The sequence below is a fragment of the Proteus sp. fly-1013 genome (genome assembly GCF_040140245.1).
Taxonomy (GTDB): Bacteria; Pseudomonadota; Gammaproteobacteria; order Enterobacterales; family Enterobacteriaceae; genus Proteus; species Proteus mirabilis_B.
The window spans coordinates 230,687-288,357 of record NZ_JBEEWD010000003.1; the positions used below are offsets into that span (position 1 = coordinate 230,687).

General features: G+C 37.2%; 51 protein-coding genes (2 of these 51 running past the window's edge). 25 read left to right on the top strand and 26 right to left on the bottom strand.

Going from position 1 to position 57,671, the window contains the following annotated elements; genetic code table 11:
• Both deoB and deoD read left to right on the top strand, forming a co-directional pair.
• Nucleotides 1-368, top strand: the 3' portion of a protein-coding gene (gene deoB / locus ABN236_RS07695) for a phosphopentomutase (RefSeq protein ID WP_088494575.1). Its footprint begins 859 nt before the window's first position; the window shows 368 of its 1,227 coding nt (coding positions 860-1,227); the start codon falls outside the window, past its left edge; the stop codon is at nt 366-368.
• A 77-nt stretch (nt 369-445) separates the two neighbouring features.
• Complete coding sequence (gene deoD, locus ABN236_RS07700; protein WP_036934279.1) at nt 446-1,162, top strand: purine-nucleoside phosphorylase; 717 nt, start codon at nt 446-448, stop codon at nt 1,160-1,162.
• 82 nt (nt 1,163-1,244) lie between these two features.
• Here deoD and ABN236_RS07705 read toward each other — a convergent pair whose 3' ends face one another.
• Nucleotides 1,245-1,694 carry a hypothetical protein gene (locus ABN236_RS07705; RefSeq protein ID WP_088494576.1) on the bottom strand — a complete coding sequence of 150 codons (450 nt, stop codon included), beginning with the start codon at nt 1,692-1,694 and terminating at the stop codon, nt 1,245-1,247.
• A gap of 693 nt (nt 1,695-2,387) precedes the next feature.
• Here ABN236_RS07705 and ABN236_RS07710 point away from each other — a divergent pair.
• The gene (locus ABN236_RS07710) at nt 2,388-4,124 is read left to right on the top strand and encodes a pyridoxal phosphate-dependent decarboxylase family protein (RefSeq protein WP_349473706.1); all 1,737 of its coding nucleotides are present in this window, start codon (nt 2,388-2,390) and stop codon (nt 4,122-4,124) included.
• A 96-nt stretch (nt 4,125-4,220) separates the two neighbouring features.
• On the opposite strand, the gene ABN236_RS07715 is transcribed toward ABN236_RS07710, so the two are convergent.
• The 4 genes from ABN236_RS07715 to ABN236_RS07730 form a co-directional block, all read right to left on the bottom strand.
• The gene (locus ABN236_RS07715) at nt 4,221-4,487 is read right to left on the bottom strand and encodes a DksA/TraR family C4-type zinc finger protein (RefSeq protein ID WP_088494578.1); all 267 of its coding nucleotides are present in this window, start codon (nt 4,485-4,487) and stop codon (nt 4,221-4,223) included.
• A gap of 160 nt (nt 4,488-4,647) precedes the next feature.
• Nucleotides 4,648-5,808 (bottom strand): MFS transporter, encoded by a 1,161-nt coding sequence (locus ABN236_RS07720; RefSeq protein WP_099660231.1) that lies wholly within the window; start codon nt 5,806-5,808, stop codon nt 4,648-4,650.
• 27 nt (nt 5,809-5,835) lie between these two features.
• Nucleotides 5,836-7,143, bottom strand: coding sequence for a hypothetical protein (locus tag ABN236_RS07725; RefSeq protein ID WP_349473707.1), 1,308 nt, complete (start codon nt 7,141-7,143; stop codon nt 5,836-5,838).
• A gap of 40 nt (nt 7,144-7,183) precedes the next feature.
• Entirely contained in the window at nt 7,184-8,371 is a 1,188-nt protein-coding gene (locus tag ABN236_RS07730) for an ROK family transcriptional regulator (RefSeq protein ID WP_228766703.1), read from the bottom strand.
• Nucleotides 8,372-8,656: 285 nt separating this feature from the next.
• On the opposite strand from ABN236_RS07730, the gene ABN236_RS07735 reads away from it, so the two are divergent.
• Nucleotides 8,657-9,058: a Rap1a family protein gene (locus ABN236_RS07735; RefSeq protein ID WP_166540073.1), complete on the top strand. Its 402-nt coding sequence runs from the start codon at nt 8,657-8,659 to the stop codon at nt 9,056-9,058.
• A gap of 105 nt (nt 9,059-9,163) precedes the next feature.
• Here the strand turns inward: ABN236_RS07735 and pyk are convergent, their stop codons facing one another.
• Both pyk and ABN236_RS07745 read right to left on the bottom strand, forming a co-directional pair.
• Nucleotides 9,164-10,615, bottom strand: coding sequence for a pyruvate kinase (gene pyk / locus ABN236_RS07740; protein ID WP_088494582.1), 1,452 nt, complete (start codon nt 10,613-10,615; stop codon nt 9,164-9,166).
• Nucleotides 10,616-10,680: 65 nt separating this feature from the next.
• Nucleotides 10,681-12,018 carry an MFS transporter gene (locus ABN236_RS07745; protein WP_088494583.1) on the bottom strand — a complete coding sequence of 446 codons (1,338 nt, stop codon included), beginning with the start codon at nt 12,016-12,018 and terminating at the stop codon, nt 10,681-10,683.
• Nucleotides 12,019-12,330: 312 nt separating this feature from the next.
• Between ABN236_RS07745 and ABN236_RS07750 the strand changes: the two genes are divergently transcribed.
• From ABN236_RS07750 to ABN236_RS07760, 3 genes are read left to right on the top strand one after another with little or no spacing between them, the layout of a single operon-like run.
• On the top strand, nt 12,331-13,620 hold the full coding sequence (locus ABN236_RS07750; RefSeq protein WP_270755311.1) for an ABC transporter substrate-binding protein: 1,290 nt from the start codon (nt 12,331-12,333) through the stop codon (nt 13,618-13,620).
• 57 nt (nt 13,621-13,677) lie between these two features.
• Nucleotides 13,678-16,053 carry an ATP-binding protein gene (locus tag ABN236_RS07755; RefSeq protein WP_349473708.1) on the top strand — a complete coding sequence of 792 codons (2,376 nt, stop codon included), beginning with the start codon at nt 13,678-13,680 and terminating at the stop codon, nt 16,051-16,053.
• Nucleotides 16,031-17,308: a sigma-54-dependent transcriptional regulator gene (locus tag ABN236_RS07760; protein ID WP_349473709.1), complete on the top strand. Its 1,278-nt coding sequence runs from the start codon at nt 16,031-16,033 to the stop codon at nt 17,306-17,308. The genes ABN236_RS07755 and ABN236_RS07760 overlap by 23 nt, the downstream gene beginning before the upstream one ends.
• A 77-nt stretch (nt 17,309-17,385) precedes the next feature.
• Here ABN236_RS07760 and ABN236_RS07765 read toward each other — a convergent pair whose 3' ends face one another.
• From ABN236_RS07765 to ecpA (ABN236_RS07790), 6 genes are all read right to left on the bottom strand, one after another.
• A complete protein-coding gene (locus ABN236_RS07765; RefSeq protein WP_349473710.1) occupies nt 17,386-17,967 on the bottom strand; it encodes a common pilus major fimbrillin subunit EcpA in 582 nt (193 codons plus the stop codon).
• A 466-nt stretch (nt 17,968-18,433) separates the two neighbouring features.
• Complete coding sequence (locus tag ABN236_RS07770) at nt 18,434-19,120, bottom strand: fimbrial biogenesis chaperone (protein WP_349473711.1); 687 nt, start codon at nt 19,118-19,120, stop codon at nt 18,434-18,436.
• A 140-nt stretch (nt 19,121-19,260) separates the two neighbouring features.
• Nucleotides 19,261-20,871 (bottom strand): fimbrial adhesin EcpD family protein, encoded by a 1,611-nt coding sequence (locus tag ABN236_RS07775; protein ID WP_349473712.1) that lies wholly within the window; start codon nt 20,869-20,871, stop codon nt 19,261-19,263.
• A gap of 11 nt (nt 20,872-20,882) precedes the next feature.
• On the bottom strand, nt 20,883-23,393 hold the full coding sequence (locus tag ABN236_RS07780; RefSeq protein WP_349473713.1) for a CS1-pili formation C-terminal domain-containing protein: 2,511 nt from the start codon (nt 23,391-23,393) through the stop codon (nt 20,883-20,885).
• A gap of 17 nt (nt 23,394-23,410) precedes the next feature.
• Nucleotides 23,411-24,097, bottom strand: coding sequence for an EcpB family pilus assembly chaperone (locus ABN236_RS07785; RefSeq protein WP_318621857.1), 687 nt, complete (start codon nt 24,095-24,097; stop codon nt 23,411-23,413).
• 76 nt (nt 24,098-24,173) lie between these two features.
• On the bottom strand, nt 24,174-24,767 hold the full coding sequence (ecpA, locus tag ABN236_RS07790; RefSeq protein ID WP_349473714.1) for a common pilus major fimbrillin subunit EcpA: 594 nt from the start codon (nt 24,765-24,767) through the stop codon (nt 24,174-24,176).
• A 1,760-nt stretch (nt 24,768-26,527) separates the two neighbouring features.
• On the opposite strand from ecpA (ABN236_RS07790), the gene ABN236_RS07795 reads away from it, so the two are divergent.
• The 7 genes from ABN236_RS07795 to ABN236_RS07825 all read left to right on the top strand — a co-directional run bounded on the left by ABN236_RS07795 (nt 26,528) and on the right by ABN236_RS07825 (nt 32,848).
• Nucleotides 26,528-27,094, top strand: coding sequence for a fimbrial protein (locus tag ABN236_RS07795; RefSeq protein ID WP_349473715.1), 567 nt, complete (start codon nt 26,528-26,530; stop codon nt 27,092-27,094).
• A 93-nt stretch (nt 27,095-27,187) separates the two neighbouring features.
• The gene (locus tag ABN236_RS07800; protein ID WP_311755287.1) at nt 27,188-29,683 is read left to right on the top strand and encodes a fimbria/pilus outer membrane usher protein; all 2,496 of its coding nucleotides are present in this window, start codon (nt 27,188-27,190) and stop codon (nt 29,681-29,683) included.
• Nucleotides 29,684-29,709: 26 nt separating this feature from the next.
• Nucleotides 29,710-30,456, top strand: coding sequence for a fimbrial biogenesis chaperone (locus tag ABN236_RS07805; RefSeq protein WP_349473716.1), 747 nt, complete (start codon nt 29,710-29,712; stop codon nt 30,454-30,456).
• A gap of 4 nt (nt 30,457-30,460) precedes the next feature.
• Nucleotides 30,461-30,946 (top strand): fimbrial protein, encoded by a 486-nt coding sequence (locus ABN236_RS07810; RefSeq protein WP_088494591.1) that lies wholly within the window; start codon nt 30,461-30,463, stop codon nt 30,944-30,946.
• Between the two features lie 16 nt (nt 30,947-30,962).
• Nucleotides 30,963-31,454: a fimbrial protein gene (locus ABN236_RS07815; protein ID WP_193015979.1), complete on the top strand. Its 492-nt coding sequence runs from the start codon at nt 30,963-30,965 to the stop codon at nt 31,452-31,454.
• Nucleotides 31,454-31,990 (top strand): fimbrial protein, encoded by a 537-nt coding sequence (locus tag ABN236_RS07820; protein ID WP_349473717.1) that lies wholly within the window; start codon nt 31,454-31,456, stop codon nt 31,988-31,990. The genes ABN236_RS07815 and ABN236_RS07820 overlap by 1 nt, the downstream gene beginning before the upstream one ends.
• A 6-nt stretch (nt 31,991-31,996) precedes the next feature.
• Nucleotides 31,997-32,848, top strand: coding sequence for an MrpH family fimbial adhesin (locus tag ABN236_RS07825; protein WP_349473718.1), 852 nt, complete (start codon nt 31,997-31,999; stop codon nt 32,846-32,848).
• A 104-nt stretch (nt 32,849-32,952) separates the two neighbouring features.
• Here the strand turns inward: ABN236_RS07825 and dhaM are convergent, their stop codons facing one another.
• From dhaM to ABN236_RS07845, 4 genes are all read right to left on the bottom strand, one after another.
• Nucleotides 32,953-34,401: a dihydroxyacetone kinase phosphoryl donor subunit DhaM gene (gene dhaM / locus ABN236_RS07830; protein ID WP_349473719.1), complete on the bottom strand. Its 1,449-nt coding sequence runs from the start codon at nt 34,399-34,401 to the stop codon at nt 32,953-32,955.
• A 41-nt stretch (nt 34,402-34,442) separates the two neighbouring features.
• A complete protein-coding gene (dhaL, locus tag ABN236_RS07835; RefSeq protein ID WP_349473720.1) occupies nt 34,443-35,075 on the bottom strand; it encodes a dihydroxyacetone kinase subunit DhaL in 633 nt (210 codons plus the stop codon).
• Nucleotides 35,076-35,105: 30 nt separating this feature from the next.
• Nucleotides 35,106-36,170 carry a dihydroxyacetone kinase subunit DhaK gene (dhaK, locus tag ABN236_RS07840; protein WP_349473721.1) on the bottom strand — a complete coding sequence of 355 codons (1,065 nt, stop codon included), beginning with the start codon at nt 36,168-36,170 and terminating at the stop codon, nt 35,106-35,108.
• A gap of 273 nt (nt 36,171-36,443) precedes the next feature.
• On the bottom strand, nt 36,444-36,704 hold the full coding sequence (locus ABN236_RS07845; protein WP_023582814.1) for an Ogr/Delta-like zinc finger protein: 261 nt from the start codon (nt 36,702-36,704) through the stop codon (nt 36,444-36,446).
• A gap of 577 nt (nt 36,705-37,281) precedes the next feature.
• On the opposite strand from ABN236_RS07845, the gene ABN236_RS07850 reads away from it, so the two are divergent.
• Together ABN236_RS07850 and ABN236_RS07855 are read left to right on the top strand one after the other, a co-directional pair.
• Nucleotides 37,282-37,584 carry a phage holin family protein gene (locus tag ABN236_RS07850; protein WP_349473722.1) on the top strand — a complete coding sequence of 101 codons (303 nt, stop codon included), beginning with the start codon at nt 37,282-37,284 and terminating at the stop codon, nt 37,582-37,584.
• 74 nt (nt 37,585-37,658) lie between these two features.
• The gene (locus ABN236_RS07855; protein WP_165122375.1) at nt 37,659-37,856 is read left to right on the top strand and encodes a hypothetical protein; all 198 of its coding nucleotides are present in this window, start codon (nt 37,659-37,661) and stop codon (nt 37,854-37,856) included.
• Between the two features lie 26 nt (nt 37,857-37,882).
• Here the strand turns inward: ABN236_RS07855 and ABN236_RS07860 are convergent, their stop codons facing one another.
• The 4 genes from ABN236_RS07860 to ecpA (ABN236_RS07875) form a co-directional block, all read right to left on the bottom strand.
• A complete protein-coding gene (locus tag ABN236_RS07860) occupies nt 37,883-39,454 on the bottom strand; it encodes a fimbrial adhesin EcpD family protein (RefSeq protein WP_349473723.1) in 1,572 nt (523 codons plus the stop codon).
• A 13-nt stretch (nt 39,455-39,467) separates the two neighbouring features.
• Entirely contained in the window at nt 39,468-41,978 is a 2,511-nt protein-coding gene (locus ABN236_RS07865) for a CS1-pili formation C-terminal domain-containing protein (RefSeq protein WP_349473724.1), read from the bottom strand.
• A 17-nt stretch (nt 41,979-41,995) separates the two neighbouring features.
• Entirely contained in the window at nt 41,996-42,682 is a 687-nt protein-coding gene (locus ABN236_RS07870; protein ID WP_194951209.1) for an EcpB family pilus assembly chaperone, read from the bottom strand.
• Nucleotides 42,683-42,748: 66 nt separating this feature from the next.
• The gene (ecpA, locus tag ABN236_RS07875) at nt 42,749-43,348 is read right to left on the bottom strand and encodes a common pilus major fimbrillin subunit EcpA (RefSeq protein WP_194951208.1); all 600 of its coding nucleotides are present in this window, start codon (nt 43,346-43,348) and stop codon (nt 42,749-42,751) included.
• Between the two features lie 1,618 nt (nt 43,349-44,966).
• Between ecpA (ABN236_RS07875) and ABN236_RS07880 the strand changes: the two genes are divergently transcribed.
• The 6 genes from ABN236_RS07880 to ABN236_RS07905 all read left to right on the top strand — a co-directional run bounded on the left by ABN236_RS07880 (nt 44,967) and on the right by ABN236_RS07905 (nt 51,007).
• Complete coding sequence (locus ABN236_RS07880) at nt 44,967-45,902, top strand: ABC transporter permease (protein ID WP_349473725.1); 936 nt, start codon at nt 44,967-44,969, stop codon at nt 45,900-45,902.
• 5 nt (nt 45,903-45,907) lie between these two features.
• Nucleotides 45,908-46,768 (top strand): ABC transporter permease, encoded by an 861-nt coding sequence (locus tag ABN236_RS07885; protein WP_318621438.1) that lies wholly within the window; start codon nt 45,908-45,910, stop codon nt 46,766-46,768.
• A 1-nt stretch (nt 46,769) separates the two neighbouring features.
• Entirely contained in the window at nt 46,770-47,564 is a 795-nt protein-coding gene (locus tag ABN236_RS07890) for an ABC transporter ATP-binding protein (protein WP_349473726.1), read from the top strand.
• A gap of 1 nt (nt 47,565) precedes the next feature.
• Nucleotides 47,566-48,498: an oligopeptide/dipeptide ABC transporter ATP-binding protein gene (locus ABN236_RS07895; protein WP_349473727.1), complete on the top strand. Its 933-nt coding sequence runs from the start codon at nt 47,566-47,568 to the stop codon at nt 48,496-48,498.
• Nucleotides 48,499-48,525: 27 nt separating this feature from the next.
• Entirely contained in the window at nt 48,526-50,148 is a 1,623-nt protein-coding gene (locus tag ABN236_RS07900; protein WP_349473728.1) for an ABC transporter substrate-binding protein, read from the top strand.
• A 91-nt stretch (nt 50,149-50,239) separates the two neighbouring features.
• Entirely contained in the window at nt 50,240-51,007 is a 768-nt protein-coding gene (locus tag ABN236_RS07905; RefSeq protein ID WP_088494605.1) for a class I SAM-dependent methyltransferase, read from the top strand.
• A 75-nt stretch (nt 51,008-51,082) separates the two neighbouring features.
• Here ABN236_RS07905 and tet(H) read toward each other — a convergent pair whose 3' ends face one another.
• The gene (gene tet(H), locus ABN236_RS07910; protein WP_349473729.1) at nt 51,083-52,285 is read right to left on the bottom strand and encodes a tetracycline efflux MFS transporter Tet(H); all 1,203 of its coding nucleotides are present in this window, start codon (nt 52,283-52,285) and stop codon (nt 51,083-51,085) included.
• A gap of 93 nt (nt 52,286-52,378) precedes the next feature.
• Here tet(H) and tetR(H) point away from each other — a divergent pair, with 93 nt between their 5' ends.
• A complete protein-coding gene (gene tetR(H), locus ABN236_RS07915) occupies nt 52,379-53,002 on the top strand; it encodes a tetracycline resistance transcriptional repressor TetR(H) (protein ID WP_088494607.1) in 624 nt (207 codons plus the stop codon).
• A gap of 2 nt (nt 53,003-53,004) precedes the next feature.
• Here the strand turns inward: tetR(H) and ABN236_RS07920 are convergent, their stop codons facing one another.
• On the bottom strand, nt 53,005-53,949 hold the full coding sequence (locus ABN236_RS07920) for a diacylglycerol kinase catalytic domain-containing protein (RefSeq protein ID WP_088494608.1): 945 nt from the start codon (nt 53,947-53,949) through the stop codon (nt 53,005-53,007).
• Complete coding sequence (locus ABN236_RS07925) at nt 53,949-54,968, bottom strand: SPFH domain-containing protein (RefSeq protein ID WP_088494609.1); 1,020 nt, start codon at nt 54,966-54,968, stop codon at nt 53,949-53,951. Before ABN236_RS07925 ends, ABN236_RS07920 begins: the two co-directional genes overlap by 1 nt.
• A 153-nt stretch (nt 54,969-55,121) precedes the next feature.
• Here ABN236_RS07925 and ABN236_RS07930 point away from each other — a divergent pair, with 153 nt between their 5' ends.
• Nucleotides 55,122-55,835, top strand: coding sequence for an NUDIX hydrolase (locus ABN236_RS07930; RefSeq protein ID WP_349473730.1), 714 nt, complete (start codon nt 55,122-55,124; stop codon nt 55,833-55,835).
• A 20-nt stretch (nt 55,836-55,855) separates the two neighbouring features.
• On the opposite strand, the gene aes is transcribed toward ABN236_RS07930, so the two are convergent.
• Nucleotides 55,856-56,833 (bottom strand): acetyl esterase, encoded by a 978-nt coding sequence (gene aes / locus ABN236_RS07935; protein ID WP_349473731.1) that lies wholly within the window; start codon nt 56,831-56,833, stop codon nt 55,856-55,858.
• A 257-nt stretch (nt 56,834-57,090) separates the two neighbouring features.
• On the opposite strand from aes, the gene ABN236_RS07940 reads away from it, so the two are divergent.
• A complete protein-coding gene (locus tag ABN236_RS07940; RefSeq protein ID WP_349473732.1) occupies nt 57,091-57,534 on the top strand; it encodes a TonB family protein in 444 nt (147 codons plus the stop codon).
• 75 nt (nt 57,535-57,609) lie between these two features.
• Here the strand turns inward: ABN236_RS07940 and ABN236_RS07945 are convergent, their stop codons facing one another.
• A protein-coding gene (locus ABN236_RS07945; RefSeq protein WP_349473733.1) for a helix-hairpin-helix domain-containing protein crosses the window boundary here: on the bottom strand, nt 57,610-57,671 show its 3' portion. It continues 1,438 nt past the right edge of the window; the window shows 62 of its 1,500 coding nt (coding positions 1,439-1,500); the start codon falls outside the window, past its right edge; the stop codon is at nt 57,610-57,612.

Sequence of the window (57,671 nt, forward strand, 5' to 3'; positions counted from 1 at the left end):
TTGAAGAAATGAAGCTCGCGGGCGACAACACTATTGTATTCACCAACTTTGTTGACTTTGACTCATCTTACGGCCACCGTCGTGATGCAGTAGGTTACGGTGAAGCACTTGAGTTATTCGACCGTCGTTTACCAGAATTAATGGAACTGGTAAAAGAAGATGACATTCTTATCTTAACAGCAGACCACGGTTGTGACCCAACTTGGCCGGGTTCTGATCATACTCGTGAGCACATTCCTGTTCTTGTTTATGGTCCAAAAGTTAAACCAGGTTCATTAGGTCATCGTGAAACCTTCGCTGATATCGGCCAAACTGTTGTTAAATACTTCGGTGTGTCTCCTGTCGATTACGGTAAAGCAATGTTTTAATTTTACTTCGGTAGGCATAGTAATATGCCTACCGAATTATATTTGAATAGTAAAAAGATCAATTAAAAGGAAGAATTATGGCTACCCCTCATATTAACGCAGAAATGGGCGATTTTGCTGATGTCGTTTTAATGCCGGGCGACCCGCTTCGTGCTAAATACATCGCTGAAACTTTTTTACAAGACGTGCGTCAGGTAAATAATGTTCGTGGTATGTTAGGTTTTACAGGTACGTATAAAGGCCGTAAAGTTTCTGTAATGGGCCACGGTATGGGTATTCCTTCCTGCTCAATTTACGCAAAAGAATTAATTACAGATTTCGGCGTGAAAGTTATCATCCGTGTTGGTTCATGTGGTGCAGTATTACCAGATGTTGAACTGCGTGATGTTGTTATCGGTATGGGCGCATGTACTGACTCTAAAGTTAACCGTCTGCGTTTCAAAGACCAAGACTTTGCCGCTATCGCTGATTACCAATTAGTTCAAAATGCTGTTGATGCAGCCAAAGCGAAAGATATTAAAGTTCGCGTTGGTAATATCTTCTCTGCTGATCTGTTCTACTCTCCAGATCCAGAAATGTTTGATGTAATGGAAAAATACGGCATCCTAGGTGTTGAAATGGAAGCAGCAGGTATCTACGGTGTTGCAGCTGAATACGGCGCAAAAGCACTGACTATCTGTACTGTATCTGACCACATCAAAAAAGGTACACAGACCACTGCAGAAGAGCGTCAAACTACCTTTAATGAAATGATTGAAATTGCATTAGAATCTGTTCTGTTATTAGAAGACTAATCAATACATTTCGTTGCTTAAAAATAATAAAAACCCAATTTAAAAATTGGGTTTTTTTATGTCTAATTAATAAAGCTAAAAACTATGGAGCATAAATATACGTTTCTAAGTAAGGGTCCATTTTGATGGAATAATCTTTGATATTATCCAGACTTGGTGTTAATGGCTCTTTACACTCTTTCTTACTGATAATGTTATTGTCTTTATAAACAATAATACCGTTAAAATTCCAGCCTCTTCCTTCACCGTCATAAACGACGTAGCTATAGTTTCCATTCTTAAAACGAACATAGGTCGATGCCCCTGCAACAAACATCTGATGTCCATAAAAGACATTATTATTGGGTTGCTGAGGGACTGGTAGCGTGATCTCTGTTTTAGCAAGTGTGCCATAACGATAAACAGGAGGCTTTCCATGTTCAACGAACACACTGACATACTTACCATTTTCAAGTTGGCAGGTAAATTCTTCAGCATGGACACTTGCGGATAATAATACGAATACAGCAGCAACAGCGATATGTGCTTTCATATTGTGTTCTCCGTTAATTACCTACTCTATTACCTTAAGTATCGGCAAAGAACACAAAATATGTAGAGTAAATATTCTGATTATTTAGTTAGGTTACTAATTTTCATTTTAACCAATATTTATAGTATTACCAGAACAATCAACTGTGATAATTTCTTTATTTATATTTTCATTAAACACTATCTATTAACTTAGCCTTATCCAATATTTTGTACCTAATAATAGTTAAAATTAAAATTAATTTGCTAATTATGAAAAATATCATAGTGTTTTCGTTTGATTTTGTTCGTTGTAATTAAATTAAATGTAATTTTTGCTGTACCAATTGTGGAAATAACAGATTAATTCAATTAATTAAATTAAGAATTCAGTAATATCAGTTGGTTAGCATGTGATTATTATATTTTGATTATATTTCAAATAGTTAATAGTATTGCAGGTGATTATTTTTGTTTATAGCCTTATTTTCACTGTGATGTCAGTCACATAAGCATATAAATGAAATAATAACATCTGTAAATTTAACTTTCCGAAGATTTCTATTGTATTGATATTAAATAAAATATTTTGTTTTATGTGGTCGCCAACAGAACCCATGTGATCGCATGAAGCACTAACTAATTTAATTAGAAAATGTATAGTATTGCTATGCAATCAATTTAAATTTTTGTCGGTTTCTATTTGGAGAATATAGTGAAAAATCAAGATTTATTAGGTCTATCTTCTGCTAACATTCTGAATGCGGAATTTGAGAAGAAATACCACGACGTTATTGCTCACTTTTTCAGCCGAGATCCGAAGTATTGGCCGATATTTCAGGATAAAACAATCCAATCGATTACACAGTTTAGAAAAACAACAACTAACGATAATGACCAATTACAACGTTACTCAAATGGGCAACAGCTATTCGATCGTTTAATGGCGGATACGCAAATCCAACAAAATATTAATTACCCAGAAAACGATCCTAATGAATTACTGATGTTAGTTTCGACACTGTGTAAAAACTGGGAAAACCCATTAGCTGTTGAAAACGTTATTGCAATGCCAAGTGATCCGGGTGTTTATGGTTCAATCTTAGGGTTAATGGGCAACCCTAACATGGTGTATTGTGAATATTCAGGTGTCGCTGATGCGTTAGAAAAAGTGACGATTAAAAAAGTCGCTAAATTGGTTGGTTACGATCCTGAAGTTGCATCTGGTGTGTTCACTCAAGGTGGCACCATGTGTAATTTATATGGTTATCTATTTGGTTTACGCAAATCTATGCCTAATTCTAAACACTTAGGTATGGCAGCAGATCAAGATTATCGCATCATCAACTCTCAAGGTGGTCACTACTCAAACATGACTAACCTTGCGCTGCTAGGTGTTGATGTTGATAACAAAACCATCCGTATTAAAGTGTCTGAAGATAACACCATTAATTTAGAGCACTTAGAGCGTGAATTAAGAGCGTGCTTTACCGTTAAGTGTAAAGTGCCAACGATCATGTTAACTACCGGAACAACAGATACCTTTGGTGTGGATGATGTGAAAGGTGTTTGTGAGTTACGTGACCGTTTATGTGAAGAGTTCGAGATCCCTGTTAAGCCTCACGTACACGTTGATGCCGCTGTTGGTTGGCCGATCATTTTCTTCTTAGAATATGACTTTAGCAGTAACCCGCTGGCAATTAATGATGTCACTTTAGAAGGTTTACGTCAGAACGTAGAGAAATTCAAACATCTGAAATATGCCGATTCTATCACTATCGACTTCCATAAGTGGGGCTACGTTCCTTACACCTCAAGTTTAGTGCTGGTGAAAAACGGAAATGACTTCGTTGCACTTGAAAACGATCCTGAAAACTTCACCTATTTTGAGCATGAGTTAGAAGGGCAGACTCACTTACAATCTACTATTGAATGTACACGTAGTGGTGTGGGTATTTTTGGTGCTTACTCTGCAATGCATTATATGGGAATTGAGGGTTATCAAACCATTATTGCTCACTGCCTGCAAAATGCGAATTATATGCGCCATCAACTATTAGAGATGGGTAACGCAAAAGTTATCGTTCCTCAAAACCAAGGTCCAAGTGTTGGTTTTAAACTGTATGATCCTAATTTAGTCAAAGATCCTAACGTTGCGTTTGATTTAGAACTGACATGTTCTACTGACAAAGAAGCGTATGACTTTATGGTTCATAATACACAATGGCATAGAAAACTTTTCTTACAGCGTGGTAGAGAAGGGTTATTTACTAACTGGGTGGATTCTATTGCCTGCTCTAAATATGCGAAAAATAACCGTTATGTTTATCTTCCGGGTGAAAAAGCCGTATTTATGAACCCAAATACTGAACGTGCGCATATTGATAATTTTATGAAGATTTTAACCGATATGAGTCAAAATATGAGCTCAAAAAAGGCTGCGAAAATCTAATCAAATCATTGTCTGATTAAATAAAACAAACTGTACTTTAATAGAGGAAACTCATATTAAGGTACAGTTTTTGTTTTATCGGATAAAAGTTGCAGATTATCTGAGTTGGCTATCTTTACTACCACGACGATTATACCCACTAAACGTATTATTCTTTTTATCGAACGCTTCTTGGCAATTTAAACAATAGCGTACACCTGGAACGGCTTTTTGCCGAGCCAGAGAGATTGGCTCACCACATTCATCACAAAACTCTGCACTTTCACCTTGTGCCATTTGATTGCGAGCTCTTGCAATTGCATCATCAATGGTGGCATCTATTTGCTCTTGAACAGCACTATCATTAGCCCATCCACTTGCCATCATATTCTCCTATTTTAACAGTGAATATAAATACTATTATTAGGGCGATGGCGAAAAAATCAACAGAATAAAAGAGAATATAGATTGAGAAGATAGGGTGATAGAAATAAAAACCCCCTCATAGAGAGGGGGAAAATTTCAGAGGCATAATACGTCGTTGTTATTGTTTTTGTTCTCTAATAAACAGAGAAATGATAAAGAAGAGGGCGACGAATACGATAATGAGGTTAAAGCCGACAGAAACATTATAGCTTTCTGAAACCTGACCGATTAATGAACCCGCTAACGCACCGCCCAATCCTGAAGCCACATAAATAAGTCCCATCACCGAGCCACTTTTACTGGTTAATTTTGTGGCAACCGCTGCGGCTGTTGGAAATAGCACAGATAATGCAAAACCAAATACCATAAAGAGATAAACAACATCTTGCACAAAGATACGGCTAACAATAATGGCGATAAGCGAGAACAGTGAAAATAAAATCAATGTTTTGCGATCACCCAGTGCAAGGTTAATAAAGCCACCAATAAAGCGACCGATAGTAAATAAGAATGCGAAACTAGAAATAACATAAGCGGCTGTCTCTGCTTTTTGCGCATTACTCATATTCCCAATATCCATAGAGGTATAGAAAATAGGGAAGAAGTTTAAGAATGCGGCTTCAGCTGCCACATATAAAGTGATAAATAAAATAACTAGCAACAGTGATTTTTGTGTCAGTAACTCTAAAAAGTCACTGAATTTCATATCGACTTGTGCGCTACTTTCTATTTTTAGCGTACTTAATACTAAAATAATCACAGCAACAATAACGGCAACACCAACATAAAAGGTACGCCATGAAATAGAGTGTGAGAATAGATATTGTAAAATAAGTGGCGTAACAATCATCCCTACACCAAACATAGCGTTAGAGACATTAAACATCATTCCTGCTTTCTCTTTATAGAAAGTTGGAATAACGGTCACGATAGAGACAAGCATTGAGCCAATCCCTAAACCAATAACCAGATAAAAGCCAAAAAATAGCATCACGTTGAAAGCAAGGCTGGTTCCTGTTAAACCAACAGCCATCATTAATGAGCCAATAAACATCATGACTTTTAACCCTTTCTTATCGGTAAAATAGCCCGTTAATAAACTGGCGACTAAAAAGCCGATTTGGAAAAAGGTAATTAATGAGCCCACTTGGCTCATATTTAATGAAATATCATGTTGAACTTGTTCGAGAATAAGTCCTTTTGTATTTTGAATGCCACCGAGTAAAAACATCGTGACAAACAGAAGGAAAAAGACTTTCCATTTTTGTTGTTTAGCCATAATTTGATCCTGATTTTCCGCGGTGTATTATTCTTTAATTGTGTTGTTGTTATTGTTGTTATAAGCGTTATTAGGTGCATTGTGTTCACCAATCGCATCAAATAATTCTTGAGTCGCCCATCCATAGCAATAATAAAGTAAGTCATCACAAGCACTTTCTTCTGCGGCAATAACGGCTTCAATTAATTGAGCGGCAGGTAAATTCCACATTTGAATACCGCTATAAATAAAGGTATTTGGCTGTGAAAGCTGGCGAACTTTATTATTTTGTTCAGCAACAAAGTGAATAGGGAAACCTTGCTGTTTAAAGGTTTCATATGAAATATCATAAGGTAATTCAAATAAGCGTTTAAACGCAGTAAATGCACGCTCTTGGCTTTCACTATCATGAGCAAAATGATTAATTAATCCTTGAACATCCGCACCGCCCCCTAATTTGTGATAAGGGAAATGTTTAAGTGTTGATGAATAACGTGTTAATTCATGATAGTTCTGACCCAAAATCCAACTGTAAGCCGGTGGCCACAAATCGAGCCATAACGTAATTCCACCCGCCGTTTGTTTGGCATCAGACAGCAATTTTTCAACTAATTGAGTCACACTCTGTTGGCGAAATAGCTGCCATGCTTTTAACAGAGGTTCTTCTTTTAGTGCAGTAACAGGTGCTTCGAAATCCCCTTGTTTTAATGAATCCGCTAAAGCTGCAAGGCGATGCTTGATTTCATTAACGGGTAAGCCTTGTTGCACCATTTTCTTTTCACAGTGGGGGCAAAAACAGGTAAATAATCCTGCTGGATTGACTTCTTTACCCGCCCAATCAGGGAAACGAATGCGGTCAATTAAAAAAGTGTCATAACCGTAGTTTTGTTTTAATGCTGTGAATGTCTTTTGCCATAATTGAGCAACATCAGGGGCATTAGGGCAGAGCCAGTGTTCTTGTGGACGACCTTTAAAATCGACAACCTGATTGTTTTCTACATCACCAATAAAATCGCCATTCAGAATATTTGCCCATGGAATGACTTTATATTTTCCACCGTCGGTGGCTTTTTTTATCGTCATTAGCGGATCAGCACCCGATAAAATGGTGGGATCGACTCGTTGGCCCAGACGAGGAAAATCAGTATGAGTATTGATATGTAGTGTACCTGTTCCCATAACCACATTATGAATAGGGTTATGGGGCAGATCGCCAATAGGGTAAGGGTTACGTTCAAATATAGTATTAATTTCGACAAATAAATGCTCAACATGCTTCATACCGTCAAGGCGTTGAAGAATAGCGGGCATGCCTTCGTCTAAAATATCATGTGGGTGAAGATGTATTCCTGCCATGAGTCGCTCCCATCTCGTTTAAAGATTTTTTTTATTAGGGTTATCTCAATTGGATCTCGGGCATAAATTGAATTGATGGGTAAACCGTGGCTAAGGCGAGAATAGCAATGCCATAAAGCGGGCCTTTTTCCCATAATTCAGAAAGCTCGATATTCACTTTGGTGTTAGCAAATAAATGTCTATCTAGATTTGCCTGAACACGCGGTAAAAAGGTGTCAGCAGAGCGTGTGATCCCGCCTGTTAATACCACTTTTTCCAGATTTGCAATGGCGACTAAATTCATAATGCCGATAGCAAGATAATCAGCCATTTCCTCAACTAAGGATTGAGCAAGCGGATCGCCTTGTTGTGAGGCTTGAATAATCTCAATGGCACTAAGATTTTCTCCTCGCAAGTTTGCCATTCGCTCACTTAAACCTGAGCCAGAGCAGAAACTTTCAAAGCATCCTTTGTTACGCCAATTACGAAAGAGATGGTCACGAGCAAACATCATATAGCCGATTTCACCAGCCGCATTGTTTGCACCGCGGATAACTTTTCCATCCATCAGCAAGGCGGAGCCTAATCCTGTGCCGATCCCAATCAATGCACAACTGTGCGTATGACGGCAACGGCCTTTCCACATTTCACCCACAAGTGCTGCACGAATATCATTTTCGAGTACAACGGGTACATTGAGTTTTTCTGTAAGCTGTTGTGCTAGAGGTAAATTATCCCATTGAGGTAAGTTAGGGGAGCCTTCTAGTACAACACCATTTTTGATATCGATGATCCCTGGTGTGGCGACACCGATAACATTGATCTTTTGACGGTCTACGCCGCTTTTTTCGATCACATTTTCAATACTTTGTGCAAATTGCGTAATAAAGTACTCACGATCGTCAGTATCAAAGGTAGGCTCTTGATATTCATACAACAATTCGGCATCTAAGTTAAAAACCGCATAAGCGATTTTTGTTCCACCTAAGTCAATGCTGACACCTAAACTGTGTTGAGGATCGAAGTTAACTAAAATACCTTTTCTGCCTTGTCCTGCTGGCGAACTGACTCCGCTTTCATAAACGATTTTTTCTTCAAGGAGATCGTTAATAATTTCAGACACCGTCGCTTTTGTAATCCCGCTAATTTTGGCTATCTGAGCCCGTGACAAAGGACCTTGATGACGAATGACATTTAATACAAGCGAGGCATTCATTTGCCGTAATGTATTGGGTACGTTCGGTGTCACGTTACTACTCCATTTGTTTAGAAACAAAACTAAAATATGTTTTTTTTATATAAAATCGTCTGTGTTTGATAGTTATGCACCGTTTTATTTACTTTGTAAAGTATAAAACGTCTAATTAGTTTAGAAACCATCCTAAATGCGTTTGTGATCACAATTTGATGAGTCTGATTTGTACAATCAGATCTTCGAAAAGATCTTCAATGTATATATTCGTTGCACATATTCTTAGAACAATAAAACGACTAGAATGAAATCAATATCTATTGAACTAAAGAGAAAATTAGCATGAAAAAAGGAATGTTATTAAAAGGGTTAATAGGAATGCTATTGCTATTCCCACTTTATTCACAGGCAGTAACATTAAGCGGTTATCTTGAGGTAAAACGATTATTAGCCTTAGACCATCCTTCTAATAAACAACTAGAATCGGTGACACAAGCGTATCTAAACGGTATTGCGAATGGATTTAATTTTTATGCAGTATCAGTAAGATTGCATAATGAAGGTAATGATTTTAAGCCACTTTATTGTCCACCCAAAAAAGTCATACAAAATGGCGATTTTATGGTAAAGCATATTGATGCTTATCTTGATAAATATCCTATTGCTAAGCAAAAATATAAAGATACATCAATAGAGTTAGTTTATATTGCCGCATTACAAGATGCCTATCCTTGCGATGAATAAAAAGAAAAATAGCCACAATCCTTGTGGCTAAAATGATTTGGTGTGCTCTTTTTCTTGTTATTTACTTCAGGTTGCCTCTCTCATAAGCCCCTTGATGGAAGACACTCAAGCCGTTGCTGCTTCAACTTGTTTTACAGGAACAAGATGACAACAATCGCTTTCACCCGTTTTTTCAAAGGTTGATAAACGGGTAATTAAGAGTGAATTCATGTCTGTTAATAATCCCTCTGCTTGCAGTTTTTGCATGATGCTTTCATCGCAGTCATTGTTGTTTTGACGTTGATAAGCCACAGGCGTTACACCACGTAATACAGTCAATTGACCAGCAAGTGCAGGATTATCTGTTAATGCATATACGTTGTTGTTTGGCATAAAGCGTGACAATAAGGTCACTGATTTGCCATTTTCTGTTAATGCGGCAACGCTTAAATGCTTGTCGTCATGGAAAGCGGTTGTGGCAGCGGCTAGCGCAATCCAACGACCCGTTTGTGAATAGTAAGACGGTGATTGCCAAGGATTTTCAGCATTAGCGGCAAAAGAGCGCTCTGCACCTTCAGCTACACGAGCCATTGCACTAACGGCTTCCACTGGATATTTCCCTGCTGCTGTTTCAGCTGACAACATAACGGCATCTGTTCCATCACCAACTGCATTCGCAATATCCATAACTTCTGCACGGGTTGGCATTGGGCTTTCAATCATTGATTCCATCATTTGGGTTGCCGTGATCACAGGACAACCTAATGCGCGACAACGTGCAATCAGTTGTTTTTGTGCGCCCGGTAAGCTGGCATCACCAATTTCTACCGCTAAATCGCCTCGTGCCACCATAATGACATCAGATGCTTTAATGATGTCGTCCATGTTTTCTTCACAAGAAACTACTTCTGCACGTTCAACTTTAGCAACGATTTTGGCGTGACTTCCTGCGGCAATCACTAAACCACGGGCATATTCAATATCCGCACCATTACGAGGGAATGAAACGGCAATGTAATCTGCTTGAATAGCGGCTGCTGTGTGTATGTCTTGTTTATCTTTGTCTGTTAATGCCGGTGCCGATAAACCACCACCGAGTAAGTTAATGCCTTTACGGTTAGATAATTTTCCACCAACAGTAACGACAGTCTCTATTTTATTATTATTGACGGCGCTGACTTGTAATTGAATATTGCCATCGTCAAGTAACAGAATATTCCCTGGTGTGACTTCTTGAACAAGTTGTGGGTAGTCCAAACCAACTTGTTGCTCGTCGCCTAATGTGCTGTCTAAATCTGCATTTAGAATAAAGCTATCGCCTTGTTTTAATTGAACTGAATCATTTTTAAAGTTAGCGATACGAATTTTCGGACCTTGCAGGTCTGCTAAGATCCCAATAAATACACGATGTTTTTCTGCGACCTGACGGATAGTTGCGGCAGTGGCCTGATGCTGTTCGCGAGTACCATGTGAAAAGTTTAAACGAAATACGTTAGCACCAGCCATAATCAGCTTTTCAATCATCTGTTCTGAACAGCTAGCTGGGCCAAGAGTCGCAACAATTTTTGTCTTACGCATAATGACATTCTCTTTTTAAAGAGGGATACCCAACGGTATCCCTTGATGACAACTTAATTAATTCATTAATCCATGGTAACTTTTTTCGCATTCCAGACTAGCGTCGCTAAAATCATGGAAACGATGGCAGAACCTATCCAGAAATACTGTACTGTGGTGAAGTCGTAATTAGTGATATCACCCACTTGAGTTACTTTAATCAGTGATGCTGAAATCAGTTCTTGAGCGGATGCTGCAATGTAAGCGAACAGTCCGATAAAGCCTTTTACTGCACCTACTGCGTTTTTCGGCATCAGGTCACAAGCGGTTAAGCCAGCTAAGAACACAACCAGACCACCCATTGCAAAACCAACCATACTTAATGCAACTGCATCCATAACACGGCTTTGTGGACCCCAGAACATCAGTGCAAAACCAGCGATGTTGGCGATACCATAAATCAGTGTTGGAATATGACGGTTAGCGTTAAACAGTTTGTCAGAAGCCATACCCGCCAAGATTGCGCCGAAGAAACCAGCGATTGGGTAAGTTGACATTGCGAAACCTGCATCAATCAGCGAGTACCCTTTTGAACCTTGTAGGTAAAGCACTGCCCATGAACTGATTGCGTAGCGAGAGATATACATAGCCGCACATGCTGCTGCGATGATCCACACTGTTGGTTGTTTTAATACGAATAACTGAGCGCGACGAGTTTCTTTAGGATCACTTGATTTAACCGCTTCTGACTCTTCGCCATACGCAGTTGCTGGATCAGGTAAGCCATAAGTACGAGGACGGTCTTTTAAGATCATCAGTAAGATGATTCCCGCGGCAATACCTGCGATACCTGCACCGATAAAACCTGCACGCCAGCCGAAGAAGCTCACTATGGTTGCAGTCAAGATCCACGTAATTGCTTCACCGATATTACGCGAGCCACCCCAGATGGAATAAACCGTACCGCGCTGTTTTGGTGAGAACCACTGGAAGATGGAGACACAAGAAGGCGCTGAACCAACAGATTGGAACCAACCGTTAATACCCCATAACAGGATAAAGAACAGGCTCGCCGTTGACATTCCCATGAAGATACAAACAAAGGAAGAAGCAATTAACGAGATGGACATAAAGCGTCCAATGTTGGCATAATCTGACAAGAAGCCGTTAGAGAACTTACCAAATGCGTAGGTAAAGAAGAACGCAGAACCCATTAAACCGAGTTCAGCGGTGGTTACGATACCTGCATCCAGCATAGGTTTTTTCACCACACCGAGTGCCATACGAACCACATAGAACATGGCATAACCAAGAACAAGACCAAAGAAGACCTGCCATTGGTGCTTTTTATATATTGCGCGGATCTTTTCACTTGACGCTTCTATTAGCGGCAGATCCTTTCTGGTTTTAAAGAAACTTAGCATAGAGATGACTCCGAATATTATTCATGTCTGAAGCTGATTTTGGTTTTCAGAGCTGATGCTATTCATTTAGGTCATCTTGGTGCAAAAGAGGGAATTTGAGTCATCGATGACACATTCTGCTGAATCGGTGAGTCAAATTTGTAACATCGCTATTAGGCGTTGGTTTAAAAATGAGTGAAGATATCGTCGTATCATTGTTGTAAATGAGTCATTAAGGACTCATTAGCTCAAAATAATAAATATTGCTAAATATCAGAAGTTTGAAGTTCGACACATTTTTATGTTTATTCAAAACAAAACCAGGGGTATGTCATGAGAATAAAAATAACACTAAGCCTCGTCTGTTTATTGTTTAGTTGGCTGTTTATCACACCAGTGCGTAGTGATGAGCAGCCACTTGTTATACTGACGACACTTTCAGATACACCAATGCGACCTCTTACAGAGGCCTTTAGTGCACGTTATCCAGATACTAAGGTGCAAGTGGTTTATCGTCGTGTCGCGATTGCGACACGGATGATGAAACAATATCCCACTCAGCCTGTTGATATTGTGATGTCGTCATCGGCTAACTTTTTCCATCATCTAGATAGAGAAGGGCTACTGGCGCGATTACCCGTCAAGTATGAAACGCCAAAATGGTTAACACGTCATAGTGATATCTTAAACGATAAGATAACCACGGTGGGCTATTCTGGCATCGGCATTATGAGTAATACGCAATACCTACAAAAACTCGGTATTCCGGCACCGAAAAGTTGGGTTGATTTAAGTGATCCGATTTATCAAGGGCACTTAACCATGACGACGCCGGCAAACTCTGGCACGATGCAATTGATGGTGGAAAATGTGCTACAAGAGTATGGCTGGGAGCGCGGATGGCAGATCTTACTCGAAACCAGTGGTAATCTTTCTTCCATTTCGGCACGTAGTTCACGTGTTAGTGATGCCATCGCCAGAGGTATTGTTGGCGCAGGGCCAATTATTGATAACTATGCTTTTAACCATCAAAAACGCTTTGATTTTGTCGAGTTTAGCTATTTTGATAAGTCGATTATTTTACCGGCTTATGTCGCCATTGTGGCAGAAAGCAGTAAAAGAGACACAGCAGCCAAATTTATCGCCTTTCTTTTATCGGATGAAGGACAAGAGATCATCTATAAAAGCGATATGGCAAAGATCCCATTAAGTAAAGAGATCTTACGTAATAACGATGAACTTGCTAATAACACGGAATTTATTTTAAACAGCAATGAAGCTTATCGTCGTAGTGAAGTGGTTAATGTGTTATTTGATCAAATGATCACCCATAATTTCCCTTTAATGCGCCAAGTTTGGAATGATATCCACGAAGCAGAAAGACAAGAAAACAAAACGCCAGAACGCATTTCTGCGATCAGTAAAGCTCGAAAAATAGCAAGTTCGGTGCTAATTAGCGAAAAAGAGGCTAATTCACCGACATTACAAGCCTTATTTATGAAAGAAGCCGATCAGCGAGAGTACTCTGATCAAGCGTTAGCTGTGTTGTATCAATGGCGTACATTAGAAGCTGAAAGGCTTGAACAAGCATTGGTTTTATTGAAAGAGACAAAATCACCCTAACCGCCTTGTGGTTCAAATATACAGCAGGAAGCGCTGTTTTTATGAAAGGTATTACGGATGAAGTTATTAGTGCCTAAACAATTTGGCAAACTAGGTAGACGCCTGTATATGGCGTTTATCTTTAGTTCTTTACTCACCTTATTGATTGGTGTGGTTATCTTTTTTATGTGGGGAAAACTGGCGACACAAATTAATGCGTCAGTGGGTGAATCTCTACCAATGCTAACCATCAGCTACAACATGGAACGTTATAGCACCAATTTACAAATGCTATTAAAAGAGCGAGAGCAGACACAAAGAAAATCAGTTTCAGAGCAACAACAGCAGGAAATTCATCAGTTATTAGATAATCTGCGTGAGTTTCCTATCGAGCAAAAACCACAACGTGATTTTTATACTCAACTTGTCGATGAGCTTTCAGAACTCATTAATCAACAAGATGTGCTACTGGATAAGCGGCGTGAATTAGAGAATCGTCTTGCTCAATTATTAGGGCAATTAGCGTGGATGCATGACGCCGTTGGTGAAGATATTAAGCCGCTACTTAATGAAATTGAGTGGCATGTCAGCCAAATGCTCAATGAAAAAAACGTACAGGAAAATAGCTTACAACTGTTATTAGAATCGACGTTGTTACAAGAGTTATTCACCACAGAAAATGAGTTAATCAGTTTAGTTGAGGAAATCGCGCATCAACGTTATAGCCGTGATATTGATGTCGCTTTCCACTATATCAGCGTTAAAATTGATGAAATTATCGCTTTAAATCAGAAGCTAAAAAGCTACCCGTCAACCATTGCTCATCGTCAGGTATTACAAGAGATTATCGCTATCACCCGTTATGATGGTGATATCTATCAAACACTGATTGATGATGTAGAAAACGAAAAAAAGCTTAAAGCATTAACCCCTGAATTAAATGAAAAGTTATCTCAGTTTGATAATGCGGTAAGAGGCAATGTTTTTGCTACAAGCGAAGCGCTAAACAAGCTTAATGATAATACTCGTAAACTAATGGCAACGGGGAAAATCGTTATTGTTGTGATTATTATTGCATCACTATTGCTGAGTATTATTGTGATGAAAATCTTGATTGATAGAAGACTTATCGCAAGATTGAATAAACTCAGTGATGACTTAGCGCATGTTGCCAAAGGTAATTTAACGGAGCCTGTACTGATTGAAGGGCAAGATGAAATTGGTCTATTAAGTCGGCGGCTTCGCCGATTTTGGCGTCAAATGAAAGAAGTTGAAGCCAGCAATGCGTTAAATCTTATCAATAATACCGATGCCAGTTTAATTACCTGCCACCACGATGGCAGAATGGAAACCGTCAATCCAAGTGCGGCAACGTTATTAGGAACAGGAAAAGAGCAAAGTAATAAACCACTTTGGTTACTGTTTAGTGGTGAGGCGAGCACAATGCTTAAAGCGCAATTTAGCTCAAGCAGTCAGCTTTATCGCTTAGGGCAAAGTGAATGCACTATTCGCATGGTAAAAGTAGGTGAGCCTCATTTCTTACAATTTAATATTCGTGAATATCCGCATAAAGATGAGCATAAATATATTGTGACTATCACAGATATTACGCGCCAAGAGTTAAGCCGATTAGAGCTTCAACGGTTAGTGGCATTAAAAACACAAGATTTGCAGGATAAAAATCAGCAATTAAATAAAGAGATGTTGCGCCGTGAACAAGCACAAAAACACCTAATTCAAACACAAGAAGAGTTAGTACAAGCGGCTAAAATGGCGGTTGTCGGGCAGGCGATGACCAGTCTTGCGCATGAACTTAATCAGCCACTTTCTGCAATCAACACTTATCTGTACAGTGCAAAGCTGACTATACAGATGGGAAAATACGATCAATTACCTGATTCTATCGAACGTATTGAAAAACTGTGCGCACGAATGAATCGAATTATTACAGCATTACGTAATTTCTCGCGTAAATCTTCGTCTGAAATTAGCTTTGTTTCGGCACCATTAAAAGAGTTGGTAGATAGCGCAATGGTGCTGGTGGAGTCTCGTTCTAAGCGAGAGCAGTGCATCATTACGAATAATATTCCTGATGAATTAACCATTTGTGCAGACCCGACACAAATTGAGCAAGTTTTGGTTAATTTATTTGTTAATGCGATGGATGCGATTGCAGGTGTTGGTGAAAGTCAGATCACGATTGATCTTTTATCTGTTGATCCTAAACGAAAATTAGTGGGGATCGCCGACAGTGGAAAAGGGTTTAATTCAGCCGTTTTACCAAAACTATTTACCCCATTTACAACCACAAAAGATGTGGGGCTTGGGTTAGGGTTATCCATTTGCCGTTCAATTATGCAACGGTTTGGTTATGAAATTTACTTGGCATCTACATTAAATGGTGGCGCCATGGTTGTTTTGGAGTTTACAGATGACACAGTCACACATGCCTGATATCGACGTTTTATTAATTGATGACGATGAAGATATTCTTGAATCTTATCGCCATTTACTCAATCTTGCGGGAATGGTTGCCAGAGTAACCGACTCACCAGAAAAAGCATTAAGCCTTTTAACACCAGAATGGCAGGGTGCTGTTGTTCTTGATATCTATATGCCAGCAATGAATGGCATGGAAGTTTTAGAGCGCATTAAACAAATTGATGCTCGCATTCCGGTTATCATGATCACAGGACATGGAGATATACCGTTAGCAGTAGAAGCGGTAAAAAAAGGCGCTTATGATTTTATTGAAAAACCGATTAATCCACCTATTTTCTTAGAACTAGTGGCAAAAGCACATAAAGAGCGTCAATCTATTCTTTCTCTTAGAAATGCCGTGATAAGCACCACTCAAGAGCGACTAGTCGGAGATAGTGCGCAAATCACCGCAATCAGAGAGCAAGTGCAACAAATTGCCGATATCGACAAAGACTTAATGATTGAAGGCGAGATGGGAACAGGGCGTCATCTTCTAGCTCAACTATTGCATGAATTAAGTCCGCATAGCGATAAAGCGATCCAAACTGTGGATTGTCAGAATTTATCTGATATTAAACAGGTTATAGCTCAAATTGAAGCAGATGAAGTAGGAACGCTGATTTTGCGTTCTCCTTATGATTTATCATCAGAAGCACAACGCTGGTTAAGCTCTTATCTGTTAGATATGGAACGCCAAGGAAAGCGCCATTTTAGAACGATTGCGATTTTAGAAAATAATACACAGCAATTAGTAACAGAAGGACGGTTAATCCCTGAATTCTATTACTATTTTTCACAAATTACTTTTTCATTGCCTCCATTAAGTGCAAGACGCCCTGATATTATTCCGCTATTTAGAGCTTTTTTACGGCAAAGCGCACAGCGGCTTGGCATTGCAGTACCGAAAATTGATCGTAATTATCTTGATATTTTAAAGCGTTACGATTGGCCGGGTAATATTCGTGAGCTACGAAATGTTGCTGAATTATATGCGGTAGGCATTGTAAAAATGGTGGATAGTGAACAACACCGAGCCATTATCCCACCAGAAGGCCCTTTAGATAATTTAGTTGATGAATATGAGCGTAGGTTAATTGAAGATGCGTTATATTTATTTGCAGGTCGGGTTAGTGATGTGGCGGATTACTTGGGTATACCACGTAAGAAGCTGTATTTACGAATGAAAAAACATGATCTCGATAAAGATAGCTATAAACCGAAGGTTTGATTTACACGCAATTAAATAACAAAGAAGCGCCATACTGGCGCTCTTTCGCGGTTTTCTTTTAAGTCACAGTATTTGAATTATCTTGCCGCTAAAGTCACAAAGTCACCTGACCATTTACTGGTAAATTCAATACGTAATGCACCTTCCCATAAACCTTCGGGTAAGGATGCTGTTGGTTGTGTTCCATTTATTACATTAAAGAGAAACGCGCTTTGAAGGTTTTTTAGCTCACTTTTTTCTGTCGCTTTAGTTTCAACCACCAGCCCTTTATTTATTCCTTTTTGATTATCAAGGATAACGGTTTCTTGGTGACTTGATAGTGTTTTACCGTTCCAGTCTGTTTTCACTGTTAATACAGAGTTATCAGCAGAATTTCTAAGCTCGTTACTGATCACTTTTGATGTTAATTTAAAGTCTGTCGCGCCCTCAATATCTTTAACGGTGATATCGAATGTGCCGTTTTGCTCATTAAAATGGTTATTTTCTGTTACTTCAAAATGTAGGGCATTTAAAGGGGTTACACCTAATTCACTCTGTGGTTTTTTTACTGCGGTTGCTTGCCAACTTGCGACTGTTTGTATTGATGAGGTATTAGCAAAGGCTGCTGTTGCCGTAAAAACTGTCATTAATAAGCTAAGTAAGACGTGATATTTTTTCATTATGTATTCCTATAGGGTCAATCGATGTTAAGAGTAATATCGGCTAGAAAGTCTTTTTCATGAGGATTTAAATTAAATCATGACTATCTAAAAAAGATAATTCATTAGAAAAACTACCCAATAAATTTAAAAAATAGTTTATTTAAAACATCGAAAAAAAATAGGAATAAAATGTAATAAAAATAGCTTTATCGTTAAAAATGTAAAACTGTTTATTATCAATTAATTATATTTATTATTGTGTCTTTTTATGATTAATAATAAAAAATTGAAAATGATAAATATGACAGAATATAAATTAATTTAATTAATTATGTATTTATAAAAATTATATATTTAACAAAGTTACATTTTCTTTCAAATGAGAGGAAATAATAGGAAAGGTTATTAATTAGGTAGGATTACTTATTTTATAATAAAAAGGTAGCTGATTAGGCTACCTTTTTATTTTTAATCAGCATTTAGGTTAGTTTGTCGCGCAGTTATTCTCTAACCCAATATAACGGTCAAAAGCAACAATAAATTGTTTATGCTCTTTCTTTAGCCAAGGATGTTGGTAACTTTCACCGGGTAACAGTTGTAATATTTTGGCGTTTTCTTCATCAGAATCGCACTGATCATTTAACAGTAAACGGAAATAAGTATTACCTGTATTTTTGATGGTGCCGGCAATATTATTATGATCATAAGCGAATTTCATTTCGCGAGGGCGGATCACCATGACAGTATTTAATCCAACGGTAGGAACAACCAAAGGCTGTTTACTGTCTTCCTGATAAGGTACTAAGTTAACTGGAGTTTCTTCAATAATAATACGGTAATAGCGCTCTTTATCGTCTTTAGCACCTTTATAAAATAATTTAAAAAACTCATGTTCATTTGGTAATAACACTTTTTGCAAAGGCGTATAAAGTATTTCACCATCATCTATGGGAAGTTGTTTTTCATCTTTTTCTTTTCCTCCCGGTTTTTCGATTTTATAAACATGAATTTTATAGAGATTGGTTCTGTCTGTATTATTAAGATAAGTGCGAGAGAAAAAGGTTTTATTAGATTCAAGGGTAAAAACTTCAGAACCGACATAAAGAGCATGAGCTGAAAATGTCAGTGTTGAAAGTGCTAATGTACTGATGAATTTTAATATTCTTTTCATTCTATCTCTTTAGTTAGCTTGTTTTCATAATGATAATAATAAAGTCTATAATATCATCAATACAAAAATCATCATGTGTTATGAATAATAAAACGGGTATAAATACTAAATTTATACCCGTGGATTGAGCAGCCTGATTTTTAGTGAATATCTGTGCCAGACCATTCAGCAAACACATTGACATAACCGCTGGCTTCTACCACTCCAATCCAGTCCTCCCCTTCCATTGAGAAAAGGGAAGTACCTTCATTCATTGGGAATGTCAGCTGTAAATCAGTACGATAGAAGTAACCCTCTAATTGATAAGGATAAGGCCATGTAGTTTGTGTCCATAATGCCTCTTTAATGGAGATAGGCACATTATCGCAAGCAGTACGGGTTTTTACTTTTGAGCCACCTTCATCGGTATACGTTAAATAGGCTGAAAAAGGTACATTGATTTTTTTATCTTTAGAGCTAAATAAGCAATAAGATTGTCCACGAATTGTGGTTTGAGGCCCTTCAACGGCGGCAGTAATTTTATTGGCTTGGCGAAATGCACTGGTGGTAACGATATAGTCAAAGGTTAGTGGTGGCTCTTTATCGCCGACTTTCCCTTCTCTATGAGGATTGTTCACCAGTTCTTTAGAGATAATACTAATACCATAATCACGGGGTTTTATAATAATTGTATTAGAAGGAGTAAATTCATAATAGCCAGATTGTGATAATCTTTTATTGTTAATAAGAAAAGTAAATAGTTCTTGGCTTTTTGATAAATCGATTTTTCTAGAGATAATATCTTTTAAAAAAGCTTGTCCCATAAAGAGAAAAACTTCGCCATTTCCATTATGAATAATTTTCTCCATATCCGCACCACTCTTGCCAACTTCCCAATAGTTATTACCATCGCCGATCATAAGCGCTTTATTAACTGTAGAATTTAGGTTACCCAAAATAGGATTAAGTTTTAGTTCAATATCAATATTATATCCTTTAAAGCTGCCTTCAAAGTTATAAGCAACAAGAGCGCACATAATACCCTGTTGTTTATTTACTACTGTATTTTCACAAAACTGGGAACCTAACCCTAATACAGCATTACCATTACTATCAACAAAGATTTCTTGTAAAGCATTGGTAGATTTTAAGGTTAAATGACCCACTTTAGTTAAATCAATGAGATCATTTTTTATTGAATGTTTACCGCCACTGGACAAACAGGTTTGAGTATTAACATCATAATTTACTTTAGTAGAACAAGCGTTATAGTTTAATTCTGTTGTTGTTCCTATCGAGAGTTTTTTAAAGTATTGGTATGCTGACATAGATAATACGCCCCGCATGTAATACGAATCACCAGCATTATTTTTAAGAAGAGGTATTTTATATGCACCATTATTTTTGATCCGCTCAGCATGAAGTGTGAAGTCGTTAGGGCAACCACTATCCCTCATACAACGATTACCAATAAAAGGAGAATCAATAGGCGAGTTTTCTAACCAAATATCAACATATTGTAAGCTTCCTGCTGTTTTATCTGAGGTCGGGCCTAAATAACCTAAACTTTTTTGATCTGATGAGTATTTAGTCAGGGTATTAGCACCTGAAAAGCGGGGTTTATCTATTGTTGGTGGTGCAATAAAATATTCATTATCAATATTATTTTCGATAAAAATATAATCAGTTTGACCTGCATAACTTGGTATTGAAAATAAATTTATTGCAGCTGTAGTTAAAAAGCACAGTGTCAGAAAAGAAGACTTCATCATTATTATTCCTTTTAATCTCGACTCGCCAACGTAGTCTGCGGATCACAAATCACATCACCTACCCATAACACACCGCGTGCAGATGAAAGGTCTAATTCAGCTTCGCAAATTTGTTTATCATCTTGTTGTAATGAAATCACTGGATAACGTTTATCAACATCCATCGCAAATTGCCCTTGGATATCGGTTTGAGTTCGCCCGATATGGTTACGTACCTGAGCACTGGCTAACAGCGTGCCATCGGGCGATTTCATTCGACCAAATACGGTGACCATCTGTTTTAACTCAGGCTGATGCACTGCAACGTTACCCGGATAAAGCACCACGTTTTTCACACGACCCGAAGCAATATCAAAGCTATCTTCACTGTTTTTATCATTCAGTAATTCGACTTTGTAAGTACCGTAAGGAGAAAGCGGAATAAAGTTATTACCGCCCGATAATACAAAGCGCTGACCATTGACGTTGGCGGCAATTTGCCCTTCACCATCAATGCCTGTTTTGACAATTACCCCTGATGTTTCTTGTTTACCACTGGCGGAGAAATTCATATCGCTATAAGCCAATGAACCTCGCGCCGTTAATGTGGTATTTAAACGATCATTGTTAGGGCGGCTCATACTTAACGTACCTGTACTGTATTTGGTATCGAACATACCGTAACCGCTAACAGAGAAATCGCTGTCAGTACCGTCTTTATCATGTAAAAGGGTTGATACAGATAAGCCTGCATTACTAATGGCTGAATTTTCAAAGCTTTTCGATGCTGAGAGCTCACCACGCACGTTACCATTACTGGAAGAAACCCCAGCACTTAACCATGTGGCTAATGGCAGTGAGAAATCCAGTGTGACGTATTTTTCGTTGGTACTGTTTTGATTGTCATAGTGATAACGCTGGATACCAGTGCGTAAACTCATACTGCCATAACGCCCGTTATAGAGTGAGGTGGAATACTCAAAGTTGTTTGATTTGTTTTTATCGCGTAAATCTTTGGTGTAGGAGTAGGTAAATGATCCCGCATATTCCCAAAATTGCGTTAAGTTCAGGGTAGTACCAAAAGAGTAGTTATCAGAGTCATACATCGGGAAGTCATCTTTGATATTCCCTTTCTCTTTATTTACCCAAAGTGAACCAAAGCCCTTAGGTAAAGCATAAGATGCCGTGATGATATTGCGATCACTACCATCATTAGCAAAAAGCGATTGCCAACTGGTTGATAGGTTCTCACTGAGTTGTAAATTAGCATTAGTTTCAAGGACGGCTAAATCATCAAATGCATAGGTTGAGGCTTGTAAATTTAATCCTGAGAACACCCCTAAAGTAACTGTTCCTGCGCCACCGACAAGCCAAGTGTTATCTGAGTTAGAGGTTTTATATTCATTATCTCTATTTTTAATGCGTTTTTTATAATCAACATAGCCGGAGAAGATTTCCCAACGAAACTCATTAAGTGTGGCACCACGCATATTAAAGGTTTTATTTACGGTTTGAGCTTGTTTGGCGTGGACTTTACCATCAATGACCACTTCAACTTCAACTTGATAAATACCAAAGGGAAGGGGGGCGGTATCAACTTCAAAGCTTCCCATTGGAAAACTTTGAATACTTAATAATTTACCTTCACGATAAATACGCACTTCGCCAGCACTCGGTAAGAAAACGGTAATAGGGGTGAGTGAAAGCTGTGAATGGTTAACTTTAGATGATGAGTTGTTACCGTAAGTCATCCCGTAAACTTTACTGCTATTGAGTGCTGACATGGAAGCAATCGACTGTAAGTTCCATGTATTTAATAGACCAAAAGCAAAACGACGACCATTAAAGTCACGTTCAAACATGGCACGATAAAAGTCAAAAGACTGCTCTGCGGTACCTAAGCCATAAGCCGTAGCACTCAGGTTTAAGTGGTTTTCGGCAAAGCTAACAATACTATCAACAGAAAAATAGCTGTTGGTATTATCTTTTTGATTTTTTAGCTGATTATTATAAATACCCAAATCATAGGTTGTGACAGCTGATATATTTCTGACAGTAGATGCGCCAAGCATTTCTGAACGGGCTTTAACTTGTGTGGCAAGGCCCGCCTCGCTGACATCCAAGGTCATAATAAAGGAGTTTAAATCAAAAACTAGGCTTGCATCAGGTGAAAGCGTGACTTTGCCTTGTTGCCCAATTTGTGCGTCTTTCAGTGATATAAGTGAACTAATAATTTTGTCATTAATAGAAGCAACTTGAGAATCGTCACTATCGTAAGTTGGTGTGATAGAGCTAATAACAATTTGATGGTCTTTAAGTACAACCAGCGCATCTGCAATTTTATTACGATTTTGTTCCTCTAAAACTGATTGATTAGAGAGGTTATAACGCAGATACACAGGAATGGTCATACCTTCTTCTAATGCAGTGGCAAAGACACTAGGAATAATATAATTACCAATCTTTAAACTGGTTGGTTGGCTATATGTATTCTCGGACAATAGGAACATAGCAATACCTAGTGCCACCACAGATTTACGCACAAGGAGTCCTTATGAAATTAATTCACAATAATAAAATCATCGTTATGCCAAACGCCGACAGTTGCTTTTTTGCTTTGAACATCGACTTGTTTTAATTTGACACCAAGGCCCGGCATGACGTAATAGCGTTCACTACAACGGTTATTTTCATTTCTTGTCACGGCATCAGGCATACAATCACCCGTTGCAACGGTACGGAATGAACTATTTCCCGTGTTGTAGACAATGCGAGCATTTTTATCAAAACGATAACTAAAATTTTCTTGACGAGGAGCAACGACTAAAATGGTGCTTATCATTGCGGATGTGGTCGCAGTTGCTGCCTTTTGATTTTGGGTTGCACCTGTTTCTGTGACCGGATCATCACGCCAAACTAAGCGGTAATAGCGCTCTTGATTATCACTAGGACCTTTATAGAAAATTTTGAAATTTTCTTTGGTTTTACCGGGTAAAATTAAGTTTGCTGGCGAGATCAAAATCTCGTTATTAACTAAAGGGATCACTTTTCCATCTTCTAAAGGTGATGAAATTCGCTCGATAGATAATCCAACTAACCGTGCTTGCTCGACATTATTTTCAATTTCTTTTGCAAGAATAGTTTGGTCAGACTGCATTGTTTCAGTAATGGCACCGACATGAATAGCCGAAGCGAAATGGCTATAAAAAAACAAAGGACTCAAACACGTCAATATTATTTTTTTCATTACGAATCCTTTAGGGATGAGCGAAAATTCGCTCGCCCCTTATTTATTAAAAACCAGTTTGATGGCTTACGATGTTTTACTTGGTGAATTCGCCTTCCCAAGTTGCAGTAAACTGAACTTTAACGTCACCATCCCAGTAACCGTCTGCTAAATCAGAGAATTTAGCGTCAGCACCAGCTTGTTTTGCAGAAGCGATATTGAAAGTGAACAGACCTTGACCACTCACACGTTCTTTACCGTTGTAAGCGCCATTTTGAGCTAAGAAATCAAGACCAGCAGTAGTACCGGCTGCAACGTCAACCATAGTGGTATCTGTTGAGTTAGATAATGCAACGCCATTCCATTTAACGCCGACTGTTAATTCGCTATCATCAGCAGCACGAGTTAATTTGTCAGTAACGATTTTTGAAGTCAGTTTAAAGTCAGTTGCTTTTTCTTGACCTTGGATAGTGATGTCGAACGCACCATCTTGAGTATTAAAGCCTTTAATACCTTCAGCATAGTTAAATACTAAAGATTTTAATGGAGTAACAACTAACATACTTTTAGTGTCTTTAATTGCTTTAGCATCCCATGAAGCAACTGCGTTTGCTTTACGAGTATCTGCTTGAGCAAGGGTAGTAGCACCCATAATAGCAACAGCAAGAACCGCCAATGTCAGCTTTTTCATACTATATCCTTTATTGATTATCTATATTAGATTGCTTTTTTATCTTTCTATTAATGAAAGAAATTTTATGCGTTTATCCATTTTTTGAATAAAAGAGTCCTTCTGTAAAATGCATTATTTAAATAAATGCTATTTTAAAGAATAATTCTTTTTGATTTTTTATTAATCAATAAAATATTGTCTTATTGTTTTTTAGGTATAATGAGTCCCTAATTGCTATTTAAAGAAATAACGATTTAAATAAGAGTTATTTTTTATTGTTAATTAATTGTGGTGTTTTTATCTGAAATGGATATCTCCTAACTCTGTGTTTTATATCTGAATACTTATTATGTGAGTTAATTTAGACAACCTAGTAGTATAAGTTGATAAGAAAAGTCTTATAGCATTTATTGTTTAAAAAATAAAAGTTAAAATATATTTATCTATTTAACGTTGTTTCACTCCTATAAAGAGTATGGTGATTTTTATCATAAGATTTATTTCTTATTTTTTGTTTTTCAAATTATATTTTATATTTTATATTGAGTTTGTTTTGCCTTTTATTTTATTTGAAATCGAAAAAAGACAACTTATTTGATTTTTTATACTTTAATTTTTAATCTGTTAGGTTAAAATTTTATTGTTATGAAGTTATACAGTATTTACACCTTTTACGTGTCAAAACAATGAACTGTTTTAGATTTGTTTTTCTTAAAATCTTATTAATATTTAAATATAAAAAAGAAGTGTCTTTATTTGACGGTCATAATGGTATTTTTTACATGACAATTAGTTTTGTATTTTTTATAAAATAGCGGAAATAAAATAAAAAAGTAAAAAAATAGTTACGAGATGTTGTTATCTTGTTTGCTATGGATTTTTTATTATTCTTAAAGTTATTTTATTCTATAATTGACCATGTTAAAAAGAATAATCATTAAAAGAGCATTATGTTTGATTTGTATTTATAGTTTATTTTTAATTCTTGTTGAGAACAAATTAACGATATTTAAATATATTGTCATAATTAGATTATCAGATTTTTAATTGAATTAAAGAATATAATATAATCTTTCAATTGAGATGAATCCTAAGTGTTTTTGTATATGTTCTGGCTTTATCGTGTCAGTAGGATGTGATTATCTGTATTTTTATGTATTTTCGTTATAAAAAACTGGTTGTTTTTATTTATTTAGTTTTTATATTTATTTTACTTACTGAAAGTGTTAATAGTGGCGGCTTTATTTTTTATTAAGTAATAATATCTAATCTATATGTAATTTTAGTTTAAAATACTTTAATTACTCATTTAAAGAATTGTTTCATTTGATAACTATCCTCAACTTATACTAATAATATCATTTTTTGACTTTTGACTTAATTTACGCCTTTTGCGAGTATTTCATTGCAAAACAAGTAAAGAAATATTATTTAAATCGTTTCTTTTCTTTAATTTTTTACTCTTACTTTCTGATTAAAATTTATTACTTATTTACATGTCAAATTAAGATGTTTTTATTAATTAAGGAACTTAATTTCTAAAATATTTAAAAACGACGTTTAAAAAAGTTAATACGGTTAACTTATTCCGTAAATTAATTTGAATATGAATGCATAAAGGACGCATTCGTAGGATATCCCCTATTTTGGTTTTATAAATCAATATCAATGGATCTGTAAAATTTAAATTGTAGAAGGGCGATGTATTTATTATTTATCGCTTATTTAGTCAGAAGCCAAGAAATATCACTATCTTTATTGTATATAAAGGAAATTTTATGAAATTTACTAAATTAGCTTTAGGTGTTGCGTTATCTTTAGTTGTTGCTGCTCCTACTTTAGCAGCAGATCCAGCGGAAAGCCGTGAAGGTAAAGTGCGTTTTACTGGCTTTATCAATGACGTTCCATGTTCAATCGATGATAAAAGTTTAGATCAAACGGTTAAGTTTGGTGAAATCGCATTGCATGAACTGACTAGCAATAAATTCCGTTCAGATAGCGAAAACTTCGATATTGTCCTGAAAAACTGCTCAACTGAAACTTACAAAACTGCAAAAGTATCATTCACTGGTGCAACTGTAAGTGGTTTTGACGGTTATACAGGCGAATTACTGGGCTTAGGTGGCAAAGTACAAAACGCAGGTATCGTTATCACTGACCGTGGTAATAATCCAATTACTTTTGGTCAAGGTTTCCCAGTAGCAGGTCACGCTTTAAATAATGGCGACGGCTCTCTCACTACATTGCAATTCTCAGCTTACGTTAAAGGTAACGAAGCAGACGATAAGAAAGCAACAACAGGTTCTTTCGACACAGTGGCTAACTTCAAGGTTATCTACGAATAATTGTTGTTTTTTTAATAAGATGTGTGGCGCTTAAGCGCCATGCATCTCATCAATATTGTCTTCTGTTAATAATGCTGAGGATGGCATAGCAAAATGAAAAGCATGAAAATAAATAAGATCACAAAAGTAATGCTTTTATTCTTTGTTCCTTTTTCGTTGCCTGTTTTTGCAGAAGAAGCAGTCGATTTCAATACCGACTTCTTAACTGATAAAGGTATTGAAAATACCGATTTTACTAAATTTTCTTACGCAAATTATATTCAGCCGGGCACTCATTTACTGGCGACCGACGTTAATAAACAAAGAGTAAGAAACGAAGAGCCTACTTTATTTTTTGCCCCAGATTACAACGCAGAATTATCTATTCCTTGTATCACCCCAGAGGTTTATCCCATTTTAGGTTTAAAGTCTGAATGGGAAAAAAAAGTCACTTGGTTAACAACAAATAATATCCAGTGTCTTGATTTTCGTTCAGTGCCAAATATGAATGCTGTGGGTGATCTCTACACTGGTATTTTAAATATCAGCATTCCTCAAGCCTTTATGGAATATCAAGATCCGAGTTGGGATCCGCCATCACGTTGGGATGATGGTATAGCGGGATTCTTTCTTGATTACAATATGAGTAATCGCCTTATTCGATATGAAAACAACGATAAAAGGACAGAAACGGGAACCAATATTAGTGGTGTAATGGGCATTAATATGGGCGCTTGGCGTTTTCGCTCTGATTGGCAAGCCTCTGGCGGTAATTTAAATAGCAACGATAAATCATGGCGTTGGAACCAGCTTTATATTTTTCGTGCCATTCGTTCTTTGGGAGCCAAATTAACGTTAGGTGAGCAATATCTCTCATCAGAGCTTTTTGATAGCTTCCGTTATCTTGGTGCTTCATTAGAAAGTGATAATGCGATGATCCCACCGCGTTTACAGGGCTATGCACCTGAAATTGCGGGAGTTGCAAGAACTAATGCCACGGTTATTGTGCGTCAAGATGGTCGTATTGTTTATCAAAATGAAGTAAGTCCAGGGCCATTTCGAATTCAGGACGTCAATACATTCGGTGGCGGTACCTTAGATGTTTCTATTGAAGAACAAGATGGTTCTGTTCAAACATTTAAAGTGGAAACATCGCGTTTAGGCACACTAACAAGACCGGGACAGTTTTTATACAAGTTGGTGATGGGTAAACCCACTAAAAATGAACACGATACTGAAGGTCCTGCATTTTCTTTAGGTTCTTTCTCGTGGGGGGCTGCGAATAACACCACAATTTATGGTGGGTTATTAGCCTCAACAGAATATCAAAATATTGCTTTAGGTTTAGGGCAAGATTTAGCGCCATTTGGGGTTCTCTCCTTTAATATTTCAGCTTCACGGGCTGAAATGGGAAGTAACTTTGATGATAAAACCCTATCAGGAACTTCTTATAACGTTACTTATTCAAAGCAATTCGACGAAATAAATAGTCAGATTACGTTTGCGGGTTATCGCTTCTCTCAACGTGACTATTTAAGTATGACTCAGTTTTTAGATGGTCGTTATCGAGGGCTTCATATTGACAGTGGTAAAGAGCTTTATACCGCAATCTTTGGTACGGCTTTCCCTGAATATAATATCAACACTTACTTAAACTATTCTCGCCAAACCTATTGGAACCGACCTTCAACAGATAATTATAGTTTTACGGTTTCTAGTTATTTTGATTGGGCTAATTTTAAAAATTTATCCATTAACTTATCAGCTTATAAAGTGGAATCGAGCCACAATAATGATGAAGGGGTTTATGTGTCATTAGGTGTACCACTTGAGCGTAATGATGCCAATATTAGTTATTCTGGATCGTTTAATCGCCATAATACCAGTAACAGCGTTAACTATTATGAACGACTTAATGAACGCAGTACGTATAACTTATCGGCAGGAACGTGGGATAGCGATAAAGTTAATCTTTCAGGTTTCTATAACTACGACGGTAATTTAGCAAAACTGACAACAAGTGGTACTTATACCCAAAATAATCAAAGTGCATTATCGATGCAATTAATGGGGGGAATAACCGTTACTCCAGAAGGGGGCGCATTCCACCGAGTCACTTCAATGGGAAATTCACGCATATTGGTTGATACCAATAATGTTCAAGATATTCCGATTAAAACAGGTTTAACGCCAATTGAGACTAACCGCCACGGTAAAGCTATTTTAATGGGCGTGCAAAATTATTCTCGTAGCCATATTACGATCGATATTAATAACCTTCCTGAAAAAGCGGATGCTGTTCAATCATCTCAATATGCCACCTTAACCGAAGGGGCGATTGGCTATCGTAAATTTAATGTGATTGAAGGTGAGAAGGTCTTAGCCGTGATCACCATGGCTGATAAGAAACATCCTCCTTTTGGAGCTAGTGTTTATAACAAAGATAAATTAGAGGTCGGCATTATTTCAGACGAAGGCTTTGTTTATTTATCAGGTGTAAAAGCAGGTGAAACTTTAGATCTTGCTTGGAATGGTGAAACTTGCCAATTCCAATTACCTCAAGTGTTAGAAAATAATTTAAGCAACATGTTGTTGCTTCCTTGTAAGTAATTAAATTTAAGTCAACGGTGAATGAAATGAAATATATCAACACACAAACATTAAGCGCTATCGTTACACTTTGCCTTTTTTCTCAATCCGCTTATTCCGCTATCGCATTAGATAGAACACGTGTTTTATATAATGAAGGTGAGCGCTCAGTCAGTATGGTTTTAGAAAATGAAAATGAATCTAAACCTTATTTAGCACAATCTTGGCTTGAGAATAGTAAAGATGAAAAAATTAATTCTCCTTTTGTGGTAACACCGCCAGTTCAACGTATTGAAGCTGGTAACAAAAGCCAAATTAAAATACAGGCATTACCTGCAACCAATATGTTACCGACAGACAGAGAAAGTATTTATTACCTTAATGTTCGCGAAATTCCTCCTCGTAGCGATTCTCCCAATGTTTTACAAATTGCATTACAGACAAAAATTAAAGTGTTTTATCGACCAAAAAGTATTGTCGCACCTAGCCGCTTAGAGGCTAATCCAATGGAAAAAGACATTGTGATTGAAAAACAAGGTACTAATTACAATGTGAAAAATCCTTCACCTTATTATTTAACCATTACCAAAGTCAGAAAGAACAATACCGAAGTAAAAGACTTTGAAGCGGTGATGATTGAGCCTTTTGGACAACGTCCATTAGGGGCAAAAGTAGGTGATTTAGGTGTAACGCCAGCCATTGAATATCTCAATGATTTCGGTGGATTAGTTGAATTAACATTCCAATGTCGTGGAGATATTTGTTCAGCAAATATCAAAGATAAGAAGGCGTAATATTATGCTTATATTCCGAGGTGTAATACTTTTTCTTTGTATGAGTTTTCTCGCTCCTTCTGTATGGGCTGCTTCTGGCTTTTTAAGAGTCACAGTGAGCGGGAGTGTGGAATCACGTCCTTGCAAAATTAACGATGGTAAACCTATCGAAGTGAATTTTAATGATGTAATGACCACAAGAATAGAAAACGAAAATTATAAACAAAAAATGGATTACACCTTGGATTGTAAAACAACAGGTGATCCGAGTATGTCGCTGAAATTTACCGGTGATGGTGCAGGTTTTGATACACGTTATTTAAAAACAAGTGTGACAGATTTAGGGGTGTTATTTAAAACCGCTGATACCAATATCTATATGACAACACCGTTCAAGTTTAACTATCAAACTCGACCTGAGCTTTATGCTGTACTCGTGAAAAAAAGTGGTGCCACGTTACCAACGGGCGCTTTTACTGCAACTGCAACTATGCAGGTTTATTACAACTAACGGAGGAATAAACAACATGCGTTATTATCCATTCCTCATTATGTTATTTTTATTTTCTGCATTTTCTTCATCCAGTTTGGCTAAAGATAATGAAACACAGGTACTGATTAAAGGTAATTTACTAACGCCACCTCCTTGTAAAGTGAATGATGGCAATATGATTGAGGTAAATTTTGGTCCTGTGGCAATAAAAACGATTAAAGGCTATGACCAAAAACGAGAGATTAATTACCAGATTACTTGTGAAGAAAATTTAAATAACTGGAATATGTATTTATCGATAGATGGGAAAAAAAGCAGTTTCGATCCCAATGGACTGAGAACCAATATTAATGAATTAGCCGTAAAATTTATGATGGGTGATTCTATTATTGATTTAAATAAAAAGTATTCAGTTAATTTAAATAATCCTGAAAAGATTTGGGCTGTTCTGGTTAAAAAAGAAAATAGTGAACTGACGCCCGGTAATTTTACCTCAGGTGGCACTTTATTTGTGGAGTACCAATAATGAATAGATTAAGTGTGTTTCGCTCTATTATTGGTAGTTGTTTATTATTTTCTTCTTCTATTTTTGCAGCTGAAAATCTTAATATTTTTGGTTCATTAATTATTGCACCTTGCAAAGTCTTACCTGAACACTCTCAGGTTGATGTGATATTTGATGAAATTCGCTTGGATGATATTTATAAAAGTTATTTTGAATTCGAGAAAAAGGATTTCAAAATCATTTTATCAGAGTGTGATATCTCTATTGCCAAACAAGTGAAAATTAAGTTTGAAGGGGCAACGCATAATGAACTTGCTGGATTATTGGCATTAGACGACAGTGCAAATAACCCTGATTTAGGAATAAAAATTACCACTAAAGAAGGTGTACCCGTGATATTAGGGGATTATACCAGTTTATATAATATTCCTAATAATGGCATTTTTGAGCTTAATTTTATTGCTTATCTGCAAGCAACAGCGGCTGCTATTGCAAATAAATCAATTAAACCGGGGCATTTTTCTGCTACCGCCGTGTTTTCTTTGAAATATGAGTAATAAATAATGAAAAGAATACAGCAAATTTTAAAGTTACTGATTGTCGTATGTGGTTTTTGGCTATTTAGCGCACAGGCAGGTTATTTTACTTATATTACTAAATCGGGTCCTTCTCCAGATATTAAAGGTAATATTCGTTATGATTATGTATTGGAATATTGGACTGAAATAGGTTTTACGCCAAATCCTTGTAAGAGTTTAGGTTTTAGTGGGCGATGTTATATTCAATTAAATCACTTTCATTCCACACCAAATAAAGGAGGAACAGGAACAGAGCATCGGGCAAGATGGCGATGTGGTGTAGATTTACAAAATTTAAGCTCTATGGCTGAAATTCGTGATGTGGCTATAAATCAATGTGGGCTTAGTTTTCCCTATGTGAATTATAGTACCCATGCTGGGCCTGTTACCGTTGATGAATGTATTGCTTTCTTTATGACGAGTAGTCCAACGGGAGGAGGCGGAAGAATGGTACCTGGTGGTGTATGTGGTATTGCCCCTCCGCCTGAAGGTAAATGTGCATTTATTTCTAGTAATTTAAATATTTCACATGGCGTACTTGATGTGACACAAGTTAATGGTAATGAAGCCGAAGAGCAATTTGCACTTACTTGTAATGAAACTATGCCTGTAAAAATTACCAGTTCAATGGAAGATCATTTTTTAAACTTAAAACCAGATGGTAGCATTCGTTCTTTTTTAACTTTAAATGGTTCACCTGCATCGATTGGAACACAGGTGAACGCAATAAAGAATGAATATACTTATGTGAGAGTGATGTCAAAGCTTCAAACCTATGGAACGCCTTCATTAGGTAACTTTAGTGGTACTACGACATTGGTATTATCAATACCTTAATAAAATTAGAAGAGTCAATAATGACCTAGATTGATAGCGTTTTTCGTTGACTTACCCGCACATGATTGTGCGGGTTTTTTTATGCAGTTAATGTGAAAAGAGGTTTATAACGTTATTGGTTCAATAACTAATTCACCCTTATTTGTATCTAATTTTAGCTTTTGAGATTCAGAAACTTTTAATAACGCAGGTCCTAAATTGACTAACATCGGTAAGCGCATTTCTGCTGCGATAATGGCACTGTGAGAGAGGCTATCACCTTTTGCTAAAGCAATACCAACTAACGGGCTATCAATTAATTGAATGAGTGTAGAAGGAAAAAGCTCTTTTGCGATCAAAATAGCCGGTTGTGAAGGGGTGAAACTTGGGCGCGTTTTATCTTGTAAATGGTAAAGCACCTGATTACGCAGATCACGAAGATCGAGTTCACGTGCGCGTAAATAGGGATCGGAGAGAGCGCAATACAATTGTGTTCTTTCTTGCATTTCATCCGACCAACTTTGTTGGGCACTGATCTTCTCTTCTTTAATGCGATCAATCACACTCGTTATTAACTCATCATCATCTAACATCATGATATGGCCGTTAAAAATAGCACCAATATGCTCGCCTAATGTCTGGCTCGCTTTATTGGCTGTCTGTTTTAGAGCTTTTAGCGTCTCTTTTATTGCAAAATTAAGTTTGCCAACTTGAGCACTAATATCAATTGGTTCAGATAAGTTTTCTATTGGTGATAGCTCTATTTCATGCCAAATAAAAGCCGGTGCTTTAATTTGAGACACAGGGGCTAAAATACCTTTTAATGTTATGGTATTAGAATCAGAAGGTAGCTCTTCACCAAAGCCATTTTTGGCAAGTTCAAGAAAAGCGGCAATCGCTTCATCTTCTTGCTCACCCGAGGCAATTAGCGTTATCTCATCACCTTGGCGAATTTGTATTAATGAAAGCTGATTTAAGCTGAGAGGATTAATACGTCTATCCCCTTTAACTAATTGATAATCAGCCTGAAAAGCAGAAAGTACCTCAACTAAAGTTGCAGCCGGTCTTACGTGTAATCCATGAGGATTACGAACAACCCAACTTGCCTCTTTGCCGTGAATTTTGACAGGGGCATTAATATCATTTTTAGGCTGAACAAAATTTTCACCCAGCTGAATTTTCTTTGGATATAAAGAATTTGAAGCTTCTTCAATCACTTTCTCTAATGACGCACCTGAAGATGCGGCGACAACTGCTGCAAGAGTACCTTCAACTAAGGGAGCAGAGCAGAGGGTGACTTTTTCAGCGAGATCTGGATCAAGTAACTCAATCGCAGTTTCTGCACTTAATATTGCACTGCCTAAATCCATCATCACAACAATAGATTGTGCTTGAGAAAGTGATTCTATCGCCGTCATAATTTTAACGGCATCAGTACCAATCGCATGTTCTTCATCGTTGATACCGGCGGCAACGGCAAGTTGGCAATGAGCTGGATTAAGCATCTGACTGGCAAGCTCTGCCACACCATCAGCGAGATGTTTACTATGAGAAACAATAACAATATTTATCATGGTAGACCTTTATTGGTTGCTTGTATTGGTTTCTTGGTCAGTTATGCATTAACACTATTTGCAAGAGCTTGTATCATCAGTACCACAGAAGCACTGCCGGGATCTTTATGTCCGATACTGCGCTCACCTAAGTAGCTTGCTCGTCCTTTTCGAGCTTGCATTGGGATAGTATTTTCAGCCGCTTTTTCAGCGATAATTTGTGCTTGGTTGAGGGCTTCTTTAATAGAAAGATTTTGTTCATTAGATTGCTTTAATGACTCAACCACAGGCCACCAAACATCACACATGGTTTTGTCATTTGGCTCTGCTTTTCCTCGACTTACAATGCCTTCTACACCTTCTGTTACCATTTCAACGAGTTGATTAAGTTCTAAGTTTTGCAATGAAGCCGTGGGTTTGGCGGCACGAATAAAGAAGGTGCCAAATAGAGGACCACTTGCTCCGCCAATATTTGAGAGCAATGTCATGCCTGTGGTTTTAAGGATGGTGCCAATATCTTGCCCGTCAAATTCAGGTAACTTTTCCTGCACTTTTCTAAAGCCACGATTCATATTTAAACCGTGGTCAGCATCACCAATTTCACGATCTAAATCCGTTAAATAATCACTATTTTGTTCAAACAGTAGTGCGCATTGTTGTAACCAAAGAATAATTTGAGCGTGAGTTAAAGCCATTTCTTGTTCCTTTTTCTTGTTATTAAAGACTTATTTCACCATTGCAGGTGTATTCACTGGGGCATCCCATAAGGTCAGTAATTCGTTATCCACTTTTAATAACGTAATAGAGATCCCTGACATATCGAGCGAAGTACAATAAGAACCAATTAAAGAACGTTCGATGGTTAAGCCAGATTTTTCACAACATTGGGTTAAACGGTTATAAACACCATAAAGCTCAGATTGTGGTGTGGCACCTAAGTTATTAACTAAAACAATGACACGATCGCCAGATTTTAAAGGCTGTTTTTCCTGATTTTCATCGATCCAAGTGCCGTTTTCACGATCCCAATTGCGGATCACACGTTGATAGTGGCCATTTTCAATTAAAGTATTAAACATGGCATCGACGGTATCATTCAGGGAAGTAAATTTACGACGATCAATACCCGGTTCACCGTGAATACCGACGCCAAATTCCATTTCATTTTCAGGTAAAGTAAAAGAAGGTTTTCCCGCAGCAGGAACTGTACAAGCTTCCAAGGCAACACCGATAGAAAAACCATTGTTATTAATGTGATGACCTAATTTAACTAGTTCATCAAGAGAGTCGCCTCTTTCAGCTGCCGCACCCAGTAGTTTTTCAATTAATACGGTATTGGCGACACCACGACGTCCTGCGGTATATAAGCTATCTTTTACTGCCACATCATCATCAACTAATACTGTTGCGATTTTTACACCATCGTCATGAAGCAGTTCTGTTGCCGTTTCAAAATTCAGCACATCGCCGGTGTAGTTTTTCACGATCATTAAAACACCTTCACCACTATCAATGGCTTTGGCGCAGTCATACATTTTATCAGGTGTTGGTGACGTAAATATTTCACCCGGACATGCACCGTCAAGCATTCCTTTACCCACAAAACCTGCATGCATCGGTTCATGTCCGCTACCACCGCCGGACAATAGAGCAACTTTACCTTTTACTGGAGCATCTTTTCGCGTGACATAAAAAGAGGAGGGATGAAGTTTGATTTCAGGATGGGCTTTGGCAAAGCCTTGTAGTTGTTCAGATAACACATCATCAACTCGATTAATCAGCTTTTTCATCTTAAATGCTCCATTTGAAATTTGTGTTTAGTCTTCAAACCAGAAATAGGATTTCTGGTTTGGGTGGCTGACAAATTATTTATTAAAGGATTGGCAAACACGGCATCAATAAGCGGTGTTTGTTTTATTTAAAACATAAGAATTATTTTTATTTAGCTTAAAAATGAATCTACATCATTTATCTTTCTATAAGAATAGGTTAGTCAAATAACCTGTCAGAATGGGAGCAAGATCATAAAAATAAATGAAAAAGAGAGTGTCAGTTGGTGATGGTTACATACCTTGCAAAAGAGTGAGTGCTTTCTCTCTCTGTTCTGGAGAAAGGTTTTTAATCACATCTAATAACAACGTATCTTTGTTTTTTGCACTTGGCATAAGGGTATGACTAAACGTGAGGTTTAAAACAAAGGTATGCCCGCATTCAGGATCACGACAAGCACAATAGAGATCGGATAACTCTTTGTGTTTACGATTACTTTTCTTTATAAGCGCTTTTTCACCGCACTCAGGACAAAAAATAGTTAAGACACGCATATCGCTTTTCTCTTTGCTAAAGGCTATCAGATAGCTTCTATATTAGCTGAAATTTGTATTATAACCAGCCTGTTTATTGTTTTTTTATATAAATCTTTGTTTTAAGGTTATTTAAAGATGCTTAAAACAAGTTTATTTGTTTTGATTGATGTAAATAGTTCGGTTATTGTCGGATAAGCTCTGATAACCGACGTTAACCGAACAAACTTACTAGCCTGAAATACAAACTTTGTAGATAATAGCTTCACGTTAAATGATACGGAGATAAGCAAGATATTGAATTTGTTGTTTATTCTTTTTGTTGATTTTCAGTGTAAGTAGAAAGCAATAGACAAGGATGTCTATTACAAGTTAACAAGGAAGTTAGCAGTAATATAACTGAATCGCCTGTTGTTTATCGCAAATGGATGTTGCGCGTAGTTGAAATAAAAGGAACTTACGTTATCTCAATCGGGAATTTATTCAGTTACACAGGGTCGTGGTTTACTGCTAATTCTTTACAGATTATCTGATGAATGTTGGGAGGTGAGGGTTCTTTTTACGGTTAAAAAAGTGTAATCAGAGATGAGGTGTATTCATGGATGAATATGACAGCACATTGATATCGTTAGTCATAGTGGGCGCTTTTATTGCATTAGGGAAGATGCTCGTTGCGAATGACACCATTACATTAAGATTGTTTATCGGCAAAATTATTTTAGGCTCTGCGGTTTCTGTTGTTGCTGGCGCACTGCTTATTTTATGGCCTGGAATTGATTCTGTCGCAGTAATGGGAATTGGCTCAGCGCTCGGTATTGTGGGTTATCAGTTAGTCGAAATCTGGTTACGTAAACGAGGTAGTCAATTTTTTTCAGGGAAAGAAAAAGATGATACCAAGTAAAAAGTGCAACACGTTTTCATCATAATAAAAGTCGATAAAGTCAGTTTTGTCTCGAATGACTAAGGAGTTAGGTCATGTTCAACACACAAGCGTTATATGCATGGATTGCACTACTGGCGTTTAGTTTGGGTTGGATTGCTCAAGGATGGCATCGAGACAATATAGCGTTAGAACAACGGATGTTAATAACGCAAATCGAAGATCAAGCAAACATGGATGCTTGTCTTGATCTTCAACTTTTTGTTTATGTATTAGAGGAAAATTATCCCTAATATAAAAGAGGAGACGCTTATTTTACTTAGTGAATGTCAGTTCCTGACCATTCTGCAAAGACATTAACATAGCCCCGAGCCTCTACTACACCAATCCAGTCTTCACCTTCCATTGAGAAAAGAGAAGCACTTTCATTCATAGGAAAGGTTAATTGTAAATCGGTACGATAGAAATTGCCTTCTAACTGATAAGGATAAGGCCATGTGGTTTTTGTCCATAATGCCTCTTTTATGGAGATAGGCACATTATCGCAAGCAGTGCGATTTTTTACTTTTGAGCCACCTTCATCGGTATACGTTAAATAGGCTGAAAAAGGCACATTGATTTTTTTATCTTTAGAACTAAATAAGCAGTAAGACTGACCTCGGATTGTTGTTTTCGGTCCTTCAACGGCGGCAGTAATTTTATTTGCTTGGCGAAATGCACTGGTGGTTACAATATAGTCAAAGGTTAGGGGTGGCTCTTTATCGCCCACTTTTCCTTCTCTATGCGGATTATTGGTTAAGTCTTTAGAAACAATACTAATGCCATAATCGCGAGGTTTAATAATAATTGTATTTGATGGCGTAAATTCATAAAACCCTGATTGAGGTACCGAGACATTGGTAAAACTAAAGGTAAATAAATCTTGGCTTTTAGAAAGATCTACGTTGTTTTTAATTAATTTTTTAAAAAAACTTTTTGTAAAATGAACATAAACGCCGCCATTACCAGGAGTGACTAAATAAGAAGCAATCGTTGCTGATGAATAATAATATTTGGTTGAAGTAGGTGTCTGAGAGAGATAAATATCCGTTATGGCTGGTGTAAATGATAATGCGGTCGTATCGACTTTCATCGCCAGTCTCATAACATTTAAGCTTTCGCCTTTTAGCTCATAATCGACCATCTTGCAGACAACATTATCGCCCACAATTTCACAAAATTTAGAGCCTAAGCCTAATACGGCATTACCTTCACTATCGACAAAAATCTCTTGTAACGCATTGGTTGATTTTAGTCTTATATGCCCTTTTTTGGTAATCGCAAAACTTTGCTCATCTACTTTACCGTTTACAGAACGACACGTTTGACCCAATGCCGGGTTGTAATCATTTTTGGTATAGCAGAAGAAATAACTAAAATTCTCAGTACTGCCAACGGGCAAGTTTTGCATATATTGATAAAAAGAATCAGAGAATATCGCTCTAGGAATACCCGCTTCACCGCCATGAGTATTCATATAAGCACGATACATTCCGTTACTTAAAACTTGCTCTGGTCTTTGTATACCATCAGAAGGGCAATCTCTATAGGTTCGCCAGCAACGGTTACCAATAAATGGCATTTTAATTGGGGAGTTTTCTAACCAAATATCAAAGTAATTGTAGAGAGGAACAACACCTGTATATCCCATGTAGCCTAAACTAAGTTGATTATCACTATATTTAGTAAAAACATTAGCACCACTAAAACGGGGGTCCGTTTTTTGTGGAGTAATAAAATATTCGTTATCGATATTGTTTTCAATAAAAACAATATCATTGGTGTAAGTTGCTGCACTGGTAGTAAATGTAGCAAAAAGGGTAAGTATTAATAATAAATAATGTTTAAACATTATATGCTTTCCTTTAATTCCGGTTTACCAATGTAGTTTGTGGATCACAAATTACATCACCTACCCACAGCACACCACGAGCTGATGACAAATCTAATTCAGCTTCACAAATTTGTTTATCATCTTGTTGTAATGAAATTACTGGATAACGTTTATCAACATCCATCGCAAATTGCCCTTGGGTATCGGTTTGAGTGCGCCCGATATGGTTACGTACCTGAGCACTGGCTAACAATGTGCCATCAGGCGATTTCATTCGACCAAACACAGTAACCATCTGTTTTAACTCAGGCTGATGCACTGCAACGTTACCCGGATAAAGCACCACGTTTTTCACCCGACCCGAAGCAATATCAAAGCTGTCTTCACTGTTTTTATCATTCAGCAATTCGACTTTATATTCGGCATAAGGGGAAAGCGGAATAAAGTTATTACTACCCGATAACACAAAGCGTTGGCCATTGACGTTAGCGGCAATTTGACCTTCACCATCAATCCCTGTTTTGACAATCACACCCGATGTTTCTTGTTTACCACTGGCGGAGAAATTCATATCACTATAAGCCAGTGAGCCTCGCGCCGTTAATGTGGTATTTAAACGGTCATTATTAGGGCGACTCATGGTTAACGTACCGGTGCTGTATTTGGTATCAAACGAGCCGTAACCGCTGACAGAGAAATCACTGTCAGTACCATCTTTATCATGTAACAAAGTGGACATGGATAAGCCTGCATTACGAATAGCGGAATCTTCAAAGCTTTTTGATGCAGATAACTCGCCCCGTAGATTACCATTGCTGGAAGAAACACCTGCACTAAGCCATGTTGCTAACGGCAGTGAGAAATCTAAGGTGATATATTTTTCGTTGGTACTGTTTTGGTTATCGTAGTGATAGCGTTGAACACCAGTACGCAAACTCATACTGCCATAACGACCTGTATAAAGTGTAGTTGCATATTCAAAACTGTTAGACTTATTTTTATCTCTTAAATCTTTAGTGTGAGAATAAGTAAATGAGCCTGCATATTCCCAAAATTGAGAGAAATTCAGGGTAGTACCAAAAGAGTAGTTATCAGAGTCATACATAGGAAAATCATCTTTGATATTTCCTTTTTCTCGGTTGACCCATAATGCACCAATCCCTTTAGGCAAGGAGTAATTAGCAGTAAAAATATTACGGTTACTACCATCTTTAGCAATTAATGCCTGCCAACTGGTTGAGAGTGTGTCCGTTAATTGTAAATTACTATTGGTTTCTAATACGGCAAGATTATCAAAAGCATAAGCAGAACCTTGTAGGTTCAAGCCTGAAAATACACCTAATGTAATCGCACCTGCGCCACCAACTAAGATCGTATTATCGCCACTGGTTGTACGATATTCGTTATTATTATTTTTGATACGCTTTTTGTAATCTACATATCCTGAATATAATTCCCAACGGAATTGGTTTAAGGTTGCGCCTTTCATATTGTAAGATTTATTGACAGTTTGGCGCTGCTTAGAGCGAACTTTCCCATCAATCACCACTTCGACATCGACTTCATAAATACCAAAAGGAAGTGGTGCGGTATCCACTTCAAAGCTCCCCATTGGGAAATTCTGAATACTTAATAATTTTCCATCGCGATAAAGACGGACTTCACCGGCACTTGGCAAAAAGACTGTAATAGGTGTTAGAGAGAGTTGAGAATGGCTTACTTTAGACGATGAGTTATTACCGTAAGTAACACCATAAACTTTACTGCTGTTAAGTGCTGACATGGAAGCAATAGATTGTAAGTTCCATGTATTTAATAGACCAAAAGCAAGACGGCGACCATTAAAGTCACGTTCAAACATGGCACGATAAAAGTCAAAAGATTGCTCTGCGGTGCCTAAGCCATATGCAGTGGCGCTTAAGTTCAAATGGTTTTCAGCAAAACTCCAAATACTGTCGATTGAAAAATAACTGTTGGTGTTATCTTTTTGCTGTTTCATTTGATTGTTATAGACACCTAAATCATAGGTGGTAACGGAGGAAATATTATCAACGGTTGATTTTCCTAACATTTCCGAACGGGCTTTAACTTGAGTGGCAAGGCCTGCTTCATTAACATCTAACGACATAATAAAGGTACTTAAATCAAAATTAAGCGTAGCATCTGGGGAAAGCACTATCTTATTATTTTGATCAAAGGGTTTATCTTTAAGTTCGTTTAATGATTGGAGGAGTTGCTCATTGATAGAGGCAACTTGTGCATCACCTTCATCGAGTGTTGGAGTCACTGAGTTAATCGTAATTTTATTGTCTTTAAGTACCACTAGTGCATCGGCAATTTTATTACGGCTTTGTTCTTCTAATACAGATTGATTAGAGAGGTTATAACGTAGATAAACAGGGATCGTCATGCCTTCTTCTAACGCAGTTACGAAGACACTAGGAATGATGTAGTTACCCATCTTTAAACTAGACGATTGGCTAAATGCACTTCCAGATAAAAGGCATAAAGCGATACCTAGAGCTATCCCTGATTTACGCACAATGAATCCTTATTAAATTAATTTATAATAATAAAATCATCGTTATGCCAAATACCGACAGTTGCTCTTTTGCTTTGAACATCGACTTGTTTTAACTTAACACCAAGGCCTGGCATGACGTAATAGCGTTCACTACAACGATTATTTTCATTTTTTGTCACGGCATCAGGCATACAATCGCCCGTGGCGACAGTACGGAATGAGCTATTCCCCGTGTTGTAAACAATACGAGTGCTTTTATCGAAACGGTAACTGAAGTTTTCTTGACGTGGGGCGACGACTAAAATGGTGCTTATCATTGCTGATGTGGTCGCAGTTGCTGCTTTTGCGCTCTGTGTTGATCCGGTTTCAGTCACGGGATCATCACGCCAAACTAAGCGATAATAGCGTTCTTGATTATCACTAGGACCTTTATAGAAAATCTTGAAATTTTCTTTGGTTTTTCCGGGTAAAATTAAGTTTGCTGGTGAGATCAAAATTTCATTATTAACTAAAGGGATCACTTTTCCATCTTCTAAAGGCGATGAAATACGCTCAATAGATAACCCGACTAAACGAGCTTGCTCAACGTTATTTTCGATTTCTTTGGCAAGAATAGTTTGATCAGACTGCATTGTTTCAGTAATAGCACCGACATGGATGGCTGCTGCAAATTGGCTATAAAAAACCAAAGGACTCAAACACGCTAATATTATTTTTTTCATCGTGGATCCTTGAGGGAGAGCGAAAATTCGCTCATCCCGTATTTATTAAAATACTGACTTTGTAACTTATGGTGCTTTAGTGAAGTCGCCTTCCCAAGTTGCAGTAAACTGAACTTTAACGTCGCCATCCCAGTAACCGTCTGCTAAATCAGAGAATTGAGCATCAGTACCTGCGATTTTTGCGGAAGCGATATTAAAAGTGAATTGGCTTTGGCCGCTTACACGCTCTTTACCGTTGTAAGCACCGTCTTGAGCTAAGAAATCAAGACCTGCAGTTGTACCAGCAGCAACGTCAACCATGGTGGTTTCTGTTGAGCTAGTTAAATCAGTACCATTCCATTTAACACCAACAGTTAATTCACTGTTATCAGAAGCACGTACTAATTTATCGGTGATGATTTTTGAAGTCAGTTTAAAGTCAGTGGCTTTTTCTTGACCTTGGATAGTGATATCGAACGCACCATCTTGAGAGTTAAATGCTTTAATACCTTCTGCATAATAGAAAGTTAAAGATTTTAATGGTGTAACAACTAACATACTTTTAGTATCTTTGTATGCTTTCGCATCCCATGAAGCAACAGCACTTGCTTTACGAGTATCAGCTTGAGCAAGAGTTGTTGTACCCATAATAGCAACTGCAAGAACGGCTAATGTCAGCTTTTTCATAAAATATCCTTCGTAGATTAATTCTTATTACATAATGTTTTTAAATAACAGATATTATTTAAAAATGATCTGTTATTCAGTTATTTAGGCTTTAGTAAAAATACTTATTTAAAATGAATTTTAAATAGACTCATTTTAAATAAAATATATTTTTGAAATGGAAAACTGATTGTTTGAATTTTTGAATGTCAATTCTCTTTATGCTTTTAGTCAATATATTCAAATATGCGAAAAAGAGATAAAGCTAAAATAAGTGCATTTATTCTTTTTTGGATTATTTGTTTTATTTACCAATTTGTCTTGAGGTCAATTCTACAATTTAAAACTTTTATGGGGATAGGATTAATCTCATAGGATTTTCTGCTGCAAAATAAAAATATTAGTGTTTTTAAACTTTATCTCAATTTTTATACGCGTAAATCGAGTTTTTTATCGTTATTAAGTAAAGATAACTTAAGTATTTATGATTACTTATCACTATATAAAAAATTTTATTTATTCTCTTTTTGTTTTTTTTTGTTTTGTAAGGTAATTTTTAGAAATATAAGTCCAATAACTTAGTCTTTTTTAGATGTTAATTGGTGTTTTATTTGTTTTGTGATGAGTTTCTAATTAACAGATAAACTTTATTATTGGGAGTGTCTAAAAATGATTAATGAATATTGATCTAAATTAATATATGACTGTTACTACAAATAATTCTTATTTAAATAGAGATAAAACTAATAAGAATTCTATTTCTATTCTTAGTTGGATAATAACTTTATAATGTAAATAAAAAGTAAATAAATAATGAAATATTTGTTTTTACTCAAGGTGAATATGATTTAAAATAATTATCATGAAATAACTATGTAACTAAACTGCTCTCTTATGCAATTTAATATAAATAGAGTATTTGTATTTACAATGATGTGGCGAAGTACTTACTTAAAAAAGAGATAATCAGTCAAATAACGGTTTCGACAGAATTTGATAATGTTCGCCTTTTGTAACAGAGCAGCAGAGTGCCAACTTTCTCTGTTTTACATCTAATCGAAAAGAGTATGTAGGGTATTAACAATCAACATGGTCGAGGGAACAAAGATGGATTTCGATATCAGTTATGTTAATACGATTTTTGTTTTGACCTATTAATAATAGAAAATGTGAAGTTGAAATCGATTATTTAGAGACATTTTTTGTTTTTTAATAAGAGTTCAATAATGAAATAATAAATTAAATATTCTATTTGAGCTTTTTTATTTATAAGTATTTTTAATGTGTTTTCATCTCTATTTTTTATTAATTTGTATCTTTTCGCCAAATTACTCTTTTTTCTAAAAGATGATTTTCATCTTCTTTTTTTGTTTTTTAACTTGTTGATTTTAATCTATATAAATAAAATCTAAATAAACTGTTATTATTTCTAAAATTCCAAATATAATTTTGTTTATAACTGTTTTAAAAATATAAATATTTATCTTTAGAATATATATAAAATAAAAAAGTTATTTTTTATTTAGCTAAAGAAATTGAATAAATAACGTGTTATATCAATAGTTCATCAAAGATTAATCTCTATAATTTGGCTTTCAGTTATTAGACGCCAAATTTATCATTATAATAAATCATCAAAATGAACTTTAAACGCTTTATTTTTAAACGACTTATCCAAGTTGTTCCTATGCTTATTATTGTCAGTATTTTGGCATTTATATTAAGCCATATTTCAGCGGGTGATATTGCTGAAATTACTTTACGAAGCAAAGGGATCATTCCAACACCGGACAGTATTGCAGCGGTGCGAACAGAACTGGGATTAGATAGACCTCTGTATATTCAATATTTAAGTTGGTTGGCACACACCTTACAAGGTGATTTTGGTACATCGATTCAATCCGGTTTACCTGTTAGCCAAGAAATTATGGATAGATTTCCTGCAACGTTAAAATTGGCGTTGGTTTCGACGTTATTTGCCATTATTTTATGTGTCCCTATCGCGTTAGTTTCTGTACGTTTTAAGGATACATCGATTGACCACGGCATTCGTTTTTTAACCACGGTTGCAGCGACCTTACCTGATTTTTGTCTCGGATTGTTATTACTGTATATCTTTGCGATCCAATTACATCTTGCGCCAGTGATTGCAGGCGACAGTATGCAAAATATTCTCTTACCCGCCTTAACGCTCAGTGCAGGGTATGCAGCGATGTATACCCGTATTTTACGTAATAACTTAATTGAAGTGAGTTATACCGATTATATTCGAGCAGCCAGAGCAAGAGGTTTAGGCAAAACAGCAGCACTTTTTCGTCATGGTTTAAAAAATGCCGTTTTGCCTTGTATTACGTTAATTGGCGTGAATTTTGGTAAGTTGTTAGGCGGGCAATTTGCTTGTGAAACCATTTTTTCATGGAATGGTATTGGCAAATTTGCCGTAGATAGTATTCGCCTTAAAGATTTGCCGGTTATTCAAGGATATATCGTTGTTGTGGCGGTAACCTACATTGTTATTAACCTTTTGATAGACGTGTTGTATGTGTTTATCGATCCTAAAATAATGATGGAGTGATAACCATGCAGCCGAATTTTTTGCAGCGATTTTTACAACAACGTTTAGCAATGACTGGCGTGGTGATCATCCTCTTTCTCATTATTTTGGGTGTTTTTGCTCCTTATTTAGCCCCTCATGATCCTTATTTGACTAACGTTAAATTAAAACTGATGAGTGCTAGCGTTGATTATCCATTAGGAACGGATCAACTAGGCCGTTGTGTCTTTTCACGCTTAATTTATGGGATCCGCACCAGCCTTTCGACAGCGGTACTTGCCACTGCATTAATGCTTAGCATTGGTATTCCATTGGGAATTTTAGCGGGATATGTAGGAGGCAAAACCGATAACTTGATTATGCGTCTTGTTGATATCGCATCAACATTTCCATCCAGTTTATTGGCATTGGCGGCAATTGGGATCACAGGTCCCAGTTTAATGACGATCCTATTGGTATTTATTACCCTTTGGTGGGCACCTTTTGCCCGTATTATTCGTGGCTCTGTTATTGCATTAAAAGAGAAAGATTTTATTCAAGCGGCTATCTCTGTCGGTTCACCTCATCGCCGTATTATATTTCATCACATTATTCCTAATGCCATGTCATCTATTATTGTTCTCGCCACATTACGTATTGCGGCGGTTATTACGCACGTTGCGGCATTTTCATTTATCGGTTTAGGCTCACAACCACCTATTGCAGATTGGGGAGTGATGCTCAGTGATAGCCGACAATATATGACGCAATATCCGATGATGATTATCTACCCTGCACTTGCCATTATGCTGTCAGTGTGGGCGCTAAATATGATTGGTGAAGGATTAAATGATGTCTTACAAAACAACGCTAAAGCCTTAGATTTAAAAAAACAGGAGGAGATTTAAGATGTGCTCTAAACCTGTTTTATCCGTCAAAGGGCTGACGACTGTTTTTCAACAACAAAAGAGTGAGTTTGTAGCGGTAAATAATATCGATCTTGATCTCTATGCCGGAAAAATAACGGCATTAATTGGAGGGTCGGGAAGCGGTAAATCAGCTACGGCACTCTCTTTAATGAATTTAGTGGATAAGCCCGGAAAGGTTATTTCGGGTGAAATAACGTTATCTGGTGATGTGATTTCAAATAAAAGTGAAAGGCAGTGGCGAAACATTCGTGGGCAGAAAATTGCCATGATTTTCCAAGAGCCAAGAAGTGCATTAAATCCTACCATCAAAATAGAAAAGCATTTTGCCGAATCGTTATCCCCTTTATGGCGAAAAAAATCGAAAACAGAAAAGCGACAACGATATAAAGACATTTTATCTCGCCTTGGATTAAGCCATGCAGATGAGTTGTTAAATAAGTACCCATTTGAGTTAAGTGGCGGTATGTGTCAGCGCATTATGGTAGGTATGGGACTGTTATCAGAGGCGCAAGTTGTTATCGCTGACGAACCGACAGCGTCTTTAGATCTCACAACGCAAGCGGCTATTTTATATGAAATTGATCGTTTGAAATCATTGGGGATCGCCATTTTGTTGATCACGCACGATCTGGGTATTGTGGCGCAAATGGCAGATAACGTTTATGTGATGTATCAGGGCAATATTGTGAGTTCGGGAAGTGTGACTCAACTTTTTGATGAGCCTCAACATGAATATACCCAGCGTTTATTTTCAACAATAAAGCAGGGGAAATAAGATGCCATTAGTCGAAGTCAAAAACCTGTCTAAATATTATAAAAAAAATGGCGTTACAACCTGTGCGGTTGCCAATGCCTCATTTTGTATTTATCGAGGCGAAACGTTAGGTGTTGTTGGGGAATCTGGATGTGGGAAAACCACGCTTGGCAAATTATTACTGAAATTAGAACAAAGTGATGAGGGCGTTATTACGTTTTCAAAACAGGCGATCACAGATTTTAGTTTTAAACAGATGCGCCAAATTCGCCAAAATATGCAGATGATCTTTCAAGCCAGTGCAGATGCTTTTAATCCTTATTTTACCGTAGAACAAATTATTGCTGAGCCATTAATTAATTATAAACACCTTACTCGCCAAGGGCGTCAGCAACTGATCAGTAAAACATTAGAGTTAGTCGGTTTAGATAGCTCTTTTTTATCAAGACATTCTGATGCGTTATCCGGTGGACAAAAACAACGGATTGGTATTGCAAGAGCACTCGTGCTTGAGCCTGAATTTGTGGTGTGTGATGAGATTGTTTCGAGTATTGATTTTGCTTTAAAACAGCAAATCCTTACGTTAATTAATACCCTTAAAAAGACATTACAACTGACCTATCTGTTTATTTCTCATGATATTTCTGCGGTTAACTTTGTCAGTGATCGTATTATTGTGATGTATCTTGGTCATATTGTTGAAGTTATTCCTAAAATGGATAACCGTGTTCAACACCCATATAGTCAGACTTTATTATCTGCCGTATTACCGACTCATCCTTCACAACGCACGCCTTTTAAACAACAAATCTACACTGATGCACCTAAAACATTCACCGGATGCCCTTATTACCATCGTTGTGTAAATCGACAAGATATCTGCAAGCAACAAACACCCTCTTTGATAGAAATTGCATCTGATCATTGGGTTGCATGTCATCAAATAATCAATTGATAACAATAAGATAGAAAGAGAAAAAATATGTTTAAACAATTAATACACCGTACTTTATTAGTTGGCTTTCTTTCAATAACGGCATTAACAGGCTGTAATGATGAAAAACCAACAGAAAACACCACTCAAATTGAACAGAAAAAAGAAGTTATCGTTGCCATTTATCGTGATGGTGCGATGAATATGCTTGATGCTGCCAGTTATAATGGCCCTCATTTTGTCTTTAAGATGATTTATGACGGCCTAACAGAAGATGGCGGCGAAGGTCAGATTATTCCAACATTAGCAACTAGTTGGGATATCTCAGAAGATGGTAAAACCTATACCTTTAAACTGCGCGAAAATGTGAAGTTTTCAGATGGCACTCCGTTTGATGCCGATGCGGTTATTTTTAACTTAAAACGTTGGGTGAATAATCCTCGTTATAGCCAAATTACCGCAACATTAGTAGATTCAATGGAAGCCATTGATAAATACACTGTGCGTATTACTTATAAAAATCCTTCTTATCCTATTTTAATGGAAATGACTTATCCTCGACCTGTGCGTTTTTTAAGCCCCGCATCGTTAGGTGAAGACGGTAAAACCTTTACTAAACCTGTCGGAACGGGTCCTTGGATGCTAGAAAGTTATGAAAAAGATAAAAGCTTTACGCTGGTGCCAAATCCTTACTATTGGGGTGAAAAACCAAAGTTAGACCGCATTATCTTTAAAGTTGTTCCTGATGGTCAGGCGCGTGTTTTTGCCTTACAAAGTGGTGAGGTAGATATTATTGGCGGTGATCTGATTGGTAAAATCCCGATGGGAAATATTCAGGAACTAGAACAAGATAAGAAATTTGAAACATTTACCGCTGATACATTAAGTTCCCACTTTATTGCATTTAACCAACGTACACCTGAATTACAAGACAAGCGTATTCGCCAAGCGATTAATTACGCCATTGATAAAAAAAGCATTGCGGAAGATCTCTTTAATCATATTGGTAAAGAAGCGACCGGAATGTATCAATCAGGTGTGCCTTATGCAAATGCAAAAAATAACACCACATTAGCGGGCGATAAAGAGAAAGCGCAGACATTATTAATTGAGGCTGGATATAGTAAAAATGCCCAAGGAATTTTTGAAAAAGAAGGTAAGCCTTTAGCTTTTTCTTTCTTGCTAACAACAGACGAATTTCCTGAATGGAAAACCCTTGCCGAATTTATTCAAGCAGAATTAGCGCAAACAGGTATTCAAGTTAATTTAAAAATACTCGATCGTAATGGTTATACCCAATCCACTTTAGGATCCAAAGATTTTGATATGGCTTTAATGCGCACGGCTTCAGATTCATGGATGCCTCATAGCTCTATGCTAGAGATCTACGATATTCAAGCTAATAATCAGCAAGCTAAAGCATGGTATGACGAAAATCTCTCGGCGATGATTTATAAAACTTTAGCGACATTAAACGAAGAAGATCGCCAAAAAGGTTATGACGGCATTATGACCTTTATTAGTGAAGAGGCGATCACCGCACCGGTTTATCATCCTGTGACAAACTTTGCCATTAATCCTAAGAAGGTGGCTAATTTTGAAGTGGGTGTAAATAACTACGCGCCTGTTGCATGGGAAAAACTCACTGTACCTCATACATCTGAAAAATAGTTTCTACGGCGCTCTTTGATATCTATATCAGATCTTAGTCGCGCCGTGATTTTGATTATTTATTTTAGTTTACTTACTGGTAGGTTTTGTTATGCAGGACTCAAAAGATAAATTATTAAAAAATTGGACAGAGGGTGCTGAGAATTACAGTAATTTGATCCAATTAGAATTAAACGGTTTCCAACGAGAAGCGTGGCTGAATATTATTCATGAATATTGTGGTCAACAAGGTACATTAAAGGTACTGGATGTGGGAACGGGGCCTGGTTTTTTCTCTATTATTATGGCGAAAGCAGGGCACAAAGTAACGGCAATAGATTGCACTGATGCGATGGTTGATGTCGCTAAGAAAAACTTTGAAACTTACCAAGTTGATGTCGATGTAATGCAAGGCGATAGCCACTCTTTACCTTTCCCTGATGATCATTTTGATTTGGTGATTAGCCGTAATGTGGCATGGACGTTATTAGATGCCAAACAAGGTTATAAAGAGTGGTTACGAGTCTTAAAACCGGGAGCAAGAACACTGATTTTTGATGCTAACTGGAATCGCTATTTATTTGATGACGGCTTAAATCAGAAAAATAGTGAAGATATTGAAGCATATACTGCACTGTTTAATGAAAAGCCAGCAGGGTATAGCGATGCAATGCTCGATTACCGTAAAAGTATGCCGATGTGTCAAAAAATTAGACCTCAATGGGATCTTGAGACGTTAGTTACTCTCGGTTATTCAGAGTTGACTTGTTTAACCAATATTAATGAGCGAGTGTATGACGAAAAGCGTAAAGTGCTTTATCGCTCAACACCGATGTTTATGATTGCAGCAAGTAAGCCTTGGGTAAAAGTGACTTATTAATAGCGATAAAAATAAAGTCCTATCTACACGATTAAGAGTGGATAGGACTTTTATGATCTTTGTAATTTTTTAATATTAAGAGGCTGAAATAACAGTTTCAGGTGTTGCTTTTCTTTGGTGAAAATAAGCAGTAATAAGCAACATGGCATAAAATATTGCCCCCATCAGCCATAACAGGCCATCCCAATAAGCGATGCTATAACTATAAATAAAGGCAAATAAGAGAGGACCAATGATCCCGGTAATATTGGTGAGACTCACCAGTGTACCTTGTAATTTCCCCTGTGCATTATCATCGACAGATTTTGATAAATAGCCTTGTAAAGCGGGTTGCCCCATACCTCCAGCCGCTAAGCAAATTAATGCAGGCAAGATAACCCAAACTTGACCTATCCACGCTAATAATAAGCAGCCCATCATATCAATAGACATACTGATCATAATGGTGGTTTTTTCGCCCCATTTTTGCGCTAATTTTCCGGCGACAACCGCTTGAAAGAAAATATGTAATATACCCAGAGTAGCCAAGGACATGCCGACAGAGGTTGTATTCCAATCAAAGCGGTATTGTGTAAACAGCACCCAGATGGTGGCAGGAATTTGCCCAATAAGCTGGATAATAAAATAGGCTGCTAACCAAAAGTAGAGGCTTTTCTTAATAAAGCCAGTGACTGAATTTGATGCAGTTTGGTTTTCAGGCGTGTTATTGGCAACAAGCGCTGTTCTTTTTTGCGTTTCACGGAAAAAGAGCAAAGAGAGGATTAATAATATTGAGTGTGAAATAGCGGCAAAGATAAATGGCGTATGAGCACTGATTTCACCTAATAATCCCCCTAACATTGGGCCAATAATAAGGCCGACACCAAAAGCGCCACCTAAGAAACCAAAATAGCGAGTTCGATTTTTAGCAGGAGTCACATCGCTCATCGCTGATGCACATACGGCACCTGTTGCGCCAGTGATCCCCGCAATGATGCGCCCAATATAGAGCATCCAAAGTGTGGTTGAGAATGCCATTAAAAGGTAGTCAAGTGCCGCGCCTAAAAGGGAAAATAACAAGATGGGTTTTCTACCGTATTTATCAGACAGTCGTCCTAGAATAGGTGCAAAAATAACCTGCATGGTAGCATAGAGCGCTAATAGCACACCGTAATGGGTTGCCAGTATGTTTTCACTGACAAATTCATTTAATAGCGTAGGGAGTACTGGCATGATAAGCCCGATGCCAATGGCATCTAATACGGTGATCAGCAGTATAATAATAATTGATTTATTCATTGAGATCCTAAAAAATCTATCAGTGATAGAGGGGGGTGTAAAATATCTCTATCAGTGATAGATTGTCAAGGCTATTTTATTCTGAGGTAGGTAATGGCAAAGCTAGATAAAGAACAAGTTATTGATAATGCGTTGATTTTACTTAATGAAGTTGGTATTGAAGGATTAACAACGCGTAAGTTGGCGCAAAAAATAGGTGTTGAGCAACCGACGCTGTATTGGCATGTAAAAAATAAACGTGCTTTGTTAGACGCATTAGCAGAAACTATTTTGCAAAAGCATCATCATCATGTTTTGCCATTGCCGAATGAAACATGGCAGGATTTTTTACGAAATAATGCGAAAAGCTTTCGCCAAGCCTTATTAATGTATCGTGATGGTGGCAAAATTCATGCAGGAACACGTCCATCTGAAAGCCAATTTGAGACATCAGAACAGCAACTACAATTTTTATGTGATGCAGGGTTTAGTCTATCTCAAGCTGTGTATGCATTGAGCTCTATTGCGCATTTCACATTAGGCTCTGTACTGGAAACTCAAGAGCATCAAGAAAGCCAAAAAGAGCGTGAAAAAGCAGAGACGGATGCTGTTGCCTATCCGCCATTATTAACCCAAGCCGTTGCAATTATGGATAGTGATAATGGTGATGCTGCATTTTTGTTTGTCCTTGATGTGATGATCTCTGGACTTGAAACGGTATTAAAGAGCGCTCATTAAATTTAAATTCGCTGACGTCCTTTTTGGCTAATTAATTGCCCTTGTATGTCAGCGATACTAATGTGGGCAATGCAACCTGCGTTAAATTGTAAATAGTCATCTTCGATGCCATCAGAGAAAATCACACCATTCTCTGGCATCAAAGATCCTAATTGCAGTGGTGAATCAGGCTCAATAGTGCCAAAAGTCAATGCAACACCTGTTGTTCTACTTGGAAACGGCTCTCTTACACTAAATTGTAGCTTTCGTTCACTCCAGCTAAAACCTTGTAACAGAGGGTGCGAAGCTTCTCCTGTAATTGCCATCGCGCCAGCAAGAATAGATTGAAACCATCCTGTTGATCCCAGTCCTGTTGATACAATAATACCTGATGAAGATTGCACTTCTTCAGCGCCATTCCACTGCAAAATATACTGTGCGGAAGTGTGGCTTTTAGGGCCAATAAATAAGTCATTAACCGCTAATAAGGATTGACCATCATTGGTTGTCGCTTGTGCAAAAGTGACCGTTTTAAATGGCATTTTTTTATTAATGGTATTGATGACTGTCTCTTTTAATTGTCCTATTTCAAAGGGTAATAATTTACCATCCCATCTTGATGGATCAGGGTTTATCGCAATGATGGGCTGTCCATTAAGGTATTTCAGCGTATTAGCTACAAGCCCATCTTGACCAATTACCACCACAATATCGTGAGGTGAGAATTGATAGCTAGGTAATAAACCCCTTTCTAAAAGTTGAAATCGTCCTAATGATTTTAAAATCAGCTCAGCTTCAGTGAGTTGCTTTTGATATAAATTGTGTTCATTGAGGTAATCCTTTACCTCAACATTATTGTGTTCTAAATAGAATTTGGCTTGCGACCAAGTATTAAAGCGCTCAATTAATTCCTGTAAGCGGCTTTTTCTCATCACCAGCACAAAGCGAAAATCTTCGTTACGTTGCATTATTTACTGCCTTTTTTCATAAATTGGCTAAATAAATCAGGTGTGATATTCAACTCGCCGATTTTTCCTGAATTCAGCGCTAAGGTTTCAAATGCCATTGCCATTAATTGCTGCGAGTCCATTTTTGCTAGTGCCATGGCTTTTAGATTTTCAACTGGCAATTCGCGATAAGCACGCATGGTAGCTTCAATAGCATAAGCATCTGCTTCTGATTGTGTTCGCTGATTTTCAGCACTTAATGCGACCAGTTCTTTGCGTTTTGCTTCAGCATTAACCTTGGCTTCAAGGCGTTCTTTTTCAATCTCAGCTTGTTCGCGTAATAATGTACGTTCATTTTCTAAACGTGCTTCTTCAATCTCTTGGCGTTTACGCTGAACAGATAAATCGGTTTCTAATTCAGCCTCTTTAATGGTGCGTTCTTGTTCTACGGAGAATTTACGACGGGCATAAATTGCATCATCGGCTTCTTTCAATAAGGATTCTCTCGCTTCGGCTTCAAGTGCTTTTAAGGTTTCGGGTGATGGAGTGATTGCCGCAATAGAGACATCTAAAATCGCAATACCTAATGCTTCTAATGATGGATGTTCAACTAATTGTTCCATCACCAAAGTGACTAGTGATTGGCTAAGTAATAACGCTTCTCTAAGTGGGGTACTTTGGATCTTTGCTTGAATTAAGGTTTGTGCAATACGTACAACACGATCACTGAGTTTGAGTGGATCTTCAGAGGCATACGATTTGCCGTTTTTGCTCAAGTTAAAGTTGAGTACTTCTGCGGCTTTTTCAGGTGCTTTAACCTGAAATGAGATTTGACCTTGAATGCGTAAACCCTGAAAGTCTGAGGTTTGAAAGTTAAAAATAAAAGGTGCTTCTTGCGCGTTTAAAGGTAATGCCGCAATAGAGGTTGTGGCTGAGTTATACCAAAAACTCAAACCTTTACCTTGTTGGCGAACGCGACCATTGACGGATTTGATAATGAATGTTGATGAATCAGCTTTAAAGTAATTTAAGTTAAACATAGTGTCTCTCCAGTTAGTGTCCTTATGACAATAACTGAATTGTGTCCTATCGACACTATGCTTGTCAACTGATTTAGTGTCTTTATGACAAAATTTGATTTTTTGCTGTTTAGGCTTAAAATAGTTTCATCGTTTTCTAATAAAGCTTACGCCATGAATGAACAAGATTTTTTAGCCAGTTATAACCGTCGTGATTTCCTATCTCCACTGATCACCGTTGATGCCGTACTGTTTACTTATCATGAAGAGCAGTTAAAAGTGTTGTTGGTAAAAAGAGGAGAGCATCCTGAAAAAGGAAAATGGGGTTTACCCGGTGGATTTGTCGATGAAGTGCAAGACAAATGCCTTGAAGATACAGTGCTAAGAAAATTGAAAGAGAAAACGGGCGTGATCCCCCCTTATATTGAGCAACTCTGTTCCGTGGGAAATAGCCAGCGTGATGTAAGAGGTTGGTCGGTAACGGTTTGTTATACCGCGTTGATTGCACATCAAGCCTGTGAAGCACATATCGATACCGTGGATTCGGTGATGTGGTGCCCTATTGATGAGATTGCACAACAAAGCTTAGCGTTTGATCACCATGAATTAATTGCCCAAGCGAGAGAGCGATTAAAGCAAAAATCACTCTATTCGATTGTTCCCGGGTTTGCATTACCAGAAGTATTTACCCTGCCAGAATTGCAACATGTTCATGAAATTTTGATTGGTAAAGAGATCCAGAAAAAATCATTTAGACGACGCATCGAACAAGCTGACTTATTGATTGATACTGGAGAAAAACGAGCAGAAAGAGGACGCCCTGCAAGTCTGTATCGACTTAAAGAGGCGTCTGCGGATTATCGTTTTATTCGAAATCTTGAGTTTTAATAGGCTGACATTTTACAAAGCTAGTTGTTTGACAAAGTCAGTTGTTTGACAAAGTAGTGAGCGCCATCTCGAATGGCGTCATCAGCCACTTTCATCATACGTGAGTAGTGTAAAAAGGCATGTAATGTGCCTGGATACATTTTATATTCACAAGCTAATTGATGGGCTTCTAAGATTTTAAATAGTGTCACGCTGTCATCAATAAGTGGGTCATATTGTGCGCTGGCGATAAAGCAAGGTGGAATATCTTGCGTTAAATCGTTATTAAATAAGCAATAATAAGGTGCATCACGACTGCCAAGTGCGGTTAGATATGCATTATCATATTCTTCTAGATCTTGCTGGCGCAATCCATCCCATTCCCCCCCATAAAGGCGACGGCTGGTGGAATCGCGTAGGCCATATAATCCATACCAAAGCAAAACAGCACTGATATTGCCACAGTAAATTTGTTTATCGCGTAGCCACAATACGGTAGCAAGAGACAACATTGCACCTGCCGAATCACCCGCAAAACCAATATGTTGCGTATTAATATCATAGTGTTTTGCATGTTGATGATAATACTGACAAATCTGTGCCGATTCATCAATAGCTTGAGGATAGTGCGCTTCGGGTGATAGTGAATAATCAATACCAATAACGGCACAACCGGTATAGCAGGCAAGCAGCCGCATAATGCGATCGTGAGTATCTAGGTTCCCTAAAATAAAACCACCGCCATGCAGATAATAGAGTGTTGCGGGTGTTTTTTCTTTGGGTTTATAAAGACGTGTTAATACATTCCCATAAGAAGTACTCACCGAAATATCTTGTATGCTAAACATCTCTGGTGCATCTGCATTCCAATAACGCCTATCTTGATTATAAGCAAGACGCATTGATGGATAACCATCATTTTCTGGCGCTGGTTGCGGATTATCTGCATAAAATTGCATAACTTGTTTCATCTCTGGCGAAATAAGTTCTAGCACATTGATTTTATTTTTAGTTTTCATTCATGCCTCCAATTATCACTGTGGGGTATTGTAAATAATGGGGCTTAATAAACTGAGATCTTGATATCCAATATTGAACGTTAGCGTTAAATGGAAAGGGTGAGAGGTAAATATGTGATCTGACTTAGATTTAAATAAAATGGCTAAAATAGGATTAATTGCACAGTTTTTCTTAACTAAATAACTCTGTTGGGAATAAAAATAGCTATTAGAAATGTTAATATATATAAACAATTAACTTGATTTAAAAATAAATAATGAAAAGAACGTTAGCAGTTTTGGGATTAATATGTAGCATTTTGTTGTTTGTCAAATACACAGTCAAAGAAATCAAAGAAATCAAAGAAATCAAAGAAATCAAAGAAATCAAAGAAATTCAAGCGATTCAAATAGATCCTGTTGATATACAAAAAGAAGTTGATAAAACAAGTAGCGAAAAGCCCAAATTACTATCACATAAACTTCCTGATTATCCAACACGAGCTCTAGACGCTAAACTTGAAAGTGATGTAGAAGTTGTGTTCGATGTTGATGAGAATGGGATAGTACAAAATATCAGAGTTTTTGAACCTGTTCATGTGGGATTTCATCGTTCAATTCGGCGTGCAATGAGAGAATGGCGTTATGAAACAGGCAAACCCACTAAAGATTTAAAAATAATCATAGAGTTCAGATTAGAGAACGAAAAAAGTTCTTATTAAAAAATGAGTATAAAGACTGAATTGATAAAAAGAGAATAACCCGCGATAAATTAAACGGATTATTCTCTTACTTTATTAATTTGACACTAATTGCACCACAACAAGTCGTCCGCCTTCTTCTGTCGATAATACAAATT

Excerpts from the sequence above, each read along its gene's own strand:
- deoD (WP_036934279.1), top strand. The coding sequence starts at position 446 with ATGGCTACCCCTCATATTAACGCAGAAATGGGCGATTTTGCTGATGTC.
- ABN236_RS07705 (WP_088494576.1), bottom strand. The coding sequence starts at position 1,694 with ATGAAAGCACATATCGCTGTTGCTGCTGTATTCGTATTATTATCCGCA.
- ABN236_RS07715 (WP_088494578.1), bottom strand. The coding sequence starts at position 4,487 with ATGGCAAGTGGATGGGCTAATGATAGTGCTGTTCAAGAGCAAATAGAT.
- ABN236_RS07720 (WP_099660231.1), bottom strand. The coding sequence starts at position 5,808 with ATGGCTAAACAACAAAAATGGAAAGTCTTTTTCCTTCTGTTTGTCACG.
- ABN236_RS07725 (WP_349473707.1), bottom strand. The coding sequence starts at position 7,143 with ATGGCAGGAATACATCTTCACCCACATGATATTTTAGACGAAGGCATG.
- ABN236_RS07735 (WP_166540073.1), top strand. The coding sequence starts at position 8,657 with ATGAAAAAAGGAATGTTATTAAAAGGGTTAATAGGAATGCTATTGCTA.
- pyk (WP_088494582.1), bottom strand. The coding sequence starts at position 10,615 with ATGCGTAAGACAAAAATTGTTGCGACTCTTGGCCCAGCTAGCTGTTCA.
- ABN236_RS07745 (WP_088494583.1), bottom strand. The coding sequence starts at position 12,018 with ATGCTAAGTTTCTTTAAAACCAGAAAGGATCTGCCGCTAATAGAAGCG.
- ABN236_RS07750 (WP_270755311.1), top strand. The coding sequence starts at position 12,331 with ATGAGAATAAAAATAACACTAAGCCTCGTCTGTTTATTGTTTAGTTGG.
- ABN236_RS07755 (WP_349473708.1), top strand. The coding sequence starts at position 13,678 with ATGAAGTTATTAGTGCCTAAACAATTTGGCAAACTAGGTAGACGCCTG.
- ABN236_RS07760 (WP_349473709.1), top strand. The coding sequence starts at position 16,031 with ATGACACAGTCACACATGCCTGATATCGACGTTTTATTAATTGATGAC.
- ABN236_RS07765 (WP_349473710.1), bottom strand. The coding sequence starts at position 17,967 with ATGAAAAAATATCACGTCTTACTTAGCTTATTAATGACAGTTTTTACG.
- ABN236_RS07770 (WP_349473711.1), bottom strand. The coding sequence starts at position 19,120 with ATGAAAAGAATATTAAAATTCATCAGTACATTAGCACTTTCAACACTG.
- ABN236_RS07775 (WP_349473712.1), bottom strand. The coding sequence starts at position 20,871 with ATGATGAAGTCTTCTTTTCTGACACTGTGCTTTTTAACTACAGCTGCA.
- ABN236_RS07785 (WP_318621857.1), bottom strand. The coding sequence starts at position 24,097 with ATGAAAAAAATAATATTGACGTGTTTGAGTCCTTTGTTTTTTTATAGC.
- ecpA (WP_349473714.1), bottom strand. The coding sequence starts at position 24,767 with ATGAAAAAGCTGACATTGGCGGTTCTTGCTGTTGCTATTATGGGTGCT.
- ABN236_RS07795 (WP_349473715.1), top strand. The coding sequence starts at position 26,528 with ATGAAATTTACTAAATTAGCTTTAGGTGTTGCGTTATCTTTAGTTGTT.
- ABN236_RS07800 (WP_311755287.1), top strand. The coding sequence starts at position 27,188 with ATGAAAAGCATGAAAATAAATAAGATCACAAAAGTAATGCTTTTATTC.
- ABN236_RS07805 (WP_349473716.1), top strand. The coding sequence starts at position 29,710 with ATGAAATATATCAACACACAAACATTAAGCGCTATCGTTACACTTTGC.
- ABN236_RS07810 (WP_088494591.1), top strand. The coding sequence starts at position 30,461 with ATGCTTATATTCCGAGGTGTAATACTTTTTCTTTGTATGAGTTTTCTC.
- ABN236_RS07815 (WP_193015979.1), top strand. The coding sequence starts at position 30,963 with ATGCGTTATTATCCATTCCTCATTATGTTATTTTTATTTTCTGCATTT.
- ABN236_RS07820 (WP_349473717.1), top strand. The coding sequence starts at position 31,454 with ATGAATAGATTAAGTGTGTTTCGCTCTATTATTGGTAGTTGTTTATTA.
- ABN236_RS07825 (WP_349473718.1), top strand. The coding sequence starts at position 31,997 with ATGAAAAGAATACAGCAAATTTTAAAGTTACTGATTGTCGTATGTGGT.
- dhaM (WP_349473719.1), bottom strand. The coding sequence starts at position 34,401 with ATGATAAATATTGTTATTGTTTCTCATAGTAAACATCTCGCTGATGGT.
- dhaL (WP_349473720.1), bottom strand. The coding sequence starts at position 35,075 with ATGGCTTTAACTCACGCTCAAATTATTCTTTGGTTACAACAATGCGCA.
- dhaK (WP_349473721.1), bottom strand. The coding sequence starts at position 36,170 with ATGAAAAAGCTGATTAATCGAGTTGATGATGTGTTATCTGAACAACTA.
- ABN236_RS07845 (WP_023582814.1), bottom strand. The coding sequence starts at position 36,704 with ATGCGTGTCTTAACTATTTTTTGTCCTGAGTGCGGTGAAAAAGCGCTT.
- ABN236_RS07850 (WP_349473722.1), top strand. The coding sequence starts at position 37,282 with ATGGATGAATATGACAGCACATTGATATCGTTAGTCATAGTGGGCGCT.
- ABN236_RS07855 (WP_165122375.1), top strand. The coding sequence starts at position 37,659 with ATGTTCAACACACAAGCGTTATATGCATGGATTGCACTACTGGCGTTT.
- ABN236_RS07860 (WP_349473723.1), bottom strand. The coding sequence starts at position 39,454 with ATGTTTAAACATTATTTATTATTAATACTTACCCTTTTTGCTACATTT.
- ABN236_RS07870 (WP_194951209.1), bottom strand. The coding sequence starts at position 42,682 with ATGAAAAAAATAATATTAGCGTGTTTGAGTCCTTTGGTTTTTTATAGC.
- ecpA (WP_194951208.1), bottom strand. The coding sequence starts at position 43,348 with ATGAAAAAGCTGACATTAGCCGTTCTTGCAGTTGCTATTATGGGTACA.
- ABN236_RS07880 (WP_349473725.1), top strand. The coding sequence starts at position 44,967 with ATGAACTTTAAACGCTTTATTTTTAAACGACTTATCCAAGTTGTTCCT.
- ABN236_RS07885 (WP_318621438.1), top strand. The coding sequence starts at position 45,908 with ATGCAGCCGAATTTTTTGCAGCGATTTTTACAACAACGTTTAGCAATG.
- ABN236_RS07890 (WP_349473726.1), top strand. The coding sequence starts at position 46,770 with ATGTGCTCTAAACCTGTTTTATCCGTCAAAGGGCTGACGACTGTTTTT.
- ABN236_RS07895 (WP_349473727.1), top strand. The coding sequence starts at position 47,566 with ATGCCATTAGTCGAAGTCAAAAACCTGTCTAAATATTATAAAAAAAAT.
- ABN236_RS07900 (WP_349473728.1), top strand. The coding sequence starts at position 48,526 with ATGTTTAAACAATTAATACACCGTACTTTATTAGTTGGCTTTCTTTCA.
- ABN236_RS07905 (WP_088494605.1), top strand. The coding sequence starts at position 50,240 with ATGCAGGACTCAAAAGATAAATTATTAAAAAATTGGACAGAGGGTGCT.
- ABN236_RS07920 (WP_088494608.1), bottom strand. The coding sequence starts at position 53,949 with ATGCAACGTAACGAAGATTTTCGCTTTGTGCTGGTGATGAGAAAAAGC.
- ABN236_RS07925 (WP_088494609.1), bottom strand. The coding sequence starts at position 54,968 with ATGTTTAACTTAAATTACTTTAAAGCTGATTCATCAACATTCATTATC.
- ABN236_RS07930 (WP_349473730.1), top strand. The coding sequence starts at position 55,122 with ATGAATGAACAAGATTTTTTAGCCAGTTATAACCGTCGTGATTTCCTA.
- aes (WP_349473731.1), bottom strand. The coding sequence starts at position 56,833 with ATGAAAACTAAAAATAAAATCAATGTGCTAGAACTTATTTCGCCAGAG.
- ABN236_RS07940 (WP_349473732.1), top strand. The coding sequence starts at position 57,091 with ATGAAAAGAACGTTAGCAGTTTTGGGATTAATATGTAGCATTTTGTTG.